Annotated in this window: 54 protein-coding genes (1 of these 54 running past the window's edge); 47 read left to right on the forward strand and 7 right to left on the reverse strand. The window is 37.7% G+C overall.

All coding sequences use genetic code 11. The features are described from left to right. A partial coding sequence (locus tag QZ413_RS06075) for a PTS transporter subunit EIIC (protein ID WP_297077531.1) occupies positions 1-1769 on the forward strand: 1769 nt, incomplete at its 5' end. A 44-nt stretch (positions 1770-1813) separates the two neighbouring features. On the opposite strand, the gene QZ413_RS06080 is transcribed toward QZ413_RS06075, so the two are convergent. Next, positions 1814-2509 (reverse strand): GntR family transcriptional regulator, encoded by a 696-nt coding sequence (locus QZ413_RS06080; RefSeq protein WP_297077533.1) that lies wholly within the window; start codon positions 2507-2509, stop codon positions 1814-1816. Between the two features lie 144 nt (positions 2510-2653). Here QZ413_RS06080 and QZ413_RS06085 point away from each other — a divergent pair, with 144 nt between their 5' ends. The 19 genes from QZ413_RS06085 to QZ413_RS06175 all read left to right on the forward strand — a co-directional run bounded on the left by QZ413_RS06085 (position 2654) and on the right by QZ413_RS06175 (position 27343). Beyond that, complete coding sequence (locus tag QZ413_RS06085; protein ID WP_297077535.1) at positions 2654-4537, forward strand: beta-glucoside-specific PTS transporter subunit IIABC; 1884 nt, start codon at positions 2654-2656, stop codon at positions 4535-4537. A 21-nt stretch (positions 4538-4558) separates the two neighbouring features. Then, complete coding sequence (locus tag QZ413_RS06090; RefSeq protein WP_297077537.1) at positions 4559-5992, forward strand: 6-phospho-beta-glucosidase; 1434 nt, start codon at positions 4559-4561, stop codon at positions 5990-5992. A 150-nt stretch (positions 5993-6142) separates the two neighbouring features. Further along, on the forward strand, positions 6143-6964 hold the full coding sequence (locus QZ413_RS06095) for a hypothetical protein (protein WP_297077539.1): 822 nt from the start codon (positions 6143-6145) through the stop codon (positions 6962-6964). Positions 6965-7120: 156 nt separating this feature from the next. Beyond that, positions 7121-7465, forward strand: coding sequence for a hypothetical protein (locus QZ413_RS06100; protein ID WP_297077540.1), 345 nt, complete (start codon positions 7121-7123; stop codon positions 7463-7465). Positions 7466-7476: 11 nt separating this feature from the next. Continuing rightward, entirely contained in the window at positions 7477-8364 is an 888-nt protein-coding gene (locus tag QZ413_RS06105) for a LysR family transcriptional regulator (protein WP_297077543.1), read from the forward strand. A gap of 64 nt (positions 8365-8428) precedes the next feature. Further along, positions 8429-9019: a histidine phosphatase family protein gene (locus tag QZ413_RS06110; RefSeq protein ID WP_297077545.1), complete on the forward strand. Its 591-nt coding sequence runs from the start codon at positions 8429-8431 to the stop codon at positions 9017-9019. A gap of 291 nt (positions 9020-9310) precedes the next feature. After that, complete coding sequence (locus QZ413_RS06115) at positions 9311-10474, forward strand: cupin domain-containing protein (RefSeq protein WP_297077547.1); 1164 nt, start codon at positions 9311-9313, stop codon at positions 10472-10474. An 81-nt stretch (positions 10475-10555) separates the two neighbouring features. Next, positions 10556-11257: a YoaK family protein gene (locus QZ413_RS06120; protein ID WP_297077549.1), complete on the forward strand. Its 702-nt coding sequence runs from the start codon at positions 10556-10558 to the stop codon at positions 11255-11257. Between the two features lie 11 nt (positions 11258-11268). Beyond that, positions 11269-12603 carry an NAD(P)/FAD-dependent oxidoreductase gene (locus QZ413_RS06125; protein ID WP_297077551.1) on the forward strand — a complete coding sequence of 445 codons (1335 nt, stop codon included), beginning with the start codon at positions 11269-11271 and terminating at the stop codon, positions 12601-12603. A 183-nt stretch (positions 12604-12786) separates the two neighbouring features. Beyond that, positions 12787-13683, forward strand: a complete 897-nt coding sequence (gene murQ, locus QZ413_RS06130; protein ID WP_297077553.1) for an N-acetylmuramic acid 6-phosphate etherase — start codon at positions 12787-12789, stop codon at positions 13681-13683. 124 nt (positions 13684-13807) lie between these two features. Next, positions 13808-14029: a DUF2829 domain-containing protein gene (locus QZ413_RS06135; RefSeq protein WP_297077555.1), complete on the forward strand. Its 222-nt coding sequence runs from the start codon at positions 13808-13810 to the stop codon at positions 14027-14029. Then, positions 14026-14769, forward strand: a complete 744-nt coding sequence (locus QZ413_RS06140; protein ID WP_297077557.1) for a 3-oxoacyl-ACP reductase — start codon at positions 14026-14028, stop codon at positions 14767-14769. Before QZ413_RS06135 ends, QZ413_RS06140 begins: the two co-directional genes overlap by 4 nt. Positions 14770-14938: 169 nt before the next feature. Beyond that, positions 14939-15400: a QueT transporter family protein gene (locus QZ413_RS06145; RefSeq protein ID WP_297077658.1), complete on the forward strand. Its 462-nt coding sequence runs from the start codon at positions 14939-14941 to the stop codon at positions 15398-15400. Positions 15401-15504: 104 nt separating this feature from the next. Beyond that, the gene (locus tag QZ413_RS06150; protein WP_297077559.1) at positions 15505-16701 is read left to right on the forward strand and encodes an exonuclease SbcCD subunit D; all 1197 of its coding nucleotides are present in this window, start codon (positions 15505-15507) and stop codon (positions 16699-16701) included. 1 nt (position 16702) lies between these two features. Next, the gene (locus tag QZ413_RS06155; RefSeq protein ID WP_297077561.1) at positions 16703-19843 is read left to right on the forward strand and encodes an SMC family ATPase; all 3141 of its coding nucleotides are present in this window, start codon (positions 16703-16705) and stop codon (positions 19841-19843) included. 296 nt (positions 19844-20139) lie between these two features. Then, positions 20140-22890, forward strand: coding sequence for a cation-transporting P-type ATPase (locus tag QZ413_RS06160; protein WP_297077562.1), 2751 nt, complete (start codon positions 20140-20142; stop codon positions 22888-22890). Positions 22891-22983: 93 nt separating this feature from the next. Continuing rightward, the gene (locus QZ413_RS06165; RefSeq protein ID WP_297077564.1) at positions 22984-24318 is read left to right on the forward strand and encodes a TrkH family potassium uptake protein; all 1335 of its coding nucleotides are present in this window, start codon (positions 22984-22986) and stop codon (positions 24316-24318) included. 57 nt (positions 24319-24375) lie between these two features. Then, positions 24376-24564: a hypothetical protein gene (locus QZ413_RS06170; protein ID WP_297077566.1), complete on the forward strand. Its 189-nt coding sequence runs from the start codon at positions 24376-24378 to the stop codon at positions 24562-24564. A gap of 211 nt (positions 24565-24775) precedes the next feature. Next, positions 24776-27343: a Cna B-type domain-containing protein gene (locus QZ413_RS06175; protein WP_297077568.1), complete on the forward strand. Its 2568-nt coding sequence runs from the start codon at positions 24776-24778 to the stop codon at positions 27341-27343. A gap of 47 nt (positions 27344-27390) precedes the next feature. Here QZ413_RS06175 and QZ413_RS06180 read toward each other — a convergent pair whose 3' ends face one another. Further along, on the reverse strand, positions 27391-28119 hold the full coding sequence (locus QZ413_RS06180) for a DUF554 domain-containing protein (RefSeq protein ID WP_297077571.1): 729 nt from the start codon (positions 28117-28119) through the stop codon (positions 27391-27393). Between the two features lie 183 nt (positions 28120-28302). On the opposite strand from QZ413_RS06180, the gene licT reads away from it, so the two are divergent. Beyond that, a complete protein-coding gene (gene licT / locus QZ413_RS06185; protein WP_297077572.1) occupies positions 28303-29139 on the forward strand; it encodes a BglG family transcription antiterminator LicT in 837 nt (278 codons plus the stop codon). 94 nt (positions 29140-29233) lie between these two features. After that, positions 29234-31132 (forward strand): beta-glucoside-specific PTS transporter subunit IIABC, encoded by a 1899-nt coding sequence (locus QZ413_RS06190; RefSeq protein WP_297077574.1) that lies wholly within the window; start codon positions 29234-29236, stop codon positions 31130-31132. Between the two features lie 40 nt (positions 31133-31172). Here QZ413_RS06190 and QZ413_RS06195 read toward each other — a convergent pair whose 3' ends face one another. From QZ413_RS06195 to QZ413_RS06205, 3 genes are read right to left on the reverse strand one after another with little or no spacing between them, the layout of a single operon-like run. Continuing rightward, entirely contained in the window at positions 31173-31502 is a 330-nt protein-coding gene (locus QZ413_RS06195; RefSeq protein WP_297077576.1) for a hypothetical protein, read from the reverse strand. 57 nt (positions 31503-31559) lie between these two features. Next, positions 31560-31703, reverse strand: a complete 144-nt coding sequence (locus tag QZ413_RS06200; RefSeq protein ID WP_297077578.1) for a hypothetical protein — start codon at positions 31701-31703, stop codon at positions 31560-31562. Positions 31704-31760: 57 nt separating this feature from the next. Then, positions 31761-32222 (reverse strand): GNAT family N-acetyltransferase, encoded by a 462-nt coding sequence (locus QZ413_RS06205; RefSeq protein ID WP_297077579.1) that lies wholly within the window; start codon positions 32220-32222, stop codon positions 31761-31763. A 140-nt stretch (positions 32223-32362) separates the two neighbouring features. On the opposite strand from QZ413_RS06205, the gene QZ413_RS06210 reads away from it, so the two are divergent. Beyond that, positions 32363-32734, forward strand: a complete 372-nt coding sequence (locus QZ413_RS06210) for a hypothetical protein (protein WP_297077581.1) — start codon at positions 32363-32365, stop codon at positions 32732-32734. Between the two features lie 28 nt (positions 32735-32762). On the opposite strand, the gene QZ413_RS06215 is transcribed toward QZ413_RS06210, so the two are convergent. Continuing rightward, on the reverse strand, positions 32763-34361 hold the full coding sequence (locus QZ413_RS06215) for an MFS transporter (protein ID WP_297077583.1): 1599 nt from the start codon (positions 34359-34361) through the stop codon (positions 32763-32765). Positions 34362-34885: 524 nt separating this feature from the next. On the opposite strand from QZ413_RS06215, the gene QZ413_RS06220 reads away from it, so the two are divergent. From QZ413_RS06220 to QZ413_RS06310, 19 genes are all read left to right on the forward strand, one after another. Continuing rightward, positions 34886-35764 (forward strand): AraC family transcriptional regulator, encoded by an 879-nt coding sequence (locus QZ413_RS06220; RefSeq protein ID WP_297077584.1) that lies wholly within the window; start codon positions 34886-34888, stop codon positions 35762-35764. A gap of 69 nt (positions 35765-35833) precedes the next feature. Further along, positions 35834-36922: a Gfo/Idh/MocA family protein gene (locus QZ413_RS06225; RefSeq protein ID WP_297077586.1), complete on the forward strand. Its 1089-nt coding sequence runs from the start codon at positions 35834-35836 to the stop codon at positions 36920-36922. Then, complete coding sequence (locus QZ413_RS06230; protein ID WP_297077587.1) at positions 36919-37632, forward strand: ThuA domain-containing protein; 714 nt, start codon at positions 36919-36921, stop codon at positions 37630-37632. The genes QZ413_RS06225 and QZ413_RS06230 overlap by 4 nt, the downstream gene beginning before the upstream one ends. A gap of 15 nt (positions 37633-37647) precedes the next feature. Beyond that, positions 37648-38388: a sugar phosphate isomerase/epimerase gene (locus QZ413_RS06235; protein WP_297077589.1), complete on the forward strand. Its 741-nt coding sequence runs from the start codon at positions 37648-37650 to the stop codon at positions 38386-38388. Continuing rightward, complete coding sequence (locus tag QZ413_RS06240; RefSeq protein ID WP_297077591.1) at positions 38389-39357, forward strand: sugar phosphate isomerase/epimerase; 969 nt, start codon at positions 38389-38391, stop codon at positions 39355-39357. It abuts the gene before it with no gap. Between the two features lie 12 nt (positions 39358-39369). Further along, on the forward strand, positions 39370-40425 hold the full coding sequence (locus QZ413_RS06245) for a Gfo/Idh/MocA family protein (RefSeq protein ID WP_297077593.1): 1056 nt from the start codon (positions 39370-39372) through the stop codon (positions 40423-40425). 67 nt (positions 40426-40492) lie between these two features. Then, positions 40493-41386, forward strand: coding sequence for an ABC transporter ATP-binding protein (locus QZ413_RS06250; protein ID WP_297077594.1), 894 nt, complete (start codon positions 40493-40495; stop codon positions 41384-41386). Then, on the forward strand, positions 41383-42204 hold the full coding sequence (locus tag QZ413_RS06255; RefSeq protein ID WP_297077597.1) for an ABC transporter permease subunit: 822 nt from the start codon (positions 41383-41385) through the stop codon (positions 42202-42204). The genes QZ413_RS06250 and QZ413_RS06255 overlap by 4 nt, the downstream gene beginning before the upstream one ends. 205 nt (positions 42205-42409) lie before the next feature. Next, complete coding sequence (locus tag QZ413_RS06260) at positions 42410-42709, forward strand: metalloregulator ArsR/SmtB family transcription factor (RefSeq protein ID WP_297077599.1); 300 nt, start codon at positions 42410-42412, stop codon at positions 42707-42709. Continuing rightward, positions 42706-43638, forward strand: a complete 933-nt coding sequence (locus tag QZ413_RS06265; protein WP_297077601.1) for an ABC transporter ATP-binding protein — start codon at positions 42706-42708, stop codon at positions 43636-43638. The genes QZ413_RS06260 and QZ413_RS06265 overlap by 4 nt, the downstream gene beginning before the upstream one ends. After that, a complete protein-coding gene (locus tag QZ413_RS06270) occupies positions 43631-44401 on the forward strand; it encodes an ABC transporter permease (protein ID WP_297077605.1) in 771 nt (256 codons plus the stop codon). Before QZ413_RS06265 ends, QZ413_RS06270 begins: the two co-directional genes overlap by 8 nt. A gap of 301 nt (positions 44402-44702) precedes the next feature. Then, a complete protein-coding gene (locus QZ413_RS06275; RefSeq protein WP_297077606.1) occupies positions 44703-45449 on the forward strand; it encodes a MerR family transcriptional regulator in 747 nt (248 codons plus the stop codon). A 168-nt stretch (positions 45450-45617) separates the two neighbouring features. Next, on the forward strand, positions 45618-45800 hold the full coding sequence (locus tag QZ413_RS06280; RefSeq protein WP_297077608.1) for a hypothetical protein: 183 nt from the start codon (positions 45618-45620) through the stop codon (positions 45798-45800). Between the two features lie 100 nt (positions 45801-45900). Further along, entirely contained in the window at positions 45901-46641 is a 741-nt protein-coding gene (gene truA / locus QZ413_RS06285) for a tRNA pseudouridine(38-40) synthase TruA (protein WP_297077610.1), read from the forward strand. A gap of 224 nt (positions 46642-46865) precedes the next feature. Next, a complete protein-coding gene (locus QZ413_RS06290) occupies positions 46866-47066 on the forward strand; it encodes a cold-shock protein (protein ID WP_297077612.1) in 201 nt (66 codons plus the stop codon). An 81-nt stretch (positions 47067-47147) separates the two neighbouring features. Next, on the forward strand, positions 47148-47348 hold the full coding sequence (locus tag QZ413_RS06295; RefSeq protein ID WP_297077614.1) for a hypothetical protein: 201 nt from the start codon (positions 47148-47150) through the stop codon (positions 47346-47348). Positions 47349-47448: 100 nt separating this feature from the next. Beyond that, positions 47449-48447 carry a LacI family DNA-binding transcriptional regulator gene (locus QZ413_RS06300; RefSeq protein WP_297077616.1) on the forward strand — a complete coding sequence of 333 codons (999 nt, stop codon included), beginning with the start codon at positions 47449-47451 and terminating at the stop codon, positions 48445-48447. A 50-nt stretch (positions 48448-48497) separates the two neighbouring features. Then, positions 48498-50162 carry an alpha-glucosidase gene (locus tag QZ413_RS06305; protein WP_297077617.1) on the forward strand — a complete coding sequence of 555 codons (1665 nt, stop codon included), beginning with the start codon at positions 48498-48500 and terminating at the stop codon, positions 50160-50162. Between the two features lies 1 nt (position 50163). Next, positions 50164-52026 carry a PTS transporter subunit IIBCA gene (locus QZ413_RS06310; RefSeq protein ID WP_297077618.1) on the forward strand — a complete coding sequence of 621 codons (1863 nt, stop codon included), beginning with the start codon at positions 50164-50166 and terminating at the stop codon, positions 52024-52026. Positions 52027-52142: 116 nt separating this feature from the next. On the opposite strand, the gene QZ413_RS06315 is transcribed toward QZ413_RS06310, so the two are convergent. After that, positions 52143-53294, reverse strand: coding sequence for a cobalamin-independent methionine synthase II family protein (locus QZ413_RS06315; protein ID WP_297077620.1), 1152 nt, complete (start codon positions 53292-53294; stop codon positions 52143-52145). 319 nt (positions 53295-53613) lie between these two features. Between QZ413_RS06315 and QZ413_RS06320 the strand changes: the two genes are divergently transcribed. The 5 genes from QZ413_RS06320 to QZ413_RS06340 form a co-directional block, all read left to right on the forward strand. Beyond that, positions 53614-54504 (forward strand): 3-hydroxyacyl-CoA dehydrogenase, encoded by an 891-nt coding sequence (locus tag QZ413_RS06320; protein ID WP_297077622.1) that lies wholly within the window; start codon positions 53614-53616, stop codon positions 54502-54504. A 210-nt stretch (positions 54505-54714) separates the two neighbouring features. Continuing rightward, entirely contained in the window at positions 54715-55317 is a 603-nt protein-coding gene (locus tag QZ413_RS06325; RefSeq protein ID WP_297077624.1) for a hypothetical protein, read from the forward strand. Beyond that, on the forward strand, positions 55314-55973 hold the full coding sequence (locus tag QZ413_RS06330) for a DUF998 domain-containing protein (RefSeq protein ID WP_297077625.1): 660 nt from the start codon (positions 55314-55316) through the stop codon (positions 55971-55973). Before QZ413_RS06325 ends, QZ413_RS06330 begins: the two co-directional genes overlap by 4 nt. 27 nt (positions 55974-56000) lie before the next feature. Beyond that, positions 56001-56912: an aldo/keto reductase family oxidoreductase gene (locus QZ413_RS06335; protein ID WP_297077627.1), complete on the forward strand. Its 912-nt coding sequence runs from the start codon at positions 56001-56003 to the stop codon at positions 56910-56912. Positions 56913-57111: 199 nt separating this feature from the next. Beyond that, positions 57112-57671, forward strand: the 5' end (the start) of a protein-coding gene (locus QZ413_RS06340) for a 5'-nucleotidase C-terminal domain-containing protein (protein WP_297077629.1). It continues 1615 nt past the right edge of the window; 560 of the gene's 2175 nt are visible here — the first part of the coding sequence; its start codon is at positions 57112-57114; its stop codon lies off the right edge, out of view.

The following is a 57671-nucleotide window of genomic DNA, read 5'->3' on the forward strand; positions in this document are numbered from 1 at the left end:
TCTTACTGCATATGGGAATCGACACAGTCGATCTAAAAGGGGCTCCTTTTAAAGTCAACGTTTCACAAGGAGAAGAGATTCAAGCTGGAGCACCATTAGCAACAGTCGATTTAGAAAAAGTAAAAGCTGCTGGAAAAGATATTACGATCATTGTTGCGATCACAAATACCCAGCAAATGGTCGATATTTTTGGCGTCAAAACGAGTCGTGAAGTCCATGCAGGCGAAACGGTCGCCACATTAACGCTCAAAGCAATAACAGCTACTGTGAAAACAGAGCCAGCAAATGATTCAACAGATAAAAATGGATATGCTAAAACGGCACGTCTCGTATTAGCTGCAGTTGGAGGTAAAAAAAATATCACACAACTCATCCACTGTATCACGCGTTTGCGTTTTTATTTAAAAGATGAAACGATCCCAGATGATGAAGCGATTCGAAAAATTCCAGGTGTGATCGATGTTGCTAGAGCAGGTGGGCAATATCAAGTGGTGATTGGGCAAACAGTCGAAGATGTGTTTAATGAAGCGATTGCCCAATTAGGTGATGGGTTCAGTCAAGCAAACGAAGAACAAACGAAAGTATCATTTAAAGATCAGCATGGACTATGGGCTAAGACCAAATTTGGAGCAGCAAATCTGATTGGTACAATTACCGGATCGATGATGCCAGTCGTCGGATTGTTGGCAGCTAGTGGGATGTTAAAAGGGATCTTGACGATTTTAACGACTTGGGGCGGTGTTTCGACCTCATCGCAAACCTATGTGATTATTAGTGCGATGGGGGATGCAACATTTTATTTCTTACCAGTATTAGTTGGGTTTACCGCAGCACAAAAATTAGGTTCTAATCCTGTAGTCGTTGCGATTATTGGTGCATTTTTGATTTATCCTTCACTGGTCCAAATCTATGCGACAGGTAAATTTTCGTATCATATTTTAGGAATGGGAATCAATTCGAATTTTTTAGGCATCCCGATTCATATTCCACAATATACGTATTCGATTTTTCCGATGATTTTTGCAGCTTGGATGGCTGCTAAACTTGAACCATGGATCAAAAGTTGGATGCCAGTCGTATTGAGAATGATCTTTACGCCATTAGTTGAGATTTTTTTAGTCGGTATGACAGTCTTGATTGTAGTCGGTCCAATCATTACCTTGATTTCAACAGGTATTTCAAATGGTTTACAAGCATTGCTTCATTTAAGTTTGCCGTTATCCGGTTTGATTATTGGAGGGTTGTATCAAGTATTGGTAATTTTTGGGTTACACTGGGCAGTTATTCCAATTATTTCGGCTCAGTTATCCGTTCCCGGTGGTCATTCAGTTTTAAATGGGATTGTTTCGGTTACCATGATCGCTCAAGGTGCCGGAGCGTTAGCGGTATATGTGAAAACACGAAATAATGAAAACTTAAAAGGATTGTCAGCATCAGCTGCAATTTCAGCGTTTTGCGGTATTACGGAACCGGCGATGTATGGGGTCAATTTAAAATATGGGCGTGTCTTTATTACTGCGAGTATGGGAGCTGCTATTGGCGGCCTGGTCAATGGATTATTAAAAGTTGATATGTTTGGCTTTACCGGTTCATTGATTGGATTCCCATCTTTTGCAAGTAAAACCGATCCCAATAATTTCTTGTATTTCTGGATCGTATCGGCAATTACGATCATTGCAGCCTTTACTTTGACTTATCTTTTTGGCTATAAAGAATCAGATGGTCTTCATGAAAAACAAGCACCTAAAAAACGTCATCTCGGTCAATAAAAAAATCCCCGTCTGTTTGCTAATTGAAGCAAACAGATGGGGATTTAGCTTTGAATAAAAAATTGAGAATAGTCTGGATGATAATAGTTTTTCGAAAAATCAAATGGTTTTCCCGCAGCAGTGTAATAGAGTTCCTCGATAAATAAAACAGGGTCTTTTACGTTCAGTTCTAAAAAGTGAGCGATATCTTCTTTGACACGAGCAACTTTCAAATATTTATCGGAAAAACCAATTTGTAAATTCAACCCTTTTTCTAAATAATCAAAAATCGAATCTTCTGCAATCGCGCGATTTAAAAAGGGGACAATATCTTGTTTATAGTAGGATTGTTCAAAGCAAAAAACTTGTCCACGAATCGAGTGCACACGTTCAACAAAGTAAATAGGATCACCGACATCGCATTGCAAATTAGTCGCAATCTCTTTAGTTGCGGCTATGGTTTCTAGTGTAATCACGCGTGATGTTTCATCGGCTGCTTTTAAATCATCCGTAAAGCCACGATTTTGAATCAAGCTGATATACCCACGCCGTTTTTTTCGGCGTACAAAAATCCCACTACCTTGGACTTGATAGATCACACCACGTTCTTCTAAAAGCTGTAAGGTTTTTAAAATCGTGTTTTTGCTAACATCGTACTCTTTGGTTAGTGTTGTGATATTGGCTAAACGTGTTCCTTGTAAGAGGTCTTGTTCTTTGATTGATCGCTCGATTGCTTGAGCGATCTCAATGTATTTTGGCATGTTCTTCCTCCTAAAAAATAGTCGTCTTTAGTGTACCAAAAAAATAACTATAATTATATATATTTAAACTATTGACGATTGTATGGGTATAATTTATTATAATGGTATAAATAAAAAAGTAAAGGTAAAGTTAGGAGAAAATGTATGAGTGGAAAAGTTCGAGATTATTCACAACTAGCAAGTGATATTTTACGCTTAGTTGGGCAAGATAATGTGGTTAATGCTACGCGTTGTGCTACTAGATTACGATTGGTACTAAAAGACACACCAAAAGATTTAAAAGAACAATTAAGTCAATTAACTGGAGTTATTACAGCAGTCGAATCTGGTGGACAAATGCAAATCGTAATCGGAACTCATGTAGGTGAAGTATACGATGCATTTGCAGCTCAAGGTAATTTTGAAAAAATGTCAGAAGAAGATGTACCAAAAGCATCAGTCATTAACCGGATCATCGCAACGATGTCCGCAGTATTCGCACCATTTATCTATATTTTAGCCGCTGCCGGAATCTTACAAGGGATTTTGATTATTGCGAACTTATTTTTTCCAGCATTTGCTGATACGGGTACGTATCAAGTATTTAGTTTTATCTCTTGGGCACCATTTACATTCTTACCGATTTTTATTGCGGTCACAGCATCACGCCATTTTAAATCAAATATGTACATTGCAATTGCTTGTTGTGCGGCTTTGGTATCGCCGACATGGGCTGAAATGGCAAGTTCGATTGCCAATGGACAAAGCATTACATTTTTAAACTTACCATTGACACAAACTGTTTATACATCTTCAGTATTACCACCACTACTATTAGTGTGGCTACTTTCTTATTTGGAACGTTTTTTAGAAAAACGCATTCCAAGTGTCGTTCGTTCTTTATTAGTACCATTAGTTTGTCTAGTGATCATGGTACCTTTAACGATCCTATTGATTGGACCGATTTCTTCTGGAGTAGCCGCAGGGATTGCGAATGGATATAATTTCTTAGTCGCACATGTACCATTTTTAGCCGCTGCTATTATTGGTGGATTCTGGCAAGTAATTGTTATTTTTGGAGTTCATTGGGGAATTACACCAGTGGTATTAGCCAACTTTGACATGTATGGTCGAGATTCATTCCAAGCGTTCCAAACAATCGCTGTTATCGCTCAAGTTGGTGCGGTATTGGGTGTATTTTTAAAATCACGCAATAAAGAAATGAAAAATGTCTCACTATCTGCTTTTATTACAGGAATCTTTGGGATTACTGAGCCCTCGATCTATGGGGTAACACTAAGGTTAAAACGACCATTTATTTATGGCTGTATTTCTGGGGGAATTGGAGCAATCGTAGCAAGTTTCTTCAATCCATTTTATTATGCATATGCAGGTTTACCTGGGCCTTTGACTATCGTGAATGCAATCAACACAGACAATAAAAGCTCATTTATCGGGATGTTGATTGGTGCAGCCATTGGGTTGGTCGGACCTGTGATTTTGACACAAGTATTAGGAACTGGCGAAACAATTTCAGACGATCAAGAATTAACAAAAGAGTTAGGCGATGCTAGTCATATCAATGCAGTTAATGATGCAAAAACACCAGTTTTTTCTCCACTGGAAGGAAACGTAATACAATTAGTTGACGTACCTGATGCAGTCTTTTCATCTGGTGCAATGGGAAATGGAATTGCTGTAGAACCGACGAAAGGTCGCGTTATCGCTCCTTTTGATGGGATGGTTTCAGCAGTTTTTGATACAAAACATGCTGTAGGATTAACCTCTAGTGATGGTGTCGAATTGCTTATCCATGTCGGTTTGGACACGGTCAATATGAAAGGCGATGGATTTGATTGTAAAGTAAAACAAGATCAACAAATTCGTAAAGGCGATGTCTTACTAGAGTTTGATCAAGAAAAGATCCATCAAGCAGGCTATCCAAGCACAACGATCGTAGTTGTTCCAAATAGTGGTGATTACGAGAATATGCTGATTACTGAAAAAACAACAGTTACACCAAACGATACGATTATTGAATTTAAATAAATAATTTAGGAGGACGACAAAATGGTACAAAAGAATTTCTTATGGGGTGGTGCATTAGCAGCACATCAATTTGAAGGTGGTTGGAATGCTGGTGGGAAAGGACCGAGTGTGGTTGATGTCATGACAGCAGGTGCGCATGGAGTAGCTCGTGAAATTACTCAAGAAATCGAAGCCGATAAATTTTATCCCAATCATGAAGCGATTGATTTTTATCATCATTATAAAGAAGATATTGCATTGTTTGCTGAAATGGGATTAAAGTGTCTACGTACATCTATAGCTTGGAGTCGTATTTTTCCTAATGGAGATGAAGAAACACCTAATGAAGAAGGGTTGAAATTCTATGATCAAGTATTTGATGAGTTATTAAAACATGGGATTGAACCTGTGATTACACTGTCGCATTTTGAAATGCCTTTACATTTAGCTCGCGAATATGGTGGGTTTAGAAATCGCAAAGTGATCGATTTCTTTGCTAGATTTGCCGAAGTAGTTTTTGAGCGCTATCAAGATAAAGTCAAATATTGGATGACATTTAATGAGATCAATAACCAAATGGACGTGCATAATCCTATTTTCTTATGGACAAATTCAGGAGTATTAGTCGAAGAAGGTGAAGATGCAAAAGAAGTCATGTATCAAGTAGCACACAACGAATTAGTAGCTAGTGCAAAGGCAGTGATGATTGGACGTTCAATCAATCCAGAATTCCAAATTGGATGTATGGTATCTCATGTACCAATCTATCCGTATTCATGTAATCCAGCAGACATCATGGCTGCTGAAGAAGCAAATCGACAACGTTTCTTCTTTGCTGATGTACATGTTCGTGGTGAATATCCAAATTATGCGCTAAAAGAATTTGAACGTGAGGGGTATCAATTAGATATTCGTTTGGAAGATCTGGCTGTATTAAAAGAAGGTACGGTCGATTATATCGGATTTAGTTATTATATGTCGACTGTTGTCAAAGCTGACGCAGAAAATAAAGTAGATAACAATATCGTAAACGGTGGATTGCCAAACGGAGTTGAAAATCCATTTATCAAGTCAAGTGATTGGGGATGGGCGATCGATCCAGAAGGGTTGCGCTATAGCTTGAATCGCTTATACGATCGCTATCAATTGCCGCTATTTATCGTAGAAAATGGTTTCGGTGCTATCGACGAATTAGAAGATGGTCAAGTCCATGATCAAGCGCGTATCGATTACCTTACTGCACACATCGAAGCGTTAACAAAAGCAGTCGATTATGATGGCGTAGAACTATTAGGCTATACACCGTGGGGAATTATCGACTTAGTATCGTTTACTACTGGTGAAATGAAAAAACGCTATGGCATGATCTACGTTGACCGCGATAACGAAGGAAACGGTTCGATGAAACGCTATAAAAAAGATTCATTTGCATGGTATCAAGAAGTAATTGCTTCTAATGGTGAAAATTTAAACTAGTTTTTAGCGCGTAAAAGCTTCTTTTACGCGCTTTTGTCTTCTTATGTACACATCTCGGTAATATTTGTAATGTAATTGCAATGAAAGTATTTACAAATAAAAAACTTGTGCTAGAATTAAATAGAAAGAATGAAAAAAGGACGTGAAGAAATGAAAAAAACGATTGTAATGGGGACTTTAGCAGCTTTATTGATCGCACCTAGTTTATTTGGTCAAGTAGTCAGTGCAGAGGATAGCCAAGCAGTAGGTGCAACACCTGTTCAAGAAACTGCAATGGCATCACGTAGTTTACGTAGCGCAAGCGATTTTGTCATCGATCCAAATGGAAAAAAAGTAACGATTACTGTAGATCCACACACGATCACTACAATTTATGATGAAAAAGGCAACAAATTAGTTCCAGCTGGCTACGAATCTGGCAATACAAAAATGTATGTTTGGTTTGAATTAAATCGTAAATTACAATCAAATGAACGAATTTACGCACAATCTGTTTCTGTACAAACAGGAAAAGTGACAGATAAATTATGGGCAACATTTGAACCAGCAGCTCAAACAGATAGTATGCCGATTTACCGAGTGTATAACCCAAACAACGGCGGACATTTATATACAGCCAATCAAGCAGAAGCGATGCATGTCGTATCTCTAGGTTGGAATGATGAAAATATTGCTTGGGATGCACCGACGGAAGGTCAACCGATCTATCGTTTGTATAACCCGAATAGTGGCGAACATTTTTATACAGTCGATGTTGCCGAATATGATGCAGTAGGTAAAGCTGGATGGAATCAAGAAGGACAAGTCTTCTTCTCTGATTTAGCTAAACAAGTACCCGTTTACCGTGTCTTTAATCCAAATGCTAAAGGTCCAGGTTCACATCACTATACAACAAGTGCTGGCGAACGTGATAATTTAGTCAGCATTGGTTGGAAAAATGAAGGAACAGCCTTTTACGGAGTAACAAATTAATTAAAACAATGAACAAAGCGAAACTAGATGAAAGGATTCATAGTGGTTATTTAACGACTAAAATCACGGACATTTAGTTCGCTTTTTTATTAACCATTCGTACGTTTCTCTGTTTTGCGCTATAATAAAATCACTTTCAAGAAAGAAGGGATCACGATGAATCGACATGTGTATTGTTTAACGTACAATGATGAAACTGGTGTTTGGATTGAATCTTTGGATATTAAAGAAGTGCAAGAAAAATATGTGATCTTAAATGAAGAAAGCCATGTATTCTCACAAAATAAACTTCCACTACACGATCAATATCGCGTACAACAAACAGCAGAGGGTTATCTTACTTGGTGCATCGATCGCGAGAATATTTTGAAAATGAAAGCCGATTTTTTACATGATTTAGCGAAAGATTTGACGTATCTCAAACGACAAGCACAAGCGCTAGAACTTGCGATTGCTGAAGTTGAGCAATTAACGGTTACAAAATGGGAGGTTAGAGAATAGGTGGTTTTAAAATGGAATTAAGAGTATTACATTATTTTCTATATGTGGCCAATGAAGGCTCGATTACGAAAGCTGCTAAACGGCTTCACCTAACCCAGCCTACTTTGTCACGGCAGTTGAAACAATTAGAAGAAGAGTTGCAATGTCGCTTATTTGAACGCACACCAAAAGGACTGATATTAACTTCACAAGGCCAGCTTTTAAAACAACATGCCTTGGAAATGTTTCGTTTAGAAGAAAAAATCAAAGACGAATTCCAACAAGAAAATGAGTTTTCGGGAACGTTGGTGATTGGAGCTGGTGAGTTTCAAAGTATGGGTGAGTTTGCTGAAATAGTGAAGCTTTTTCAAACTAATCATCCCGCAGTGACGGTTGAATTAGTCAGTGGTAATGCTGATTTTATTCAACAAAAGTTGACTCAAGGATTACTTGATCTAGGGATCATTTTAGAAGTAAACCAAAAAGAAGGATATACTTCGCTTTATTTTGAAACGAAAGAACAATTTGGAGTCTATGTCGACACGCATCATCCGTTAGCGACTAAACGCTTGATAAATCTAGCCGACCTAGATCATTATGCTTTATGGCGAAGTAAAAATCAGTCTGTTCAAGCCTATTTGATAGAACATTTAGGCGCTGACTATCACAATAAAAAGTGGATTGGAGAATATACTTTACTACATAATTGTCTTTACTTTTTAAAGCAAACGGACCAGATCTGTGTATCGTTGAAACTTCCGCTGCAGCATCCTGACTTGATTTTTATACCTTTTGAACCAGATCTAAGTTTGAAAACAATCGCGATCTACCAAACGAATCAGTTACGATCCCCACTAGTTCATGCATTTTTAGAACATCTCAAGTCCATGCTTTTCGTGCATGAGATCAAAAAGAAATAGGTATTAGACATTTTATTTATTTTTTTGCATACTATCTTTAAAAGGAAGATGGAGGAAAATTAAGATGGGAACGTTATATTTAATGCGTCATGGACAGACTTTATTTAATCAATTAGGTAAAATTCAAGGTGCATGTGATTCGCCTTTGACTGAATTAGGGATTGCTCAAGCGCAACAAGCCCAAACATATTTTCAAGAAAACCAAATTGTATTTGAAAGTATCTATGCTTCAACACAAGAACGAGCAGTAGATACTGCAAAAATCGTTGCTAGAACAGAAGAAATCAGAATGCTTAAGGGTCTTAAAGAGTGGAATTTTGGGACGTTTGAAGGCGAAAGTGAGCGCTTGAATCCTAAGCGCAAACCTGGAGAAACTTCTTATGGTGATTTTTTTGTTCCCTATGGCGGTGAGAGTGCGGATCAAGTCCAAAATCGGATGTATGAAACGATCTCCCAACTGATGGACAATTCGACAGGTGGTGCAGTACTTGCAGTTAGTCACGGTGGAGCGATGTATCGATTTATTCAAAAAATCGTACCAGAAGATATTGTGGCTACACTCCGATTTACGAATTGTTGCATACTAGTTTTTGATTACGCAGAACAAACATTTTCTTTTAAAGGTATCGTTCATCCTACAACGCCCAATTCTTAATTTTTTCTAAAGACCAAGCATCTGGTCTAAATCAACTTAACGTTATAATAAAGCCCGATATATAAAGAAAACGATTTATTTTAAAATAAACTTCACAAAGTATAACGCTTACTTTGTGGGTGGAAGACAGCTGCTACTTTAGTGTGGGAGCTGTTTTTTACTATGGTCCAATAAGCTGTTATTTAAGTGAAAGATGACGAAATTGTCAGTTCAACGAACTATCTTGTTCGTGGAATAACAAAGTAAAGTTCGCTAAACTAGTAGTATAAATTTAGAAAGTAGGGTAAAGGTATGACAAATGAACGAGTAGAACCATTTCGAGAATCAGATGGCAAAGGTTGGATCGATCATGGACCACGTAATCTTATGCGTGACCAAGAAAATCCAGATATTTTAGTACCACCTGCAACCGATCATGGAACAATTGAAAATTTACGTTTTAGCTATTCAGATGCGCATCAACGATTGGAAGAAGGCGGATGGACACGCGAAATCACGAATCGTGAATTACCGTCATCACGTGATGTCGCTGGTGTAAATATGAGTTTGGAACCTGGTGCTTATCGCGAGATGCATTGGCACAAAGAAGCAGAATGGGGCTTAATGTTATATGGAAATGCTCGGGTAACGGCAATCGACGAGCATGGTCGCAGTTTTATCGATGATGTAAAAGAAGGAGATATCTGGAATTTTGAGGCTGGGATTCCTCATTCGATTGAAGCTTTAGACCAAGGTTGTGAATTCTTACTTGTTTTTAGCGAACCGGATTTTTCAGAGAATAATACGTTCTTAGTTTCAGACTGGCTAGCACATACACCAAAAGATATCGTAGCAGCGAATTTCAAGAAACATATCAGCGATCTAGAAAGTTTCCCAAAATCAGAAAAATACATTTTTAAAGCAAATGTCCCAGGACCGATTTCAGAAGTCGATCGTCCAAGTAGCCAAGGGACAGTACCTTCACCATTTACTTTCCATATCGATACATTAGATCCGATCATCTCAGAAGCTGGTAAGGTAAAAATCGTAGACCAAAGTGTCTTTCCAGCAGCGACAACGATTTCCGCTGCTTTTGTAGAAGTAGAACCAGGTGGCATGCGTGAACTGCATTGGCATCCACAAGCAGCAGAATGGCAATACTATATTCAAGGAAAAGCGAAAATGACGGTCTTTAACTCTGCAGGTCTAGCACGTACATTTAATTTCCAAGCAGGTGATGTAGGTGTTGTGCCAATCGTTGCTGGTCATTATGTACAAAATATCGGTGATGAACCGTTGCGTTTTGTAGAAGTCTTCAAAAACCCTGATTATTCAGATATTTCATTGAACAAATGGTTAGGCACCTCACCGGCACAAATGGTTGCCGATCACTTGAATGTGACAAAACAATTTGCGGAGTCATTACCTGTACCGGAAACACCACAGCCTGTCATTTGGTATAAACAACCTGAATAAAAGCGAAGATTGTCTAGAAAACAAAGTGTTTCTAGGCAATTTTTATTTGAGTACGCAATACATCAATTAGGAGGAATCGAGATGAACAATCGACGCGTGCCGACATTTCCTGTAATGGAACTGCCAATGATCGCATTTTTACTTGCGATAGCTGCCGGATCGATGGATGGATACACTTATTTTATTGGAAAAGCGTTTAGCACAGTGCAATCAGGAAATATTATTTTAATTGGGCAAACGATTGCGACGAAAAGTTGGGATCACTTGGGAATCGTATTAGTTACTGTCTTATGTTTTGGAATAGGTTCAGTAGCGACTGGAATTTTAGAAGTGATCGGTGTGAAGAAAAAAGAAGTTTGGGCATTTGAGATTTTGATTATCGAGGCAATTGTATTGATTTTATTAGGTATCTCAGGAGTCAACAAGCTGTTTGAACCGTTACATCTTTGTATGATCATCTCATTTTTAGCTGGGATGCAAGGAAATGCGTTTCATAAAATCGATGGGATGCTCTATGGAAACGTTGCGGTGACATTAGTTGTTCAGCTCGCATTTAACTATATCGTTCAAGCTATCGCAGGTCAAAAAGATGCTTTAAAAAATAGTTGGCTATACTTTTTAGTTTTGATCGGTTTTGCTTGTGGTGGACTAATGGGAACATTTTTAACGAGTCAAATGGGTGAAAAGTCATTATGGTTTACGGCAATCTTTTTACTTGGGATTGCGATCTACTCAAAAGTGATTAAAGCAGAAAATCATGCGATCGTGATCGATCCAGATTAGGAGTGAAGAAGATGTATGATGTGATTGTGATAGGAAGTGGTCTAGCTGGTTTAACAGCAGCGTTTGGACTAAAAAAAGCGGGAAAATCTGTACTTGTCATCGAGCAGCGTTATTTTGGAGGTGTTGTCAATAATGCTGGGAGCACACGTAAAAAAGAATTGGTGTCGATTTCAAAGCATTTTTTACAAAATCAACGCTACGCTAAATATGGAATCGCGACAAGCGAAACATTAGATTGGGAAAAAACATTAAATTGGATCAATACGATCGAGGAAAAGGAATCATTAGCACATGAACAAGCGTTAAGCCAAGCTGGTATCGATACACTTTTTGGACAGGCAACCTTTGTTTCACCTCATGAAGTCAATGTTGACGGTATCGTGTATCAAGGTAAACAGTTTATCGTGGCAACAGGAGGAGAGGATCGTACCTTTACGTTTGAAGGCCATGAATTGACTCAGGATAGTGCAGCATTTTTGACACAGGCGACTTTGCCAAAAGAGATTTTATTGATCGGTGCTGGAATTATCTCATTTGCCTTCATGACGATCGCCACAGCATTTGGAGCAACTGTCAATGTATGGCAACACAACGATCAAGCATTAAAAATTTTTGATCAAAGTTTCGTACGTCAATTGATTGAAATCAATAAAAAACGTGGTGTACAATTTGAATTTAATCAAACGATCGAGTCGATTGAACGTTTGGAAAATGGACGATTGAAAGTGACCAGTCAAACAGGAAAACAACAAGAAGTCGATGCTGTCTATCGTGTAGCAGGTCGAGTGGCTCAAGTGGACCATCTTGTTTTAGAAAAAGCAGCTGTCGAGTATGATCAACATGGGATTCATGTAAATGACTATCTTCAGACTACACAGCCACATATTTTTGCGTGCGGAGATTGTAATGATCAAGCTGTTCCTAAATTAGCAACGTATGCGGTATTACAAGCTCAGTATTTAGTGGATCATCTGGTTCATCAAGAATTGGCACCGATTCGCTATCCATTACCTGCAATGTCAACATTTAGCCAGCCCAAACTAGCTCAGACTGGTGTCTTGATAAGTGAGGCTTTGATGCATCCTGAACAGTACGAAGTGGAAGAGTTAGATATGGACGATTGGTTAGACAGCCGAAAAATCGCTGAAGAAGGGGCACGTTTGAAAGTGATCAAACGAAAAAGTGATAACCGTATCGTAGGAGCCACTGCACTTGCTCAGGAAGCTGATTTGTTGATCAATTATGTGACACAAGGGTTACATGCCAATTGGACGAAAGAGGAACGTCGAAATCAAGTATATGCTTATCCATCATTAGTCAATGAACTCGATCGCTTTTGGAGTTGATTCAAAAAGTCATTTGCTATTTAGTAGCAGATGGCTTTTTTTTTTGTCTTTTATGAAACATTATTAAAAATAAAACTAAAAAATGTTGAAATAATATTTCTTAAATTGTATACTATAGTTAGAAATATAATTTCAAAATACATACATAACGTACAGATGATTATAATAGAGAGGAAGAATAATATGACAAAAATCGATTTAGATCAATTGGTTACCGAAAGACGCAATGAGCAAACGTCTAATTTAGATGAAATGAGTATTCAAGAAGCATTGGTTATCATGAATCAAGAAGATTTGAAAGTACCTGAAGCGATTTCGTTTGTTCTACCTGAAATCGAACAAGTGATTATAGCAGTCATTACAGCTTTTAAAGAAGGTGGACGTTTGATTTATATGGGAGCGGGAACGAGTGGTCGTTTAGGTGTTTTGGATGCGGCGGAGTGTGTACCAACTTTTGGTGTTTCTAGTGAAATGGTCGTAGGTCTTATCGCAGGTGGTCAACAGGCAATGACGAAAGCCGTAGAGGGTGCAGAAGATTCGACAGCATTAGGCGAAAAAGATTTGATCGAATTGGATCTTAAACAACAAGATATCGTAATCGGGATCGCAGCGAGTGGACGTACTCCTTATGTTATCGGTGGCTTGGATTATGCTAGAAAAATTGGCGCAAAAACAGCGAGTTTAGCTTGCAATACGAATGCTGAAATTAGTCAACATGCAGATTTTGCGATCGAAGTCGATGCTGGACCAGAATTTTTGACTGGTTCAACACGATTAAAATCAGGTAGTGCGCAAAAAATGATCTTAAATATGATCTCTACGATTAGTATGATCGGGATTGGAAAAGTCTTTCATAATTTAATGGTCGATGTTCAACCTACGAATGCTAAACTAGTGGAGCGCTCAAAACGGATCATCATGCAAGCGACTGATGTTTCTTACGAAGTCGCAACGGATTATTTTGAACAAGCTGATCAAGAAGTAAAACTTGCAATTGTCATGATTTTAACCAACTCTTCAAAGAGCGAAGCACAGAAAAAATTAATTGAAGCAAATGGTTTCATTAAACATACGATTTAAATGGATGCGATGTGATCTAGAATGCCAGAATCCAACGATTCGGGATTTAAGATCATATTACATCCATTTTTTTGTCTAACTCGCTATGGTATACTAGTTCCGTTCAAGAAAGGAAGAAAGAAATATGACATTTGAAGAAATCTTACCTGCATTAAAACAAGGAAAAAAAATTATCCGTCAAGGTTGGAGCGGATTTGAATTATATGTGACGCTCGTTCAAGACGATGTATTTGATGGCTGTCCAGTCACGCCTTACTTTTTGATCAAAACAAGTGATGAAGGATTTTCTAGTTTTGCGCCGACTGTTTGCGATATTTTAGCCAATGATTGGGTACTAGTGGAATGAACCACTATGAATCATTAGCAAAAAAAGTAGTATTGATCACAGGTGTGGCTTCTGGGATCGGTGAAGCGCAAGCAGCGGCTTTTTTGGCACAAGGAGCTTACGTGTATGGGATCGATAAACAACCGATGATTCGTACGATGGGAGAAAATTTTCATTTTAAACAAGTCGATGTGACCGATCCTACCCAGCTTGAAGCGGCAGTAATGACTTGTGAGCATACCGTTGGTTCTGTTGATATTTTGGTGAATACGGCAGGGATCTTGGATGAGTATCGTCCGCTTTTAGAAACGACAGAGACACTTTTTCAAACAATCTATGAAACCAATTTATTGAGTTATTTTCGTTTGACCAAGCGAGTATTACCGACAATGCTTGAAAAAGGATCTGGTGTGATCATCAATATGGCTTCGATAGCCGGGTTAGTAGCCGGTGGGGGAGGTATTGCGTATACGACATTCAAGCATGCAGTGGTCGGATTTACGAAGCAACTTGCTTTAGATTATGCAGATCAAGGGATTTCGGTCAAAGCGATTGCACCTGGTGCGATCAAAACACCGATGAATGCTGCGGATTTTCAAGGTGATGGTATGATCGCAAAATGGGTCGCTAAAGAAACACCGGTCAAACGTTGGGCGAGTGCAGATGAAGTTGCCGAGCTGACTTTATTTTTAGCGAGTGAGCAAGCCAGTTACTTACAAGGGGCAGTTGTTCCGATCGATGGCGGTTGGACGTTGAAATAGTTCTTGTTTTCCTGTAAGATAACAACTAGCGGTAAACGCCCTACAACACTTCAGTTGGAACTTATTCCCGTCCTTTGGTTGTAGGTATCAAGCGAGTCGGATAGACTTGTAAAGGAGAAGTATTTTGGAAAAGAATCAAGAAGTAACACGTACGCTGACGACAAGTGAAATGGCTAAATTAGCAATCGTTACAGGATTATATGTTGCGATTACCCTTTTGCTTGCAGTAATCAGTTTTGGAGCGATTCAAGTTCGCTTATCTGAAATGTTTAATTATCTATCGTTATACAACAAAAAATATATTTGGGCAGTCACACTAGGTGTACTGATCGCCAATCTATTGTCACCACTTGGCATGTTAGATGTCGTTGTGGGGAGTGTGAGTACATTGATCGTATTATGGATCAATTATTCTCTCACACGTAAAATTCGATCAAGAAAAATTCAAATGATCGTTACTGCAATCGTTTTTGCTTTTTCGATGTTCACCATCGCGGGACAGTTGACATTAGTGAGTGGGCTACCGTTTTTCATCAATTGGTTGATTATTGGTTTAGGTGAACTGGCTTCGATGGCAGTCGGTGGTGTGATCATTTACTGGGTCGCTAAACGAATCGACTTTACAAAATAAAATAGATTTAGGGAATAGGAAAAAGAACGACTAATTGTTAGTGGTTCTTTTTTTCTTTGCAAAATTTCCGTTATAATAAGGTAAACGAAATCAGAGGAGAGTTTATGAAATTATTACATACTGCCGATTGGCATATTGGACGAACGTTAAACGGGTTTCGTCTTTATGAAGAACAAGTGCATGCTTATGAACAAATCGTGGCACTAGCTAAAAAAGAACAAGTCGATGGCATCGTGATCGCAGGAGATCTATACGATCGTTCGATTCCACCACTTGAAGCTGTGGAGCTATTAAATCAAATGATCGAACGTTTAGTCTGTGAAGAACAGTTTCCAGTTTATGCCATCAGCGGTAATCATGACAGTGCGAAACGACTTAGTTTTGGTCAGACATTTTATTCGATGGCTGATTTTCATTTAGGTACGTCACTAAAACAAAGTATCTCACCGATCGAAACGCAAGAAGCGCAGGTTTATCTATTGCCTTTTGTCGATCCAAGTGAGATTCGGATTTTTTGTCAACAAGAATTAGCTGAAACACCAGACGTCGTACAAACGTATAAAACCATCACTCAAGGTGTTACACGTTTGATTAGTGAAATGAAGAAAACTATGGATCCATCTAAAAAACAAATCTTGATCACTCACTTTGCAGTTACAAAAACGGTAGAGGATCAAACCTTAACAAATTTGCGTATTTCAGAAACGACATCGACTGTTGGAGGATTAGCGACTTTACCTAGTCATTTGTTTGCTGATTTTGATTATGTCGCTTTAGGCCATATTCACACGCACTTAGCTAGTCCAGAAGAGAACATCGTATACAGTGGAAGCCCAATCCATTTTCATAGTCAAGAAGCGCAGCGAGAAAAGCAAAAAGGTGTTTACCTAGTCACACTCGATGAACAAGGTGTCACGAAAACCTTTCATCCTTTAACAGTCAAAAAGCCGATCGTGACATTAGCGGCTTCTTTTGAAACATTATGCGATCCACTTTTTTATCAAAATCAACCTGTTCAAGCTGCTTGGTTTAGTCTCCATCTTGTCGACTATGATCGCCGTGCTCTAGCAGGTGTCAATATTCGAGCACGCTTAGAAGAAATCTACGGTAAAGGGATCGTGGACTTGACGTTTGAAGAACTTGAACGAAACAATCAAGAAAAAACGGTGAGCACAGTTGAAAAAATGGCTCCTGAAGAGACGATCGCTACCTTTTACGAAACCATTGCCAAACGTCCTCCGTCTGACTATCAAAAACAGCTGATCGAAACACTTTTAATCAACACAGCAAAGGAGAACTAATATGAAACCTGTGCAACTAGAAGCGACGAATTTTGGACCTTATCGTAAATTGAAATTGAATTTTGAGGATCTAGAGCAAGCACCATTATTTTTGATCAGTGGGGATACCGGAGCTGGAAAGAGTACTCTTTTTGATGCAATGACCGTTGCATTGTTTTCGCAAACCACAAGTACGCGTAAAGTAGAAGAAATGCGGTCGACGTTTGCAACGCCAGAAGATCCATTGACAAAAATCATTTTTTATTTTCGTCAACAAGAAACGCTATATAAAATCGAGCGCGAGATCAAACAAGAAAAAAAAGCGGCTCGCGGTTCGAAGATTATCGAACACAAGGCTACCGCCAGATTGGTCAGTATCACAGCCGTCGATGGTATAGAACAAGAAGTATTAGCGAGTAAACCTAGTGACGTAGGACAGATGATTCAAGAATTGCTGCAAATCAATGCAGAACAATTTAAGCAAATCATCTTACTTCCACAAAATGAAGTGCAAAAATTTTTACACTCAAAAACCGAAGAAAAATTACCGATCTTAAAAACGATTTTTGGGACACAGATTTTTACAAAATTTACAAAATCTTTGGAGAATGCTTATCGTGATGCTAAAAAAGATGCTGAAAGCTTACAGCAAACGCTAGCAGATCTTTATCTTAGTCCAAGCTGGCCAGAAGAGATCAAAGAGCGATTCCAACAAACACCAGAAGCTGAGAAAAAAACAGTAATGATGGAAGTTTTGGCCCAACATGAAGCGCTTGTAGAAAAACAGCAGAAAACTGTTTTAAACCAGTTAGAGCGATATAAACAGCATGAAAAAAGTTATGAACACGCGGCCATCTTTCAAACAAAAGTCGATCGTTTAGCCGAATTAACGACACGTTATCAACAAGAAATCGTAGAGCTCACTTCTCAGTACCACGAACAAAAAAACGCCTACGCGCAATTTCAACAAGTTCAGCCATTGCTTGCCGTGTTGGAGTATCAAACGCGTGATGAAAAAAAATTGAGCGAACTTGATCACGAAATCAAGTCAGTCAAACAACAAATCACTACTACACAAGAAACGCAGCAACAATTAACTGAACAATATGCTTGTTATCAAGCAAAAGAAGCAGAGATAGCTACAAAACGAACACTTAGCTTACAATTGGAAGAATATGATCAAGCAGCTAAACGGTTGACAGTAGAAACTAACCGAAAACAGCAAGCATTCATTCAACTAACAAAACAGCAAAAACAAAAAGAGCATCTGGAAGAACAACTCCAGCGTGTAATTGCTAAACAAGTAGTCTTGAAAGAAAATCTGGAGCAACAAGTTGGATATGAAACCGCATTTCATAAGTTTTATCAAATAAAAGAACAATGTTCCAAGTGGCAAGACGAGTTATTAAAGCTTACGACAACCCACGACAAACTTGAACAAAGTGAGCAACAATACGCACAGCATCAAGCGTCACTGGCAACTAAAATGCAACAACGCGTTAAGTTAGAAGCGCAAGTCGTTCATTTAGAAAGCAAACGTCGCAACTTGATGATTGCACAATTACAAGCAGAACTGCGACCAGATGAGCCTTGTATCGTTTGTGGTTCAACTACGCATCAACTCAAAACGGATAGTCTTGCAGATGAAAGTCAACTGCTGAAACAGTTGCAAGAACTTGAACTTGTACGTAAAGAGCATCAAGATTGCCAAGTGGCTTGTGCGCAGCTCGAACAAACACTTCTCACCTTAAAAACACAACAGGAGGAATATCAACAGACGATCGCGCAATTAAAAGTGGAATGTGAAACGCTTTATGGAACGCTTACGACGTTTAGTGAATTTTCATTATCTGCAGATGCCTCCATACAAGTCATCAAAACCTATCTAAACGAACAAGAAGAGGCATTAAATCAACAAAAAGAACAGTACGAAACGCAACTTATACAGATCGAGTCATTTGAACAACAACGTGTGGAATGTGAACAAGCAATCACTGAAAGCAAACGTGAAGAAACACAGCAACAACTCATTTTTGATGCGGCCAAAGCCGAAATCGAACAACTACATCATGGCTATCCGGATCTTGATTCTGATGGTGACTATCTAAAACAAAAGGAAAATTTACAAACGGAGCTTTCGACATATGATGAAGCATGCACTGCATTGAAAAATGAAGAGCGCCAAGTAGCACAGCAAGTTTTGACACTTCAAGTCACACTCGATCATTTAAAAGAACAACAACTTGCGTATCAACAAGCATTGAGCGAAACAGAGAAAAAAATCGACACGTTGTTACCAGAGGGCATGACGAAACAAACGGCGATAGAGCAATTAACACAAGTAGAGATTGCAAAAGAATGGGATGCATTTATTCGTCGGTATGAAGAAAAACAAAGTTATTTAGCTGAGGAGATCGCTGCTTTAAAACAGACGGTCGAATTGCAAGAACCAGTAGATTTAGCTCAGCTAAAAGTTGCAAAAGAACAGGCTGAACAAGTTTATCAAACGAGTATGGCGCACTTGACTCGTCTGGAGACGATTTTAGATCAAATGCGACAAGTTGCACATTCGATTACCGCTATTTTAGAGACACAAGGGATCAAAGGCCAACAATTTAATGAACTGAGCGAGTTGTATCAAATCATCAAAGGGGTGAAGGGATCCAAGTTGAAATTGGAAACCTATGTCGCCCAAGAATATCTAGAAAAAGTCTTGACCCATGCCAATCGTCATTACATCAAACAATTGACTAAAGGAAGATATGAGTTTTTACTAAACACAACTCAAGTGAGTGGCCAACGAGATACCGGGCTAGATATCGATATCTTTGACTTTTCAACTGGAACGATTCGTTCAACCAAAACCCTATCTGGTGGAGAGACCTTTATTGCAGCCTTATCGATTGCTTTATCTCTATCTGAAGTCGTACAAACGACGACAAATGGAGCGTTGATCGATGCTTTGTTTATTGATGAGGGATTTGGTTCACTTGATCGAGATACTCTTGAACAAGCGATGGAAGCTTTGGAACAAATTGGTGAAAATCGTATGGTGGGTGTGATCAGTCATGTGGATGAAATGAAAGAACGGATCGGTCAACAAATCTGGATCAAAAAACTTGGCAATGGCCAGAGTACATTAGCGGTTCAAGAATTAAAATAAATGTTATTTAATTTCAGAGATAGTATATAGGAAGAAAACCTCTTTCTGTTCATATTTTTTTTAAGAGACTAATTTTATAACGAAGGACGCTTGTTTTAAAATTGATTCTTTTGTGAAGACATAAAAAAAGGAGTAAGCATCTACCTTGAAAACAGTTATTTTTTATGATAAGATAAACTTAACTTAATAAAACAAAAGGTTGAGCGCAAGCTTCAAGACGTAGTCCCCAAGGGTGAGGGGACGGTCTTGTCGTGCGCTCTTTTTTTGTGTTCAAAGATGAAAGGATGAGGACATATATGCTGCATTATAAAAAAGAAAAAGAAATGATTTTAGAGGAATTTTCAGTAGATCCAACGACCGGATTATCGCAAAAACAAGTACTTAATCAACGTGAACTTTATGGGGAAAATAAATTACCAGAAGAGGCAGAAGATCCATATTGGAAAGTCTTTTTGAAAAATTTTAAAGAACCGATTGTGATCGTCTTACTTGGTGCGGTCGTATTATCATTTTTAAGCTCTTATTATGCGTTTAATATCCAAAATGATCCAAAACACGGTGTGGAAGCTCTCTATGAAGCGATCGCGATCTTGATTTTGATTTTGATTAATGCTTGTTTAGGTTTTTGGCAAGAAATTAGTGCTCGAAAAAGCTTAAATGCGTTAAAGGAGATGAATAATCGACAAACAACCGTGTTGCGCGATGGAAACTGGGAGAAAATCTTAGCAAATGAATTAGTAGTAGGAGACATTGTACGTGCGCAAGTCGGGGATTTCGTTGAGGCCGACGTTCGATGGATCGAGGCGAATGAATTACAAGTCATCGAATCACACCTAACTGGTGAAGCAGATGCGATTCAAAAGACGACTGAGGTTATTAGTGAAACGGTTGAAGTCGGGGATCGTATCAATATGGGATTTTCAGGGTCGACTGTATCTAACGGCCAAGGTGTCGGAGTCGTTGTGGGAGTCGGAAAAGATACGGAACTAGGAAATATTGCCCAATTGATCCAATCAGTTGGATCAAAAAAATCTCCACTACAAAATACAGTCAGCCAATTGACCAAAACGTTGATGCTGATTTCAGGCGGGATCGTGGTATTAACGTTTATCGTAGGCATCATTCGTGCTGGTGAATTTAGTATCGATTCGATTACTTCTGTTTTGTCGACATCGATTGCTTTAGCAGTCGCATCGATTCCTGATGCATTGCCTGCTGTTTTGTCGATCGTCTTGACGATCGGTGCTGCGAAAATGGCGAAAAATAAAGGCCTGATCAAATCACTAACGAGCGTGGAAACATTAGGTGGTACTTCTTATATTTGTTCAGATAAAACTGGAACATTAACAAAAAATGAAATGACGGTCGTTAAATTTACAGCGAACGGAACTTCTTATGATGTAACGGGTCTAGGCTATGCGCCAAAAGGGTCAATCGAAACTTTAGCAGCACAACCGACAAATGCACAACCGTTCTTATATGGAGCTGTTTTATGTAATGAAGCAACAGTGAAAAACGTCGCTGGTGAATACAAACCTTTTGGAAATCCTACTGAAGTTGCGTTGACTGTTTTGGGACAAAAAGCTGATGTACAAAAAGATGCATTATTGCGCGATCAAACAATCGTGCGTACGTTACCTTTTACAAGTGATCGTAAGATGATGAGTGTCGTGATAGAAAATCAAGATGGCTACATGTTGTATACGAAAGGTGCACCTGATGTTGTCTTAAATAAAAGCCAAGGTGTGCTGATCGAAGATGAAATCGATACGTCAGCACAAGCAAAAACAGATTTTAATACCATCGTAGAAGACTATGCAGAGCAAGCGCTACGTACGTTAGCTGTAGCGTATCGTCCATTAACAAAAGCACAAGCAATGGATGCGAGCGTAGCAGAATTAGAGCAAGAGTTGATTTTAACTGGAGTAGCAGGGATTATCGATCCTGCCCGTGAAGAAGTCAAAGAATCAATCAAGACCTTACACGAAGCCAATGTAGAAGTCGTGATGATCACAGGTGATCATGAGAAAACAGCACGAGCAATTGCTTACGAATTAGGCATCGTAAAGGATAAAGAAGCACCAGTTATTAAAGGTGTCGAATTAGAAGAGATGACAGATGAAGAATTGTTTGAAAAAGTCAAATCAACGAATGTTTATGCGCGTGTGTCACCTGAACATAAACAACGAATCGTCAAACAATTACAAGCGCATGGTCAAGTCGTTGCGATGACAGGTGATGGGGTCAATGATGCTCCAGCATTACGTGTAGCAGATATCGGGATCGCAATGGGGATTGCCGGAACCGAAGTAACAAAAGATTCGGCAGATTTAATTTTGTTAGATGATAAATTTACGACGATCGAAAAATCCGTCCAAAGTGGTCGAACGATTTATGGAAATATCAAAAACTTTATGCGTCACGAATTAACGACAAATGTCGCTGAAGTTTTATCATTATTGATTGGTCTGTTCTTCTTTACGCATACGATTGGAAACGTTCCTGGAACGACGCCTGTACTGACAGCTTTGATGGTCTTGTGGGTCAATATGGTTAGTGATGCCGTTCCATCATTTTCGTTAGGATATGATGTAGCGGAATCGGATATCATGAAAGAGCAACCACGTGATCCAAAAGAATCAGTATTGGCCAATTATACATGGTCTCGGGTATTGATTCGTGGGACAGTCATGGGACTTGTGGTATTTGCAGCCTTTTATCTAGCCGCAAAAGCTGGAATGTCAGCAAATGAAGCACAAACAGTCGCATTCTTGACTCTAGTTTATGGTCAGTTATGGCATGTTTTTGATGCTCGAAGTTCAAAAACGCTATTTAGACGAAATCCATTTGGGAATCCTCGTTTGATTGCTGCCGTTGCTTTTGCTGCGATTTCTTCATTCCTGGTAACGATTATTCCATTCTTTAATACCGTCATGGGAACAGCGCCATTAACTTTCCCAATTTATCTTATGGTTATTTTTATTCCAGCCTTACCAACCTTTATCTTATCTGGAATCAAAGAAATGTTTGGCATCAAAATTTGGTAAAGAGTTTAAGAAGAGACAAGGAAACTTGTTTCTTCTTTTTTTCGATTTTGATTTTTGTTATAGTATAGACATTATAAAAAAAGGAGTAAGAATGTGAAAAACGTTCGTCGTAAAAAAAGAAAAGCATTCCACTTTTCACCAGCAGAAATTATTACCGGAACCTTTTTAGGATTGATCGTATTAGGAGCGATTCTATTGTCTTTACCTATAAGTAATCAACAAGAAATCTTAGCACCGATCGATGCATTATTTATTGCAACATCAGCCATTTGTGTTACAGGGTTATCGCCATTATTGATCGACCAACAATTTACACTATTTGGGCAAAGTATCTTACTGATACTGATTGAAATCGGTGGCTTAGGATTTATGTCGATTCCGATTTTTATTTATTTTGTTGGTAAAAAACGGATCCATTTAAGTACGCGTCTTATTTTACGTGAGTCCATGAATATGGAGAGTCGTTCCGGAGAAGTGAAATTAGCTTTAGCTATTTTAAAAATCGCCGGAAGTATCCAGTTTTTAGGAATTGTATTATTGGCTACCCGTTTTGTTCCAAAATATGGAATCAAGACCGGGTTGTGGTATAGTTTATTTCATGCGATTTCAAGTTTTTGTAATGCGGGATTTGATTTGTTTGGGACGAGTTTGATCGGCTTTAAAGCAGACCCAATCGTGTTATTGACCATCGGCTTTTTGATTATCGCAGGAGGCTTGGGCTTTTTAGTTTGGCTAGATATCTTACAGTGGCCACGTAAAAAACTAAGTTTACATAGTCATTTAGCACTGAGAATGACTGGCTTTTTACTCATTTTAGGATGGGGGTTGTTTTACGTGATCCAACCTGAAAAAAATGGTTGGATCAGAGCATTAGATGCGTTCTTCTTAAGTGTGACACCACGTACAGCAGGATTTTTCACGTTAGATTATGCAACGATGGCGCAATCGGGGTTGATGTTGACGATGATGCTGATGTTCATTGGTGGAACATCGGGTTCAACTGCAGGTGGATTGAAAACTACGACCTTAGCTGTGTTATTTGCTAAAGTGCGTTCGCTGTTTCGCGGACGTACGCGCACGGAGATTTCAGGACGTACGATTAGAGAATTAGCAGTTGCTAAAGCGATGACGCTTTTCTTTTTAGGACTTGCAATCTGTACCTTTAGTATCTTTTTGTTGACGTTTACTGAAACAGCTTCTCAAGAAACGATCGTAGCCCTAGCCTTTGAAGCGATCTCCGCCTTTGGAACAGTGGGATTGACTATGGGGATCACGGCTGATTTGAGTGTAGTGGGTAAATTGATCATTATCAGTTTAATGTTTATTGGTCGAGTTGGAATTTTAACGATTTTGTATTCACTCTCTAGAAAAACCTATCAACAAGAAGTAAAAATCAAGTATCCAGAAGAATCCGTTTTATTAGGCTAGTTTAAATTGGTCAAATAGCTGAAATTTTTTTATACTAACAAGTAAGGGGTGAGAAACATGCTAACAACAGGAGTGATTATCTTTTTTATTGGGTTGTTCTTTTTAGCCGCAGCAGGGATCAATTATCGCTGGCGTGCCTTTACCAATAAAAAAGCATGGAATGGAATCGCCGTTCCGTTTACGATCATTGGCTTGATTATTTTTGTGATCGGTCTAGTAATCATTTATATCAATTATCCACAATAAAAAAAGTCGCTAGTTTAGCGGCTTTTTTATTTGTTCAATGAACTATCACTCTTTACAGGTCGCCTTACAAAATTGTTCGGAAATCATCACTGAAAATTATAGATGACATTTTTGATACAAAGTATTATTGGTTTTAGATAAAAGTTATTTCATGAACAATTTATGTAGCAGGGTTACTACATAGAAGCGTAAATTTAGGGAGGCCAAAAAAATGAGGACTAAAAAAATTTGGATTTTTTTTATTTCAGTATTTAGTGCTATTTTATTTATAAATAGTTCAACAACGTCTGCTCATGCAGCAGCGAAGCCGTTAGGTCAGTTTTATGGTGGAGATAATATCGATTTAGGTGTTTACATAAAAACAAAACAATTTAAATTCTATACGTGGACGATATGTGGGGACCATAGCTTGATGCCACCAGACGACGATAGAAGTTATCCAGTAACGTATGATCAGTATGATCTGTATGAGGGGATCTCGCAATTTAAAAATCGTAAAAATTCTGGCCCAGAATTATTTAAATCTAAAGATAAGATTGTTGCTTCTTGGTTTGCGTTAAGTTTAGATAGCGATGTATTAATGGATTACTATAGAGATAGTTTTTTTGGTGGTAAAACACCGAATGACGTGGAAAAAAGTTCGTTTGAAACATATAAAAAAATACAACCTTATTTTAGTCAGGGGAAAGAAGAAAACTTTATCTATAATTCTGCTCAGAGTATCTCTTGGGCATATACTAATCCAGGTAGGGTTACTTTTGGTCAATATTATAAAAAAACGCCGTACAGTCAAAAGGCCTATGATTTTAGTAAATCATTCCCGATTCCTGAAGAGACTGCTCGCGGATTGAATATAAGAATTGTTGATCAATCAGGTGCAGAAGTCAATAATCAAAATCCTCTAAAGGTAGATTCATCAACTCTTCTTACGGATCCTTTTCAGTTAACAGGTACCACTAAAGAATATCCAGTTCGAGCAGATCTAACGGGGATGCCTTATACAATTATTGATGCTTCAGGAAAAACGTTAAAAAATTATGCTTCTACTGCAGATAAAGCAAGTGGTAAAATCTACAATTATCTTTTACCAGGTCAAGAATACCGAGTAAAAGTCAATGTAGGAACAAATCTACAAAGTATTCCTAATTTAAATCTGAGTTATCTACGATTAAAAGAAGCCTATTATTATTTGCCAGTAGCTTATAGCGATGGGAACTATAATGACTTTCAACATATGTTAGGGTGGAAAATTGAAAAAGTAGATCTATCGATTCTTTTCAAAGTTGAAGTTAAAGAAACACAAGTCGAAGGCGAGAAAAAATGGCAGGATTACAATAATAAATTTAATACTCGACCAGATAAAATTACCATCAATTTATTAAAAGATGGTCAGGTTTATAAACAGCAAGAAGTCAGTAAAGAAACCAATTGGAAGTATCAATTTGAGCACTTGCCACTTGGTCCTACCTATACGATCACAGAAGAACCTGTTACAGGTTATACGCCAACGATCGTCGGAAACGATATTACGAATACCTATGTGAATACAGAAAAAATTAATAAAACTGGACACAAAATTTGGGAGGATTTAGACAATCAGTACAATACACGTCCAGATCATTTGACGTTTGTGTTGTATCAAAATGACAAAGCAATCGATCGTCAAACAGTAAAACCGGATGCATCTGGAAATTGGAGTTATGCCTTTAATGATTTGCCTAAATATGATGAAAATGGCGACGAATATAAATATAGAGTCAGTGAAGTTCAAGTAGGTGGGTATAGTACATCTACAAAAACGGATGCGAATGGTGTTAACTTTGTCAATAAACTTAGATTAACGGATGTAACTGGTGAGAAAAAATGGAATGATTTAAATAATCAGTACCAACTTCGTCCGGAAAAAATTATAGTTCGGTTGTATCAGAATGATAAAGAATTTGCTCATCAAGAAGTCAGTTCGCAAACGAATTGGACGTATCATTTCTCAAATCTTCCATTACAAGATAAAAGCGGGAAAAACTATACGTATACCGTAAACGAAGATCAAGTTTCAGGTTATGAAGCCGTAATCGATGGAACGACAATCACAAATAATCTATTACTGACTGTGATTAAGGGTGAGAAAAAATGGGATGACCAAAATAATGCTGCAAATCTCCGACCGACACAAATTGTAGTTGAATTATTACAAAATGGTACGAAAATTAAAGAACAAATCGTCAAAGCAGATAGTAATGGCAGCTGGTCTTATACCTTCGATAATTTATTAAAACAAGATCAAAATGGGAAAGATTATGTGTATACCGTAAATGAACAAAAAGTTCCTTATTATACAACAACAATTGATGGAACAAAGATTACAAATACATTGAAATTGACGGAAATAAAAGGCGAAAAACACTGGATTGATAGCGATAATCAAGCAGGAATGCGACCAAAAGAAATCACGATTTGGCTAGTTCGTGAGGGAAAACGGCTTGAAAAGCAAGTGATCCGAGCAGGAAATAATGGGAAATGGACTTATGGGTTTATCAATCTTCCAATAAATGACGAAAATGGAAAAACCTACACGTATACTATAGAAGAAGAACCTGTAGATAATTATACAACTGCAATTGATGGGACAACGATTATCAATACATTTAAATCAAATGGTGTGTTACCGGATACTGGCGGACGTTATAAACAATCGATGATCTATGTAGGACTTGCAATCGTTATTGTTGCAGTTATTAGTGGTATTATTTATGTGGTGAAATCTCGTAAAGAATGGTAATGAAAATAGAGGGGATGACAGAAGACTGTCATTCCCTCTTATTTGTATCATAAAAGTGGCAAGATCCAATTAGCCCACATCCAACTAAACGGTAAAATGAGGATCATTGCTGGAATCATATCGGCAGTGGGAAACATTTTGACTTTAATGATTCGAAAACCGGTTGCAATCATTAAAACGCCACCGCATGCTTTAAAGTCTAAGATCATTTCGGGTGTAGTAAGGGGGAAAATAAATTTAGCTAGTGAAAATAGCGCAAAGAAAATGATGAATTGAGGAACTACGATCAATGACACCACAAATCCAAGTTGACTAGCAAAAATCGCCGCTGTAAAAAAATCTAAAATCGATTTAGCGATCAAGACAGAATGATCACCAGACATCCCGGAATCTAAGCTGCCATAAATACCTGTACCACTTGCACAAAATAGCACAATGATGGTCACTAAACTTTGGATAAAATCATCTTGATCTAAAGCAAGCTTATCATTGTTCATAAACTTACTGATCGGTTTTTGCATCAAGATTGCACCTTTGTCGATCTTATCACCTAAATGGATCAAAAGACCAAACGCAGTACCTAATACGACCGCAAAGATCACAGCGGGCATATAGACCATTGGGGCAATCGCATACACGCCCATCGCCATGGAACAGGCGCCAAAAATCATCGTAAGTTCTAATTTAAATTTTTCAGAAACGTGTTGGCCAAATAAAGCACCTAAAATTCCACCTAAAAAAATCGCCGCTGAATTGATTATGATTCCTAAAGGCATTGTGTCACTTCCTTTTTATTAGTCTGTGCTCATTGTAACAAGTCATGTTTCAGAACTCAATGCAAAAAAATATTGTGACCTTATTTACAGATGTTGACGAGTGAGAAAGGGTATGGTACTATTTGCGAGAGATTGTTACCGCTTTATTGTGGGCTATACTCTAACTTGGAGAGGGTGGGTGCGATGCAGATCAAGAAAGTGATCAACAATAACATAGTCGTCTCAGAAAACACCTCCAGTCAAGAGTTGATCGTCATGGGAAAAGGTCTTGGATTTCAAAAGAAAATTGGGGATCTGATTCAAAATGATAAGATCGAGAAAGTCTATGCGATTACGACTGAATGGAATGAATCAAAGTTAGCAGAATTGCTGACAGCGATCCCACTTGAACAAATTCAAGTCGCCAATGAGATCGTAAGTTTTGCCAAAGTCTCTTTAGGAAAAGCGTTGAGTGAAAATCTCTTTTTAACGTTATCTGATCATATTCATTTTGCATTGGAGCGTTTTGAAAAAGGGATGGAAATCAAAAATGCTCTTTTATGGGAGATCAAACGTTTTTATAATCATGAATTTTTGATTGGAAAAGAAGCGTTGCATTTGATTCATGAACGCCTAGGCGTGAAGCTTCCAGAAGATGAAGCAGGCTTTATTGCATTACATATTGTGAATGCTGAACTAACGAATTCAGATATGACGCAAGTTTCTGAAATGACGCAAACGATCCAAGCGATTTTAACGATCGTCAAATACCATTTTTCAATGGATCTTGATGAATATTCATTAAATTATGAACGCTTTGTGACGCATTTAAAATTTTTCGTGCAACGTGTCTTTAGTGGCATTCATTTAGAAGGCGATGAAACAGCACAATTTATGTACGGGTTAAAAGAACAATATCCTAAAGAATATGCTTGTGCATGTAAAATAGGAGATTATATTCTAAAACACTTTAATCGTAAATTAGATCAAGATGAGTTGATCTATCTGACGATTCACATTAAACGAATTACGACAAAATAGGATTGTTACTGTTCGGCAGGCTAGACCTAACTATGGAAAACCATAGTTGGGTCTTTTTTTATACTTTAAGTTATTTAATTAAGGAGGAACTCAAATGGATTATAACAAATTAGCAATGACGATCATCGAACAAGTTGGCGGCGAAAAAAATATCAAAGGGTTGACGCATTGTGCGACGAGATTACGCTTTAATTTGCACGATGATCAAAAAGCCAATGATGAAACGTTAAAAAATACAGCAGGTGTGATGGGAGTTACGATTGCTGGTGGCCAGTACCAAGTCATTATCGGAAGTGATGTGGCGAATGTTTATAAAGCCATTATGAATCAAATCAACATCCAAGACAATGAAGTGCCAGAAGATACAACCAAGAAATCGGTTTTCTCAAAAGTGATCGATACGATCACAGGGATTTTTACACCGATCTTACCAGCAATTACGGCAGCTGGGATGTTAAAAGCGGTCCTATCGATTTTAGTTGTCTTTAAGGTGTTGACGGTCGATGCCCAAAGTTATCAAATTTTAAATTTCATGGCCGATGCTGCTTTTTATTTCTTGCCGATCTTACTGGCAGCTTCTTCTGCACAAAAGTTTAAAACGAATATGTATCTCGCGATGATGTTAGGCGGAATCTTACTCCATCCGACATTTATTACGATGGTCAATGCAGTCAAAGAAGGGGGCGGATCGATTGCATTATTTGGTCTTCCCATCGCCGCAGTGTCCTATTCTTCATCGGTAATCCCAATCATTTTGACTGTTTGGCTATTGTCTTACGTGGAGCCATTTGCGGATCGTATCTCACCAAATGTCATCAAATTCTTTAGTAAACCCTTGATCTCAATTGCGATTGTGGGAACAGTCAGTCTAGTTGTTTTAGGTCCTTTAGGATATTATTTAAGTGAATTATTATCTTCAGGAATTAAATCTCTTGAAACGGTAAGTCCTTGGATCGTACCATTGATCATTGGAACGTTTACGCCGTTATTTATTGCTACTGGAACACATTACGGGTTAGTACCGATTGGTATCAATAACCGTGTCACAACAGGGTATGATACAGTCATTTATCCGGGAATGCTAGCCTCTAATGTCAGCCAAGGGGCCGCATCACTAGCAGTTGGCGTGAAAACCAAAGACAAAGCCATCAAACAATTGGCCTTTTCAGCAGGATTGACCGGGATTTTTGGGATCACTGAACCAGCATTATATGGGGTCAATTTACGCTTTAAAACCCCACTATACGCTTCAATGATCGGTGGAGGTGTCGGTGGCTTATTGATGGGGATTTTACGCGTACGTAATTTTTCCGGTGGTTCACCAGGTTTATTGACACTACCTAGTTATATTGGTGATAATACCTTAAGCTATTTCTACTACGCATGTATTGGTGCTGCAGTAAGTATTGTGGTCACGTTTATCTTAACGTTGATCTTATACCGCGATAAAGTCACCGAAATTCAAACAGCCGATGCCCAACTAGAAGCAGCGACGAAAGAACCTAAAGCAAATGAAAATCCAAATAGTTTAGCCAAAACAACGACCTTGATCACATCACCAATGACAGGAAATGTTATCCCACTAGCTGAAATCCAAGACGGGATGTTTTCAGAAGAGATTTTAGGAAAAGGAATGGCGATCATTCCAACTGAAGATACTGTTTATGCACCATTTAATGGAACGGTAAGTGCGATTTTTGATAGTGGACATGCGATTGGATTGACGAGTGAAACGGGTGTTGAATTGTTGATCCATGTAGGCATTGATACGGTTCAACTTGATGGTGCCGGGTATCATTATCTAGTAACAAAAGGACAAACCGTTACCCAAGGAGAGGCTTTATTGACATTTGATCTAGGTATCATAACTAAAGCTGGATACAATCCAGTAACCCCAGTTGTGATCACGAACTCGGTCGATATGACAGAAATTATGCCGATCCAAACGGGTGAAATCACAGCGAAATCTGATTTGATGCGTGTGATAAAATAGATAAAAAAGACCTGACAGCATTTGCTGTCAGGTCTTTTTGTTAAAATCGTATCCAACGCGTACTCATATTGGCATCATAAGGACGTGTCACGTTGATATGGTCTTTTTCGAGATGGCATTCTTTACAGATCAGTTCTTGCAATTGCGATGTCGATAGAGCTACAGTTCCCTGATAGGTTGATTGATCGTAAGGTGTCCATTCGGTTAAGCTTTGCACTTTTTGATTCGCTAAAAACGCTAGACTATCCGCTTCTGTTTTAAAGGTTACCAAAGCATCATTTGTTGTTGTTTGGTAAACCGGTGATCGATTCATTCTAAAAATCACGATAAACACGATAGCTAACATACCGATTCCAAGTACTTCCCACATGGTGATCACTCCTTAAAAGCTTTTTCTTTAGTATACGCTTTTTTTAAAGTTCAATCACTAATAACTAGTTTCCACTGTATAGGTTTCTAAAAATTCTTCTTCTTTTTTTAGTAAAGGAACGATTTGATAATCTAAAGTGACGATTTTGGGTACATAGCTTTCTAATTGAGCAGCAGGTATAGTAAATTGAGTTGTAATCATAAACAACACTCCTTTAGTTGGTATACACAGAGTATAAAAGCCCAACCTTAACTTTACCTAAACTAGATCAACCGATAATGAATAATCAGTAACGACAAAGCCCACTTTTTCATAGACATGTAAGGCGCGCTGGTTGTGACCAAAAACATGCAAGGATAATTTGGTTGCACCTAGGTCATGACAAAACGTTTTGATAGCGTGCATCGCTTCTTGACCATAGCCTTTTCCACGATGCTGTTCGAATAGTAAAAAGTCATACACAAAGGCTTCTTCGGATTTTAAACCGTCAAAGTAAACCCATGTATACCCAATAACTTCTTGAGCTCGCTCAATCATCAATAAATAATGGCCTGTAGTTGCTAAGCCATCGGGTAATAATGTTGCGAAACTTTCTTTTGAACGTGCAAGTGCTTCTGTTTTACTCCAAGTGTTTGCTTTGACTTTATCTTCTGCGAAATCTTTAATAGCCTGTTCTAGGTAATCTGGATAAATTGCTTGTGTCATAGGGATCAGTTTCATGTTGATCGCTCCTTTTTTAGTGTAGTATAGCATGAATACGGCGTAACAAAATTGATAGCTAAAAAAAAGAACAATCAATGGCTCTTTTCTCTTCATTTTAGTACGTTTACCATGAAGCTTGAAAGAAAGGAAGATTTTTTATGCGTGTCTGTAGAGAAGGACTAAAATATATCCCACTGGTCATGATTCTATCTTTCTTTATTTTAGCCGCTGATCGCACTGGAAAGCTTGGTATTTTTGGCACGTTGATTACTTTAATGATTGACCCACAAAATTTTGCCCTAAAATATGACATTCAATTAAAAAAACAACTACAACGAAAAATCTACTATTTTCGCGATCTTTCTTTAAGTATTTATTGTAGTTGGTATGCGACGTATATCGTGAATCGTTTTGCACACTATGAAATTCCTTGGATCAATTGGATCGTTCCTAGCTGTTTCTTTTTACTGATTTGGTGGCATTTACGTTATCTTATACCGAAAACGATGAACTACCTCAATCAAAAATAGCCTCCTTCATTGTGAAGGAGGCTATTTTTTAAGCTTTACGTTTCTTTTTGTTTAGTCCAAATGTTAAGAAGAAACTCAAAAGCATTACTAAAGATGAAATTCCAATCGTTTTGCCTACACTGGTTGTAAATTTAGCATCGATTTTTTCAAATACTTTTGTTTTCGTATCTTGTGTGATATTTAATTTTTCAGCAGGTACTTCTCGTAAACTTGGAATCGAAGAACCAGCACTATCGACAACGGATTTTTCAACCATCGTTTGGACTGGTTGGGCTAATTCAAATTGGTTTAAGGAAGAAGGGATATCGTGTTGTAAATAGCTGACAAAAATCGTTCCGATAATAGCGATCCCTAAAGCAGATCCGATTTGACGAATCGTAGATTGAACAGAAGAAGCTTGTCCAGATTGAGTCGTAGGGACATCTTGTAAGACGATCGAGGTCAACTGTGCTGAAGCAAGTCCTAATCCAAAACCATACACCACTAACCATAAGATGATGACCCATAAAGCAATGCCAGGATCGACCGTTAGAAAGAAGCCAACAAACCCAATCGTTTCAAGTAATAGCCCCAATGAAACAACAAAACGAGCAGACGTTTTTTGAACGATAAATGAAGCAGATCCTCCGGCAAAAAAGGCACCCACACCCATCACAGCTAAAATTCCACCAGATTTCATCGGAGAAAGATTTAAAATATTTTGTAAAAATAAAGGCAATAAGAACAATAATCCAGATTCACCGATTGCCACAACACCGGCTACGATATTCCCCAATGAAAAACTTTTGAATGAGAAGAGACTTAAGTTTAACAATACAGATTTTTGTTGTTTCCGCAGATGACTTTCCCAAAATAAGAAAATCGCCATCAAAATCAAGCCTGCGGCCAACAAGAAGGGAATAATCGATAATCCTAAAAAGGTTGGATGGCTTTCTTTGACATTCCACCAGCCATAGTTACGTCCTTCGATGATACCAAATACTAAGAGCAATAAACTTGCTGTAGACAAGATAAAGCCTAAAATATCAAAGCCATTTGTCATTTTTTCCCCATATGTTTCAGGCAAGACTTTTAAAGCCACTAAGATAATAAAAATGCCAATTGGTAAGTTGATATAAAAAATCCAATGCCAGTTTAGATACGTAGTAAAATAACCTCCAAGTAATGGTCCTAAAGCAGCCATACCTGAAATCACAGAACCCCAAACAGCAAAAGCTAAAATTCGATCTTTACCAAAAAACAACGAATTTACTGCAGAAAGAGTAGTAGGCAAAACGACTGCCCCACCAATTCCTTGTAATGCACGAGCAATCAGCATTGTTGTAATATTGGATGAAAAACTAGCTAAAATAGAGCCAGCAATAAAAATGATAATTCCAGTAATCAAGACTTTCTTACGACCGACGTGATCGGCAATCCGTCCCATTGTAATCAATAATGCAGAAAAAATTAAAGAGTAAAGTGTGATGATCCATTCTGCATCGGTAAAATCTAATTTTAGATCACGCATGATGACAGGTAAGGAGACATTGACGATTGTTCCATCGATAACTACTAATGAAACAGATAGTGCTAAAACAGTTAGAGCCCACCATTTATGTGGAAATGGTTTAGTCTTATTTTCCATTTTCTTCACCTCAAATTTAATTTTAAATACCTAACGTGGTCTTAGTATACACCTAAAGTGACACTTTGTCACTTTAGGTGTATAGGAAATTCGTGAAATTATATAAAAGAATATTTGTTATTCTATTTTGTTGGTAAAAGTTAGCAAAATCAATGAAAAGAATAAAAAAAGTAGTGAAATATATCGAAGAAACATACCGAGTGGAAAAACCCAATTTGTATCAAATAATATCGGAAATAGTGGTGAAAACACAGTGTGACACCAAGTACTAGAATCTAAAAAAGTTAATAGTATACCCGCTAAAAAGCAATAAATCGCAAGAAGTAAATAGACGGAAAATGAACACTGCACACATTTACGACAAATTTTTTTCATACGTAAAGCTCCTTTTTAAGAAATAGATAATATTAGTATACCTGATGTGCTGTGAATCATATGACTAGATGCTTCAAAATAAAAAATAGAAACCGTTTTCTTCAAAAATGGTATAATAGGCAAAGAATTTAATGAAAAGGAGCAGATCTATGAGCGAATTTTTAGAGATTCCGACTTGGCCTTTGTCATTACCCTTTCGTGCGTTTGAAAATGAAGGTGAAGTCGTTGTCCCTCCACATTGGCATAAAGAAATCGAAATTATTCATGTGGTAGAAGGAAGCGTTACGATCGGTTATCGAAATCGATTATTTCAAGTGCACCAAGGAGAGATATTCATATTTGCTAGCGGAGAAACGCATTACTTTTTAGCTTCTCCAAACAGTAAACGACGTGTCTTTCAGTTTGATTTAAACTTAATCCGCAATGGAACGAACTATGATATTTCGAGCAACGAAGTGATCCACCGTTTTCAATTATCTAGTTTTTATAGTGTTGAATGGACAGAAGAACTTCGTCAAAAGATGATGACGACACTCACTAAGTTATTTGACGAAATGGTGCAACTTAACAGTGGATATAGTTATATGATCACAAGTTTATTATTTGAGATTATTGTCTTGTATTGTCGTGAAATGCCTTTACGTGATGCAACAAAAGAAGAGAGTTTTGTAGAAGCTACAGTTAATCAAGAAGCTTTAGAACGATTGAATCAAGTGTTTATCTATGTAGAACAACAATTCGATACGCCCATCACGTTAGATGAAGTTGCCGAGGTCGTTGGATTTAGTCCGTATTATTTTGCTCGCTTTTTTAAAAAACATACTGGTCAGACATTTATACAATTTCTAACGACGTATCGGATCAATCAAGCCAAATATATTTTAGCCAATGAAAAATGTCCGATGATCGAAGTAGCAGAACGGGCGGGTTTTCATAGTGTGAAAACATTTCATCATGTCTTTAAAGAACAAGTTGGGATTTCACCATTAAAATTTCAAAAGACAATATTCGGGAATAAGTCCACTTAAATCAAGGAAGAAACCGTTCACTATTTTTTGTAGGATAAAGACATACAAAAGATAGCGGAGGGTTTTTTTATGACATTAAAAGTAGGGATTATCGGATGTGGCGGAATCGCCAATGGGAAACATTTACCAGCTTTAAGTCAGGTTTTAGAAGTCGAGCTGGTGGCATTTTGTGATATCGAAGTAGAACGGGCGGTAAAAGCAAAAGAGCAATACGGAACAAAGGATGCAACTGTTTATGCCGATTACAAAGAAATGATAACGGATACAGAAATCGATGTCATTCACGTGTGCACGCCAAATAATTCCCATGCAGAGATTACGATTGCAAGCTTAGAGGCAAACAAACATGTGATGTGCGAAAAGCCAATGGCCAAAACAAGTACAGAAGCAAGAGCGATGATTGAAGCTGCGAAAAAAAGTGGGAAAAAATTGACGATTGGCTATCAAAATCGTTTCCGAACAGATTCTACTTATTTACATGAAGTCTGCCAAGAAGGTGGATTAGGTGAGATCTACATGGGCAAAGCGCATGCGGTCAGAAGAAGAGCAGTCCCTACTTGGGGAGTTTTCTTAGATGAAGAAGCACAAGGTGGTGGTCCACTGATCGATATTGGGACACACGCTCTAGACCTTACACTATGGATGATGAACAACTATCGTCCAAAATACGTTGTGGGCAATACGTACCATCATCTATCACAAATAAAAAATGCAGCCAATGCTTGGGGCTCTTGGGATCCAGAAAAATTTACAGTGGAAGATGCTGCCTTTGGATTTGTGGTCATGGAAAATGGTGCAACGATCTCATTGGAAGCGAGTTGGGCATTGAATAGTTTAGATGTAAAAGAAGCAAAAACGACTTTGATGGGAACAAAAGGTGGAGCAGATATGAATGATGGTCTGACCTTAAATGGGGAAGATCATGGTCTATTATTTGAAAAGAAAATCGAACTTGAAACAGGTGGCGTTGATTTTTATGAAGGAGAAGGGAATGATCCTGCTGTTTTAGAAGCACGCTCATTTGTCCAAGCTATTTTGAATAATACCGATCCAGTTGTAAAACCAGAAGAAGCCTTGGTAGTGACAGAGATTTTAGAAGCAATCTACGAATCTGCCCGAACGGGTGAACCAGTGATGATGAAAGGAGCACACGTATGATCCACGTTACGATTTGGAATGAGTTTCGACATGAGCAAACAGATGAGAACGTTAAAAAAGTCTATCCAGATGGCATCCATGAACAACTAAAATCTTTTTTACAAGAAGAATTCGTTGTCCAAACGGCTACGCTAGATGAAGCTGAACACGGCCTAACAGAAGCGCGTCTAAATGAAACAGATGTGCTGATTTGGTGGGGACATCTTGCTCATGATGAAGTATCAGATGCTATCGTTGAACGCGTATATTCCCGTGTTCTTCAAGGAATGGGACTGATTGTACTCCATTCAGGACATTTTTCTAAAATCTTTAAAAAATTGATGGGGACATCTTGTGATCTGAAATGGCGTGAAGCCAATGAGCGTTGTCGTATTTGGAATATTGCACCAAGCCATCCGATTACACAAGGAATTGGTGAAATGATCGAACTAGAACAAGAAGAGATGTACGGGGAGCACTTTGATATTCCCGCACCAGATGAATTGATTTTCTTGAATTGGTATCAAGGTGGAGAGGTTTTTCGAGGTGGATGTACGTATTATCGTGGGAATGGAAAAATATTCTATTTCCAACCAGGGCATGAAACCTATCCTTCTTACTACCATGAAAAAGTTCGACGCGTAATCAAAAATGCGATTCACTGGGCAAATCCAACTGATAGTGTCTACCCTACTTATGGACATCATGTAGCCCTTGAACAATTAAATTAGGGTGGTGATTGTTAGATGAAAATCAGTTTACAACTATGGAGCATTCAAGATGCCGTAAAAGAAGATCTACTAGCTACATTAAAACAAGTTAAACGATTTGGCTACGATGGAGTTGAATTTGCAGGCTATTTTGATCATTCCGCTGAAGACATCAAAATGTGTCTAGATGAATTAGGATTAGAAGTATCCGGGACCCATTATCCGATTGAACAATTAGAAGAGCATTTTGAAGAAGTTCTTCTTTTTGAAGAGACGATTGGCAATCATAATTTGATCGTACCTTATCTAGATGGACACACGGTTGAAGAGTGGGGAAACTATGCGAAACGTATGGCCAGGATCCAAGAAAAATTAGTCGGTACTCCATTTCGTCTAGGTTACCATAATCACGCGCATGAATTTGATGTTACCCCACACGCATTTGATATCTTGTTAGAAAAAGTTCCTACTTTGGCATTAGAAGTTGATACGTTTTGGGTAGCCTATGCTAAATATCCGGTGATTGCCTTTTTGGATCAATACCAAAAAAATATCAACTGGCTACACATAAAAGATATGCAAGAAGAACCGATTGAAAGTACCGAGATTTCTTCAGGAGTTTTACCAATCAAAACCTATCTAAAGTGGGCAAAACAACATGAAATGGAGTGGTTGATTATCGAACAAGAAGCGTTTCAGCGGTATGTTCCTTTAGAAAGTGCACAAAAAAATTATCGAGCACTCGAAATATTACGTATAGAAAGCGAGGGAAACTAAATGAAATTAGGTGTTTTTACGCCATTATTTAATGAGCTAAGTTTTGACGATATGCTAGAAGAAGTAGCAAAACGAGAGTTGCAAACCATCGAAATCGGTACAGGAGGATTTCCCGGAAATGCACACTGTGACATTGATGCCTTATTGGCTAGTAGTGAAAAAAGAACAGAATATCTTCATCGTTTAGCAGACAAAAATTTAACGATCAGTGCCTTTAGTGCCCATAATAATCCACTATCTCCTGATCCAAAAGAAGCAAAAATTGCCGATGAACTATTACAAAAAACGATTCGTCTGGCAAGTTTAATGCATGTACCAGTAGTCAATGGATTTTCGGGCATTTCAGGTGGGAATGCAACCGATACAAGTGTCAATTGGCCGGTATTGCCATGGCCGACTGAGTATGGCGATAACTATCACTACCAGTGGGAAAAGAAGTTGATCCCGTATTGGCAAATGATCAATGAGCAGTGTGAGCATGCTAGTGTGAATATTGGAATCGAACTTCATGGTGGTTTTTTAGCACACACTCCTTACACGATGCTGAAATTACGCGATGCAGCGGGCAAACATATTGGCTGTAATCTAGATCCTTCTCATCTATGGTGGCAAGGGATCGATCCGGTAGCGGCGATCAAAATTTTAGGTAAAGAACAAGCGATCCATCATTTTCATGCAAAAGATACGTATTTGGATCAAGACAATATCAACATGTACGGATTAACGGATATGCAACCATACGATCAAGTCCAGACTCGTGCTTGGACGTTTCGTTCTGTTGGATGTGGGCATTCGATGACAGAATGGTCGAATATCATCAGTGCCTTACGTCTATATGATTATGACTATGTTTTAAGTATTGAACATGAAGATCCGTTGATGTCGATCGCAGAAGGATTTGATCGTGCAGTAACAAATTTAAAATCGATTATGATCAAAGAACAACCGACGAATCTTTGGTGGACATAAAGGAGATAAACGATGCATAAAACATTACATTTAGGCTTGATTGGTTATGGTGGGATGGGGAGCTATCATCTGCATACATTGATTCCAAAAGAATTGTTTGAGATCGGCGGTATCTATGATATCGATGACTTCAAAAAAACTAAAGCAAAAGAAAATGGACTCCCAGTCTATGAATCCGTAGAAGAGTTGATTGCAGATCCACTGATCGATGTCGTTTTGATTGCAACGCCTAATGATAGTCACTGTAAATTAGCGATTCAAGCATTGCAAGCAAAAAAACATGTGATTTGTGAGAAACCAGTGATGATGACGACAAAAGAACTAGACCAGGTTCTCGCAACAGCAAAAAAAGAAGATCGTCAATTTATCGTACATCAAAATAGACGTTGGGATGAAGACTTTCTTGCGGTAAAAGAGCTGTATCACACGAAGAAAATCGGGGAAATCTTTCAAATTGAATCACGTGTGCAAGGCGCAAATGGTATTCCTGGTGACTGGCGCCATGAAGCAAAGCATGGTGGTGGAATGCTACTTGATTGGGGAGTTCATTTATTAGATCAATTGCTTTATCTAATCGATTCTAAAGTGATTTCTGTGATGGCGGATCTAAGTTTCGTTTTAGGTAATGAAGTTGATGATGGATTTCTTGCGTATCTTTACTTTGAAGATGGGACACGCGCTATCGTTGAAGTCGGGACGACGAATTTTGTGACATTACCACGTTGGTATGTCAAAGGATTTGAAGGCACGATGCGCATCGATGGTTGGGATTTATCTGGTGAAATCGTATCGCAAACAGGAACGATCGATCATCATCATTTGATCCCAATAAAAGCAGGTGCTGGTTTGACGAAGACGATGGCGCCTCCATCTGAAGAAGCAACGACGAGTGATGAAATCAAGACACCAACTAAACCAGAAGCGTCGTTTTATGAAAATGTCTACCGCGTTATTTTACACGGTGAAGAACCTATTGTGAAAAATGACGAAGTAAGACGTGTACTGGCTTTGATCGAACGACTATTTGAGTCACATGAACAACGCCAAATTTTACCATTTGAATTATAAGATAACACCCTCTTTCATTTTTTAGAAAGGGGGTGTTGTTGTATACTAAATAAAAGGGGTGACCGCTATGAATGCAATTAATGTACAGAATATTTCAAAGTTCTATCAGCAAAAACCTGCAATTCAAGACGTTTCGTTTACCGTTAAAGAAGGAGAAGTATTTGGATTTATCGGTCCAAATGGTGCTGGAAAATCGACAACGATCAAAACGATGCTTGATTTTATTCAACCAGATCAAGGTACAGTCGAGATCTTTGCAATGGATCACCATCAAAAGGCTAAAGAGATTCGTCAGTGTACAAGTTACGTGTCGAGCGATGTGCGCTTTTATTCAAATTTGACAAGTCTACAAATCATGCGTGTCGTAGCCAATAGTTATCAGCTGTCTAAAATCGAGCAAGAAAAGCAGTTTGCCTACTACATCAAGTTATTCTCAATGGACGTTACAAAAAAAATGAATCAGCTCTCCTTAGGAAATAAAAAGAAATTAGCTTTAGCCTGTGGGTTACTGACCACTCCTAGATTATTGATCTTAGATGAGCCAACAAATGGATTAGATCCATTAATGCAACATCGTTTCTATGAAGAATTGACTCGTCATCGTCAAAATGGCATGACAATTTTTTTATCCAGTCATGATTTAACTGAGATAAAACGACAAGCAGATCGAGCAGCATTCATTAAAGAGGGAAAAATCGTTACTATTGAAGAGATTAATCAAGAACAAGAAGGTATGATCATTTCTATTACAGGGGATCATTTACCAATCGATGCTTTCAAACGGATTAATGCTAAGGTATTAGAACAAGATCAACATACCGTAAGGCTTTGGTATAATGGGAAACGAGAACCATTGTTTTCTTTATTAGTCCAAAAAGAAATTCGCCAGTTTACTATTACTGAGCCTGAATTAGAAGACCGCTTTTTAACACTGTATGAAGATAAGGAGGAGCGGGGATGATCATCGAATTAGAGTGGCGACAAATGCTAAAAAGTCTGGTGATTTGGACGATTATCTTTACATTAGTCATCTGGGGATTTTCCGCAATCTATCCTCAAATGCATACATCCGCCTTTAGTGAGTTGGTCAATGGGAAAGTCGATAGTTTATCACCTGCGCTATTAAAAACATTTAATATTGAAGGAAGCGGAATTGCAAGTTTTACAACAGCAATCGGTTTTTTTGCTTATTATTTCCAATACTTATTTTTAGCAGCTTGCTGTTTCGTATTGCTCAACAGCACACAGGAATTGATCAAAGAAGAATCCGATGGAACGATTGAATTTTTATATGCGCTACCGATTACTCGAAGCGAGATTTTCGTTAAAAAGGTTGGGTTGGTCTTAGTAAACAGTGCCCTTTTTTGGTTAATCGCTTTTCTTAATGCATTAGGAGCGACAGTGTGGTTTAAAGCAACAAGTGATCATACCAATCAAATCATTCAAAAATTAAGTTTGATCTTTGGACAAGAACTGGTCGTTTTATGGCTATTGATCAGTATCGGTTTTTTCTTATCTAGTTGGCTAAAATCAAATCGCCAGAGTATAGGGATCAGTCTAGGAATCGTATTTGGTATTTACTTGATAGGAATCTTATCTGCCTTGACGGATACCTTTGCTTGGTTAGAAAACTGGTCATTTATTCACCGAACGTTGCCTAGTAAACTAATCACAGATTCTCTTTCTATTTATTATAGTATTGGATTAGTTGGTCTAGGAGCTTTGTTTTTATTAGGCGGTTATGCTCGTTATACAAAAAAAGATTTAGTCAATAAATAAGCAATATGGGGGTGTGATAGAAATCTGTTACACCCCTAAACATCGAATAAACGTTGTTCTAGAATATTCTTTTTTTGACTGAAGTCTTGAGACTATCGACTGCTATCACAAGCTCATCTTTTTCTTGAAAAAATACAAGTTTCTTGCAAAAAAAATTAAAGTTCTTTATAGTGATATAGATTGTTATCGATATGGAGGCGAGGATATGGAACATGAGTTACTTTCAATCAGACTCAAAGCATTAACGGATCCAAATCGACGTAAGATTTTGACGTTATTACAACAAGAAGCCAAATGTGCTTGTGAGATTTTGCCACATTTTGAATTTACTCAACCAACGCTTTCTCATCATATGAAGATTTTAGAACAAGCAGGTTTTGTAAGTGTGGAAAAACGCAAATCTTGGCATTATTATAAACTTCATGAAGAAGCAATGGTGAATGTATTACATGATCTAAGCACATTGAGCAACAATAATGAATCGAATAAAGGAGCACACATATGACCTATGCACTAGAAATAAAAGGACTGAAAAAAGTTTATGCATCTGGAGTAGAAGCGCTAAAAGGAATTGATTTGACAGTTGAAGCAGGTGATTTTTATGCCTTGCTTGGACCAAACGGAGCAGGAAAATCGACAACAATTGGAATCATGACCTCTTTAGTTAACAAAACTGCAGGTAGCGTGACGATTTTTGGATATGACCTAGATAAAGATCTAGTGAAAGCAAAACAACAGATTGGCTTAGTACCGCAAGAATTTAATTTTAATCCGTTTGAAACAGTGCAACAAATCGTAGTGAATCAAGCTGGATATTACGGTGTACCGAGAAAAGAAGCTTTGCGTCGTAGCGAAAAGTATTTGAAACAATCCAATCTATGGGAAAAGCGTAACGAGAGAGCACGAATGCTTTCAGGAGGTATGAAACGACGTTTGATGATTGCGCGTGCATTGATGCACGAACCGAAACTATTGATTTTAGACGAACCAACAGCGGGTGTAGATATTGAGTTACGCCGTGAAATGTGGACGTTCTTACGTGAATTAAATGAACAAGGAACGACAATTATTTTAACAACACATTATTTGGAAGAGGCAGAAATGCTTTGTCGTAATATTGGGATTATTCAATCAGGTCAAGTTATTGAAAATACAAGTATGAAAGAATTGCTTGCTAAATTACAATATGAAACGTTTATCTTTGATTTGGAACCTTTTGATACGAAACCAGTCATTACTGGATATGCACATCAGTTTGAAGATGAGCGAACACTAGAAGTCGAAGTCGAACGTAATCAAGGTGTCAATCATGTCTTTGAACAATTGTCTACGCAAGGTGTTAAGGTCTTATCGATGCGCAATAAATCAAATCGCTTAGAAGAGTTGTTTTTAAAAATCACAGAAGACAAGCAAGTGGAGGCAGATCATGTTTAATCTTTATTTAACAGCATTAAAAAGTTTGGCAGCAAAAGAAACAAATCGTTATATGCGGATTTGGGTACAAACTCTCGTACCGCCGGTGATTACGACATCGTTATATTTCATCATTTTTGGTAATTTAATTGGTGGCCGTATTGGAGAAATGGGTGGTTTTTCTTATATGGAGTTCATCGTACCAGGTTTGATCATGATGTCTGTAATTACAAGCTCTTATTCAAATGTCGCCTCTTCTTTCTTTTCGCAAAAATTTCAAAAAAATATTGAAGAATTACTTGTAGCGCCCGTACCGACTCACGTGATCATTTGGGGATTTATTTTTGGAGGTTTAGGTCGTAGTATTTTAGTAGGAGCATTAGTAACCTTGATTTCGTTATTTTTTGTTCCTTTACATGTTTTTTCTTGGGCTATCGTCATTGTAACTGTTCTTATGACGGCTATCGTATTCTCATTGGCGGGATTACTAAATGGAATCTTTGCGCAATCGTTTGATGATGTCTCGATCGTGCCGACTTTTGTATTGCAACCATTGACTTATTTAGGTGGTGTCTTTTATTCAGTGACAATGTTGCCTCCCTTTTGGCAAGCTGTCTCAAAAATCAATCCGATTGTCTACATGGTATCAGGATTTCGCTATGGTTTTTTAGGGACGATCGATGTTAATATTTGGATTTCATTAGGAATCTTAGTATTGTTCATCCTTGTATTATATACAGCAAGCTTTTATTTAATTGAACGCGGAAGAGGCTTAAGAAGCTAAAAAAAACGTCATGAGGGGGACTCATGACGTTTTTTTGTACCCTTTTTTTAGGGAGTTGGGTACGGGTTATATGGAGGAAGTGATAAATTAGAAAAACTAATCGTAGTTATATAAGTTGGGGGCTTATATAACTTATGCTTCAAGGGGATGAAAGCATCACTTCTATGTCTATATAATACGCTCAGAAACGTAAAATTACTACGAACAAAACTGTAAACTCACCTTACATAAACGTTATATTATTTTTTTATTGACCTTGACGTAACGTTAGGGTGTATGCTCAAACTAAAGGAGGAAGACGATGGAAAAATATAACATTAAAGAACTCGCGACTTTGTCTGGAGTAAGTAGCAGGACGTTACGTTATTATGATCAAATTAAGCTATTATCTCCTTTGACCCGTACTAGTGCTGGATATCGACTATATGGTACGAAAGAGGTCGACCGTTTACAACAAATTTTAGTTTACAAAAAACTTGGATTTTCTTTACAGCAGATCCAACAATTACTTGATCAACCCACAACTACCCAACTTATATTATTTGAACAGCAATATCAAGCGCTGAAACAAATGAAACAGCAAATCGAATTGCAGTTAAACACATTGGAAAAAACGATTGCTTATCAAAAAGGAGATGTTCAGATGAACGACCAGGAAAAATTTATTGGATTGAAAGAAGAAAAACTTATCCAACAGCAAGAGTATCAAGCAGAAAGTAGTACGAAATACGGAGAAGCTATCGTTAATAAGACAATTGAACACTTAGAAAAAAAAGCAGAACATGATTTTCAAACAGCTGAAGCAATCGAGCAACAGTTGATGGTATTGCTCAAAAATCAAGTACTATCTCTTGATGAGCAAACACAAATCGTAGCATTGCATAAACAATGGTTGCAGCACTACACGCCATATTATAATAAAGATTATCATCGACAACTTGCTGATTTATATTTAGAAGATGAACGATTTCAAAAGTATTACGATCAAAAAGCTGGTGAGGGTGCAGCTAAGCGCTTAAGTGAAAGTATCCACTCGCTTTTACTCTAGCGATAAAAAGGTGTTAGCGTAAATAAGACAGTCAGAATAATTTGTCATAAAATCATCTTTTTTTGCAAAAAATAGAGTAAAATGGCTCGCTTTTTATGTAACTAGTCATAATATGACTATATGGTATGTTACACTCCTTTTTGTGAAGAACGAGAGGAGGAAATCATGATGCATGAAATTCAAAAAAATGAGATTTATTTTTCGAAAGTGATTGGACAAGAAGAATCATATCATGTGCGAGTACGTACGATTTTAGAGCGTACAGCAGTGGTTGAGATCCAAGAGTTAAATGAGTTACCGGCGCTAGTCTTATTAGAAGATCTGCAAGTAGCGAATCTTCAAGAAGCTTAATTGCTTAAGTGAACAAATATTGCTATACTAAACCGAATATATTGAAAAACAGTAGCCAAGTCTACTGTTTTTTTAAATCTAAATAGATTGAGGGAAAGAAATGCGCAATATTAAAATGACGATTGAATATGATGGTACTCGGTATCAAGGGTGGCAACGCTTAGGGAACACTGATAAAACGATCCAAGGGAAAATCGAAAACATTATCAAGCAGTTGACAGGAGAAACAATCGAGATCGTAGGTTCCGGTCGGACCGATGCAGGGACACATGCGTTAAATCAAGTTGCAAATTTTAAAACGAATTACACAGGTGACCTAACAGAGATGCTTGAATTTTTCCATAAATATCTACCACAAGACATTGTTGTCAAAAAAGTTGAAGAAGTACCGGAACGATTCCATGCTCGCTACAATGCAAAAGGAAAGACATATAGCTATTATCTATGGAATGATCCGATTCCCTCAGCGTTTGAGCGCCATTATAGCTACCATTATCCAGAAACATTAAACCTCGATGCCATGCAAAAAGCTGCCGCATTGTTATGTGGTACTCACGATTTTGCTGGTTTCTCGGCTTTGAAAAAGACGAAAAAATCAACTGTACGTACAATAGAGGACATTCGCATCGAGCGTGAAGGACGTAAACTCCATTTCACCTTTACAGGAAATGGATTCTTGCATAAAATGGTCCGAATACTTGTAGGAACACTAGTCGAAATTGGAACAGGACAGATGAAGATCGACCAGATCAATACGATTTTTGAACATAAAGTACGTAGCGAAGCAGGGGAAACGATGCCCGCACAAGGTCTATTTTTGGATTTTGTAAAATACGATTAAAACTAAACGATTCAAAATGAGTACGAAAAGATTAAGTTTCTCTTATAGAATAAAATAAACAGCAGTATACCCTATACTTTTAAGTGCAAACGTTGTATGATAGAGAAGTAGTATATTTGAACATTAATCAATTGGTAATTTTTAGCAACACCAAAATTCCTCTTTTTTAATCAAGAAATTATTGCAAAAAAATGATTGTGCATAGCACAAGGAGGAATTTTATTATGAACAACGGTACAGTAAAATGGTTTAACGCAGACAAAGGTTTTGGATTTATCACTAAAGAAGACGGACAAGATGTTTTTGCTCACTTCTCAGCAATCCAAGGTGAAGGTTTCAAAACTTTAGAAGAAGGTCAAGCAGTGACTTTCGATGTTGAAGAAGGTCAACGTGGTCTTCAAGCAACAAACATCCAAAAAAACTAAAACTTACTTATTCAACACGATTCAAGGTTCTTGAATCGTGTTTTTTTAATAAGATAAAACATTTAAGGAGAGGTCTAAATTATGGTATTTAATACTTGGAAAAAGGTTGTTCCTTCTGAAAAAGGCGAGGCGTTTCATGTAGGACAAAAAGTATCTGTAGTCGCTAACTCTCAAGCAGCGGTTGGAACAATCGATGCGTTACTAGTCAATACGGCAGTCGTTTTAATGGAAGCAGAACAAGAAAAGCAAGTTGTTAAATACGAAAATTTAGTCATTTTATAAATCTCAAAACCACTAATAAAATAGTGGTTTTTTCTATTGACAAAAAAGCGAGTCGGGAGTAACATACACTTATGAAATCGATATCATAAAGGAGGAGAATATGGCAACGATCAAACAAGTCGCAGAGCGCGCTGGATTGTCTGTTGCGACAGTATCGAGATATTTAAACAACCATCCCTATATCTCTGAAGAGAAACGCGAAAAAATCAAGCAAGCTATGTTAGAACTCGATTATACACCTAGTAGTATAGCCACTCAGTTACGCTCTAAAAAAAATACTATGATCGGCGTGGTGGTTTCAAGACTGACGAATCCGTTTTTTTCTTACTTGATTGATACGATTGAACAACAAGCAAAAAAACAAGGGTATCAAGTTTTGATCATGCAAACCTATGACGATGAGCATGCCCAGTTAAAAATGTTGGAGCTATTGAAGCAACATGTGATAAGCGGTGTGATTTTGTGTTCTGTTGAAGGAAAAATTGAAACAATCGAACAATATTTGACTTATGGTCCAATCGTGTTGTGCAATGAGGAGATTCGGGATAGTCGATTGCCGCAAGTGTTTACTAGACAAGAAGAAGCCACATTTAATGCTACAGAGTATCTGATTAAAAAAGGATATCATAAAATTTCCTACTGTACAGGTGGTACTTTGGTTAATGGTGGGCATGGAAATGCTAGAACAACAGGATTTGAACGCGCATTGCATGCACATCAGCTGTCGATTCAAAAAGATTGGATTTTTAAACAAGTCCATACGAAACAAGATGGAGAGAACGTCGCTCGAAAACTATTGACTATGCCTACAGCTAAACAGCCTGATGCTATTTTTACAAGTAGTGACGAAGTAGCTAGTGGCGTGCTGAAAGTATATCTAGAGGCGGGTAAATCAATTCCAGCTGATTTAGCAATCTTGGGTTTTGACAATCAACCGTATTCAGATTTATTAGCTGTTCCTTTAACGACGATCGAGCAACCGGTTAAAGGGTTAGGAGAAGAAGCTACGAATCTTTTGTTAGCAAAAATCGAAGAAAAAAAATACCATATCAAAGAAGAGCATTTAGTCTTGAAATTGATTAAACGAAAGTCAGTTTAAGACTTTTGTTTTTCAACTTTATGAAATCGATACCACAAGGAGGAAACAAAATGGACAAACAAGCAAATTGGTGGAAAGAAGCCGTAGTGTATCAAATTTATCCTAAAAGTTTTTACGATAGCAATCAAGATGGAATTGGAGATATTAGAGGAATTATTGAAAAACTACCTTATCTAGCTGATTTAGGTATTACAATGTTATGGATTTGTCCGATTTTCTCGTCTCCAATGGTCGATAATGGATACGATATTAGTGATTTTAAAGGAATCCAAGAAGAATTTGGGACGATGGATGATGTGAATCAGTTGATTGAAGTTGCAGATAGCTACCACATTAAAATTATTTTAGATTTAGTAGTTAATCACACTTCTGATCAACATCCATGGTTTCAAGCAGCTTTGAGTAATCCTGATAGTCCATATCGAAAGTATTATATTTTTAAAGAAGGAAAAAAAGGACAAGTTCCTAATAATTGGCGCTCGATATTTGGTGGTAGTGTATGGGAAAAAGTAGCAAACGAAGACAATATGTACTATTTTCATACATTTGATAAACGTCAACCAGATCTAAACTGGGAAAATTCAATTTTACGTCAAGAAATTTATGATATGGTCAATTGGTGGTTGGCCAAAGGTATCGCAGGATTTCGAATTGATTCGATTACGTTTATAAAAAAGGATCAAGACTATGAAAATGCACCTGTAGATGGGGCAGATGGTTTAGCCAGCGTGAAGCATAAGGGCAGAAACCGTCCAGGAATCGAAGTATTTTTACAAGAATTAAATGAGAAAACGTTCCAACACTTTGATTGTGTAACTGTGGGTGAAGCTCCAGGCGTGACGTATGCTGAATACGACCAGTTCATAGGTGAAACAGGCTATTTTGATATGATATTCGATTTTCATTATGCCGACATAGATGTAGAAAATGGTAGCGAATGGTTTCGACAACGTGATTGGAAAGTATCAGAACTCACTGAACTTCTGAAAATAAGTCAAGAAGAGTTACAAAAAAATGGTTGGGGAGCAAATTTTTTAGAAAATCATGACCAACCTCGTTCATTGTCTAAGTATATCCGTGATCCAAAATTTCAAAATAATATTGGGGCCACCGCATTGGGCACATTATTCTTCTTTTTAAGAGGGACTCCTTTTATCTACCAAGGTCAAGAAATTGGGATGGTAAACGCTAAAAGAGAAACGATTGATGCATTTGATGATGTTTCAAGCATCGATAATTATAAACGAGCGTTGTTAGAGGGATATTCAAAAAAAGAGGCCCTACATTTTGTCAATCTACGTTCTAGAGATAACAGTCGTACACCTTTCCAATGGGATGATCGTCCATTTGCAGGATTCTCAACGGTTGAACCATGGCTTGATCTAGCACAAGTTTCTTCAACGATTACATTAAAAAATCAGCTTACAGATAGTACTTCAGTATATCATTACTATAAACATATGATTGCATTAAGAAATCATTCTTCGTATAGCCAGACATTGATTTATGGAAAAATCAACTTTAAAATGGTTCATCCGGAAGTGGTTTGTTACCAAAGAAAAGCAGATAAAACAGTCACGATCTATGTGAACTTATCCAGTAAAACGATCGATATTGACTTACCATCTGAAGCATTGTATTTGTTATCCAACTATTCTACTAGTAAAAATGGAAGATTAGCACCATATCAAGCATTAGTATTGGAGGAAAGATAAAATGGGGACGATAGATTATAAAGAAATCGGAGAACGTATCATTGAGGCTGTTGGCGTAGAGAATATTGAGTCGATGACGCATTGTGCGACAAGATTACGTCTAGAAGTTCGTGATCGTGATGCGATCGATGATAGTCAAGTGGAATTGATCGATCAAGTAAAAGGCGTGTTTTTCAATGCGGGACAGTATCAAATTATTTTAGGAACAGGTATCGTTAATAAGGTATACGAGCAAATTACGGCTCAGTACCAATTTACAGAACGCAATAAAGATGATATTTCTAGACAATCTGCATCAGGATTACAAGTAGCGATTCGAAATATTGCAGATATTTTTGTACCGATTATTCCTATTTTAGGTGCCACAGGTTTATTTCTTGGACTAAAAGGTGTTGTTTTAAATGAACAAGTTTTGGGGTTGTTTAATGCTACTGCTGCGGACATCCCTCAGTGGTTTACGGCGATTTTAACTGTACTCACGGACACAGCTTTTGGTTTTTTAACTGCTTTTATTTGCTGGTCAGCTTTTAAAAAAATTGGTGGTCTACCGATTATCGGATTTTTGATTGGACTAATGCTTGTTTCACCAGCACTTCCTAATGCATATGCAGTGGCCAATGGTACTGCCGAACCTATTTTAGCATTCGGGATTATTCCCTTGGTTGGATATCAAGGATCTATTTTGACAGCATTGATCACTGGGATTCTAGGCGCAATGCTAGAGAAAAAATTACGTAAAGTAATGCCGAATTCTATGGATTTGATTTTTACGCCATTTGTAGTTATTTTACTGTCGGTTTTTTTAGCATTATTTATTTTAGGGCCGATCGTCCATGGATTTGAGTCACAAGCCATTAAAGCTATCGAATGGTTCTTGCATCTTCCATTTGGTATTGGAGGATTAATTATTGGGTTCTTATATCCGATTGCTGTCATGACGGGGATGCACCATATGTTTATTGCGATTGAGACATCTTTGATTGCTTCAACAGGATTTAATCCACTGATTACCGTTTGTGCGATGTACGGATTTTCCAATGCGGCTGTTTGTTTAGCTATTGCGCTAAGAAGTAAAAGTCAGGCATTCAAAACAGCAGGGATCTCGGCTACTGCAACACAAATTTTAGGAGTGAGTGAACCAGCCTTATTCGGGGTGGTGATGCGTACAGGAATGAGAGCGATTGGTGTGATGGTCGTAAGTTCCGCATTAGGTGGAATGGTACTCTCGTTACTCGGGATTCAAGCGAACAGCTATGGTTTGGCTGTATTACTATCCCCTCTAATGTATATTTATAGTCCTTATCAACTAAGTGTTTACATCATTGTTGGTTTAGGAACATTTATCTTGGCCTTTATTTTGACACAATTATTTGTATTAAAAAAAGCAACGACATCGACTAAGACAATTTCTCAAGCAGACAAGAAAACGGTCAGCACATATCAAGTGTTACCTCCAGTCGAAGGAGAAATTGTACCGCTTGAAGAAGTCAATGATCCAGTATTTTCAAATAAATTGATTGGTGAAGGATTCGGAATCTATCCTGAATCTAACTTGATTAAGGCACCGATCAGTGGTGAAATTGTAATGGTCGCGCCAACAAAACATGCATTTGGTATTCGTGATGAATCAGGATTTGAACTTTTAGTTCATATGGGAATCGAAACTGTCGAGTTGAATGGATCGCCTTTTGAGTTAAAGATAAACGTAGGAGATAAAGTCGAGCAAGGTGTAGAGATTGGAACGATGGATCGTAAAGACATTATAAATCAACATAAAGATCCGACGGTCATAGTGATTGCAACAAGTGCACAACAGCCAATCACAACAATTGAATATTCGATACCATTATTGACTTTTTCATAAACAAGAAAGAGACGCAATCAGCTATAAGAAACCAGTCGAAGGAACTACTTCTGGGATATTATTTATGCAATTTTAAGGGGATGTGACAATAGTTTGTCACATCCCCTTTTTTGCTTTTATTCGCCCCAATAGGTAGCAGCGATTTTTTGTCCTTGTTTGATTTTCGCCCATTGTTGTTCATGGGATAATTCGTTTCCGCAATCACAAGAAGCGAAACCGCATTGATGCGAAAGGTATAGCCGTTCTTTAGGTAAAATACTACTTGCTTGGTCTAATAAACGAAAGACTCGTTCTTCGTCATCTAAATGATTGGTCTTACTAGAAAGTAGACCAAGGACAACTTCTGTTTCTGGACGATCTTGCAACACTTTCAAAGCTTCAAGATCCCCTGCACGTTCATCATCCCATTCTAAAAAGAAGCGATCATAATGTTGATCACGTAAAAATTTTTCTGCAATCGCTTGATACGTGCCATTAGAAGCATGACGGCTTTGATAATTTCCGCGACAATTATGTGTCCAAACTTCTAAATTTAATTGATGCGCATAATCGATAATCTCATTATTTACTGCTACAAACTCATCTGCTAAATCTTCCAAGCCTTTTGTGCCAGCTTTAAAAAAGCTTTTCTCATTGTCTTCTGCAAATAACTCCCATAAACAGTCATCGAATTGAACGATTTTTCCGCCCACTTTAGCAAACTCATCTAAAAATTCTTTGTAAGCATTTAAGACAGCGAGTTTTAAGTCAGCTTTAGTCTTGTAGACTTGATCGGGTCCAAATAATTGATTGAAAACGACCAATTCAGTAAATGCATGAGCCGCACCCCAGACAGTGATTTTTGTTGGTGTATCTTTGGCTTGTGCTTGAACGGCTTTAAAAATTTCGATAAAGTGATGATTTTTTCCTGAGAGTGGTGCGGTAATGCGGATTCCAATATCTTTTCTCGTTTCAAAATCACCACCGTCTAAGTCTTCAAAAGAATACCCATTGTCTGCGATAAAACGCTCGATCCCATCAAATCCCCATAAAAAATCTAGATGCCACATAGATTTTGATAGTTCTCCATCTGTGACGATACTGATTCCTTCAGCCTTTTGTTTTTCCACGATCGCTTCAATCGCTTGCGATTCAACTTCTTGATAACCCTCAAAGTCCTCATAAAAAGGGTATTGAATATCCTCGCGATGTTCGATTTGTTGTTTATATTGTAATAAATCCTCTGGTCTAAGTAGTGAACCCACTAATTGAAAACGATCTGTTGTCATAATATTTTTCCCCCTGTTTATGTGTTAGAAGAAGTGTAACAAAAATTTTAAAATAAAAATAATAGCTATTTACTTAATCTAGTTATAGCTTTTTTTTATAGTAAGCGTAATTCTTACATTATTGTAGGGTCGATTGTAAGAATCGTTAAACTTTCTTAAGATATTCGAATGTTTTTTTTTCTGAAATAAAAATAAGATTTAATAGGGTGAAACTATATATTGTAAGTTATTTTATCGTAAAAATTTGGTTTTCTTTTGTCGCAAGAAATAAAGCGCGCTATACTCCAAGTGAATTAATGATCAAAGAGGAGGAATTTATATGACAATCAATAAAATTGTAGTAGCAGGCGCAGGTGTATTGGGTGCGCAAATCGCTTTTCAAACTGCTTACCATGAGAAGGAAGTATGGGTATACGATATCAAACAAGAATTCTTAGAGCGTGCCAAAGAAAATATGTCACGTTATCAAACGATTTATGCTAACTATTTCCAAACACCTCAACAAGCAAAAGACGCATTGACTAGATTACATTTTACGACAGATTTAAATGAAGCCGTAACCGATGCTGACTTAGTGATCGAAGCTGTTCCTGAGGTACTTAGCATTAAACAAGCGCTATTTCAACAACTAGGTAAACTTGCCCCTGAAAAAACGATTTTGGCAACTAATACATCAACGATGCTACCAAGTCAGTTGGCTGATATTAGTGGGCGTCCAGAAAAAGTATTGGCTTTACATTTTGCCAATGAGATTTGGGTATATAATACGGCAGAGATTATGGGACAAAAACATACAGATCCAAAGATTTTACAGATGGTGGTTAACTTTGCTAAAGAAATCGGGTTAATTCCGATTCAATTGCATAAGGAGCAACCAGGATATGTACTAAATACGATGATTATGCCATTACTAGATAGTGCAATGTTTCTTTGGGTAAATGGTGTAAGTGATCCTCAAACCATTGACAAAGATTGGATGATTTCGACTAAAATGGCGATGGGACCATTTGGTATGATCGATATGATTGGAATGAAAACGCAATACGATGTACTATTGCATCGCATTGAAATGGGAGAGACACAGCTTCAACCATTAGCAGATCGTGTGAAAAAAGAATTCATCGACCAAAATAAATTAGGAATCAGTACAAATGAAGGATTCTACCACTATCCATCACCAGCATTCATGAATCCAAACTTTTTACGTTAGATAAAAAATGACTGTGAAATAAGCCGAATAATTCCGATAACAGCTTCACATTTTTCGGTAATTATTTGGCTTATTTTAAAGAGAAGTTACTTTGGAAACAATGTGTATCCGATTTTTTAGAGTCTGTGACAGACTCCCGTCAGATTTCTTTTTTTCTTTGCATTCTCAACTGAAAATCGGTATCGTTAAAGAAAAAAAGGAAGTGAAACAATGGCGATTCTAATTTTTCTATTATTGCTTTATTTTATTCGAGAACAGTTTGAGTTTAGTGTAGTAAAAAAGTTTACGTATTTCTTTTTGCCGGGATTTTCATTGATCCAAGTGTTTTTAGTATTTGAGCCGTCGCAAAAAAGTTGGTTGATTTTAGGGATTGCGATTATTGCTGGAGCATTAGTTGGCTATTATCAAGCAAGATATTCGAATATCTTGCAAGAACTAACGCCTGTTTATTATTTCTATGAAGATGGAAAAGAACGAAAAATTTATAAAAAGGTAGTGCTAGTCAAAGGAGGGCATCATTATTTATACGGCTGGTTTGCGATCTTTTTTGTTCAAGTATTTATTCAAATTGTGATTTTGACACAGCAAGAAGATCTGACTCATCACTTATATGAAGAATTATTAAATGATTTATTTAGCATTTATCGTTTTCAAGGGTTAGAAGAAAAATCAGATAGTTGGTATGCTTGGGCATTGTACGGTGCATCGAGTTTGTTTTATCTTTTCTTTTTAATGAAAAAATTTCCGAAAGTCAAAGAGATTTTATTTCACACAGACAAGGAAGAACTGGTAGAAGAGGAGAAAATAGCATGAAACAATTTAGTCGTATTTGTTTGTTGATTGGTGTGATCAGTGATTTTTTAACTCCTTATGTTCTAGGATTATTTGATCCGACAGTAAATCAATTTAAGGACGTCATGAGTTTGATTGGAGATGTGGGAAGTCCTGTACGAACAGCTTTTTTGATTTGGTCAGTGGTTGCGGGAAGTTTTTATTGTTTGGGATTGCCTTACCTTTATCAAGTTGCACGACCAGTATCAAAAGTAGCTGCATGGTTATTGGTACTTTCCATCGCTTTGTATGGAGTGGGAGATTGTATTTTTACAGGCTTATTTAGTGTCGATACACATGAAGCAACTTGGAATTTTTCAACTTGGGTACATAATGTGGGATCTGGTGTTGGGTATACAGGATTCTTCGTGTTTCCTTTGTGTGCTGCTTTATTTACTAAACGAAAACCAAATATACAGCAAACCCGTGTATATCTTGGCTTTTTTGGCTTAAGTGTTCTCTTTGCACTAGTGTATGCATTCGCTCGAATCCCAGCATTACAACAAACCGTGATATTCGGCCAATTAGGCTTATGGCAACGTGTTAGTTTTTTGTTTAATTATTTTCCGATTTTATATTTTATTTGGCAAGAAAACAGCCGTCAAAAGAAACCCTTTTCAAAAAGTATGGTAAAATAAAATCATCTTGGTGTTGGAGGGAATAATATGAAGCAAGTACCTTTTGGAAGTAGTGGACAAGAAGTTTCAGCAGTGATTTTAGGTTGCATGCGGTTAGTTAATGCAGAAAATCCAACTGCTGTTATCGAAGAAGCAGTGGCGCAAGGAATCAATTTTGTAGACCATGCGGATATTTATGGGCAAGGTGAATGCGAAAGTATTTTTGGTCGTTCGTTAAAAGAAGCTTCATTTTCTCGTGAAGATATTTTTATTCAAAGTAAATGTGGGATTCGTAAAGGCTTTTTTGATTTTTCAAAAGAACACATTATTGAATCAGTCGATGCGAGTTTAAGTCGTTTAGGCGTGGAATATTTGGATGCTTTATTATTGCACCGTCCCGATACTTTAGTTGAGCCAGAGGAAGTAGCAGAAGCATTTGATCAGTTAGAAGCACAGGGGAAAGTTCGTTATTTTGGTGTGAGCAATCAAAAACCGATGCAAATTGAGTTGCTAAAAAAACATTTAGCCCAACCAATCATGGCAAACCAACTACAATTTGGAATTAAACATACCGGTATGATTGATCAGGGGATTCATGTCAATATGCAAGATGAAGCGAGTATCGATCATGATGGAAGTATTCTAGATTACTCTCGTTTACATGATCAAACGATTCAAGCTTGGTCACCTTATCAGTATGGCTTTTTTGAAGGTGTCTTTATTGGAAATGAAAAATTCCCAGAGTTGAATCACGTTCTTGACAAAATTGCTCAAGCACATGATATTACAGCGACTGGGCTTGCAACAGCTTGGATTTTACGTCATCCAGCAAACATGCAAGTCATTGCTGGTACTATGAATCCGCAACGTATCAAGGAAATTGCCAAAGCATCTGAGATCGTACTCTCACGCGAAGAGTGGTACGAGATCTATCGTGCAGCAGGCAATATCTTACCATAATTATCGAAGGCATCGTTCACTTTTTATTATTTGGACGGTGTTTTTTTTGCCTTTTAAAAAAAGTAAGCGGATAATAAACGAATGATTTTTTGTTAAATGTGAATAAAATATGAAAAAAGTATTGAGATTTTGTTGCGGAACAGGTAATCTATAGGTGAATCGAAGACAAACTTCTAATTAAAAGAAAGTAGGGTTATGTGTGAGAAAGACGAGTAAAGGATTGTTCATGTTTTCTGCTGTATTAGGACTAGGAGTATTTGCAGCACAAGCACCATCAGTAGATGCAGCTGAAGTTCCAGTTCAAATTTTGGGGATTAATGATTTTCATGGAGCATTAAGTACTACAGGTAGCTATTATGATGGTTCTGGAAATAAAACAAGTGGTGCGGGAACTGCAGCATTATTAGCAGGGTATTTTAACCAAGCGACTAAAGATTTTGAAACGCAGCATCAAGGTGGTGTGTCTTTACGTGTGCAAGCTGGAGATATGGTCGGAGCAAGCCCAGCGAACTCTGGTTTATTGCAAGATGAGCCTACGATGCGTGTGCTACAAGCAATGGACTTTTCGGTTGGGACACTTGGAAACCATGAGTTTGATGAAGGGTTAGCTGAATACAATCGTATTTTAATTGGCGCTGCTCCAAGTGCAAGTGACAACTTTTACGATATCGTCAATCAATATAACAAAGACTTTACACAAGATCAATTAGCTGGGAAATATGATGTTGTGATTGCAAACGTCAAAAATAAAACAGATGG

Origin of the sequence: uncultured Enterococcus sp. (assembly GCF_913775425.1) — a bacterium.
Classification (GTDB): Bacteria; Bacillota; Bacilli; order Lactobacillales; family Enterococcaceae; genus Enterococcus_G.

What these genes read in the sequence shown, in the direction of transcription:
- QZ413_RS06080 (WP_297077533.1), bottom strand. Translation starts at nt 2,509, where the DNA reads ATGCCAAAATACATTGAGATCGCTCAAGCAATCGAGCGATCAATCAAA.
- QZ413_RS06085 (WP_297077535.1), top strand. Translation starts at nt 2,654, where the DNA reads ATGAGTGGAAAAGTTCGAGATTATTCACAACTAGCAAGTGATATTTTA.
- QZ413_RS06090 (WP_297077537.1), top strand. Translation starts at nt 4,559, where the DNA reads ATGGTACAAAAGAATTTCTTATGGGGTGGTGCATTAGCAGCACATCAA.
- QZ413_RS06095 (WP_297077539.1), top strand. Translation starts at nt 6,143, where the DNA reads ATGAAAAAAACGATTGTAATGGGGACTTTAGCAGCTTTATTGATCGCA.
- QZ413_RS06100 (WP_297077540.1), top strand. Translation starts at nt 7,121, where the DNA reads ATGAATCGACATGTGTATTGTTTAACGTACAATGATGAAACTGGTGTT.
- QZ413_RS06105 (WP_297077543.1), top strand. Translation starts at nt 7,477, where the DNA reads ATGGAATTAAGAGTATTACATTATTTTCTATATGTGGCCAATGAAGGC.
- QZ413_RS06110 (WP_297077545.1), top strand. Translation starts at nt 8,429, where the DNA reads ATGGGAACGTTATATTTAATGCGTCATGGACAGACTTTATTTAATCAA.
- QZ413_RS06115 (WP_297077547.1), top strand. Translation starts at nt 9,311, where the DNA reads ATGACAAATGAACGAGTAGAACCATTTCGAGAATCAGATGGCAAAGGT.
- QZ413_RS06120 (WP_297077549.1), top strand. Translation starts at nt 10,556, where the DNA reads ATGAACAATCGACGCGTGCCGACATTTCCTGTAATGGAACTGCCAATG.
- QZ413_RS06125 (WP_297077551.1), top strand. Translation starts at nt 11,269, where the DNA reads ATGTATGATGTGATTGTGATAGGAAGTGGTCTAGCTGGTTTAACAGCA.
- murQ (WP_297077553.1), top strand. Translation starts at nt 12,787, where the DNA reads ATGACAAAAATCGATTTAGATCAATTGGTTACCGAAAGACGCAATGAG.
- QZ413_RS06135 (WP_297077555.1), top strand. Translation starts at nt 13,808, where the DNA reads ATGACATTTGAAGAAATCTTACCTGCATTAAAACAAGGAAAAAAAATT.
- QZ413_RS06140 (WP_297077557.1), top strand. Translation starts at nt 14,026, where the DNA reads ATGAACCACTATGAATCATTAGCAAAAAAAGTAGTATTGATCACAGGT.
- QZ413_RS06145 (WP_297077658.1), top strand. Translation starts at nt 14,939, where the DNA reads ATGGCTAAATTAGCAATCGTTACAGGATTATATGTTGCGATTACCCTT.
- QZ413_RS06150 (WP_297077559.1), top strand. Translation starts at nt 15,505, where the DNA reads ATGAAATTATTACATACTGCCGATTGGCATATTGGACGAACGTTAAAC.
- QZ413_RS06155 (WP_297077561.1), top strand. Translation starts at nt 16,703, where the DNA reads ATGAAACCTGTGCAACTAGAAGCGACGAATTTTGGACCTTATCGTAAA.
- QZ413_RS06160 (WP_297077562.1), top strand. Translation starts at nt 20,140, where the DNA reads ATGCTGCATTATAAAAAAGAAAAAGAAATGATTTTAGAGGAATTTTCA.
- QZ413_RS06170 (WP_297077566.1), top strand. Translation starts at nt 24,376, where the DNA reads ATGCTAACAACAGGAGTGATTATCTTTTTTATTGGGTTGTTCTTTTTA.
- QZ413_RS06175 (WP_297077568.1), top strand. Translation starts at nt 24,776, where the DNA reads ATGAGGACTAAAAAAATTTGGATTTTTTTTATTTCAGTATTTAGTGCT.
- QZ413_RS06180 (WP_297077571.1), bottom strand. Translation starts at nt 28,119, where the DNA reads ATGCCTTTAGGAATCATAATCAATTCAGCGGCGATTTTTTTAGGTGGA.
- licT (WP_297077572.1), top strand. Translation starts at nt 28,303, where the DNA reads ATGCAGATCAAGAAAGTGATCAACAATAACATAGTCGTCTCAGAAAAC.
- QZ413_RS06190 (WP_297077574.1), top strand. Translation starts at nt 29,234, where the DNA reads ATGGATTATAACAAATTAGCAATGACGATCATCGAACAAGTTGGCGGC.
- QZ413_RS06195 (WP_297077576.1), bottom strand. Translation starts at nt 31,502, where the DNA reads ATGTGGGAAGTACTTGGAATCGGTATGTTAGCTATCGTGTTTATCGTG.
- QZ413_RS06200 (WP_297077578.1), bottom strand. Translation starts at nt 31,703, where the DNA reads ATGATTACAACTCAATTTACTATACCTGCTGCTCAATTAGAAAGCTAT.
- QZ413_RS06205 (WP_297077579.1), bottom strand. Translation starts at nt 32,222, where the DNA reads ATGAAACTGATCCCTATGACACAAGCAATTTATCCAGATTACCTAGAA.
- QZ413_RS06210 (WP_297077581.1), top strand. Translation starts at nt 32,363, where the DNA reads ATGCGTGTCTGTAGAGAAGGACTAAAATATATCCCACTGGTCATGATT.
- QZ413_RS06215 (WP_297077583.1), bottom strand. Translation starts at nt 34,361, where the DNA reads ATGGAAAATAAGACTAAACCATTTCCACATAAATGGTGGGCTCTAACT.
- QZ413_RS06220 (WP_297077584.1), top strand. Translation starts at nt 34,886, where the DNA reads ATGAGCGAATTTTTAGAGATTCCGACTTGGCCTTTGTCATTACCCTTT.
- QZ413_RS06225 (WP_297077586.1), top strand. Translation starts at nt 35,834, where the DNA reads ATGACATTAAAAGTAGGGATTATCGGATGTGGCGGAATCGCCAATGGG.
- QZ413_RS06230 (WP_297077587.1), top strand. Translation starts at nt 36,919, where the DNA reads ATGATCCACGTTACGATTTGGAATGAGTTTCGACATGAGCAAACAGAT.
- QZ413_RS06235 (WP_297077589.1), top strand. Translation starts at nt 37,648, where the DNA reads ATGAAAATCAGTTTACAACTATGGAGCATTCAAGATGCCGTAAAAGAA.
- QZ413_RS06240 (WP_297077591.1), top strand. Translation starts at nt 38,389, where the DNA reads ATGAAATTAGGTGTTTTTACGCCATTATTTAATGAGCTAAGTTTTGAC.
- QZ413_RS06245 (WP_297077593.1), top strand. Translation starts at nt 39,370, where the DNA reads ATGCATAAAACATTACATTTAGGCTTGATTGGTTATGGTGGGATGGGG.
- QZ413_RS06250 (WP_297077594.1), top strand. Translation starts at nt 40,493, where the DNA reads ATGAATGCAATTAATGTACAGAATATTTCAAAGTTCTATCAGCAAAAA.
- QZ413_RS06255 (WP_297077597.1), top strand. Translation starts at nt 41,383, where the DNA reads ATGATCATCGAATTAGAGTGGCGACAAATGCTAAAAAGTCTGGTGATT.
- QZ413_RS06260 (WP_297077599.1), top strand. Translation starts at nt 42,410, where the DNA reads ATGGAACATGAGTTACTTTCAATCAGACTCAAAGCATTAACGGATCCA.
- QZ413_RS06265 (WP_297077601.1), top strand. Translation starts at nt 42,706, where the DNA reads ATGACCTATGCACTAGAAATAAAAGGACTGAAAAAAGTTTATGCATCT.
- QZ413_RS06270 (WP_297077605.1), top strand. Translation starts at nt 43,631, where the DNA reads ATGTTTAATCTTTATTTAACAGCATTAAAAAGTTTGGCAGCAAAAGAA.
- QZ413_RS06275 (WP_297077606.1), top strand. Translation starts at nt 44,703, where the DNA reads ATGGAAAAATATAACATTAAAGAACTCGCGACTTTGTCTGGAGTAAGT.
- QZ413_RS06280 (WP_297077608.1), top strand. Translation starts at nt 45,618, where the DNA reads ATGCATGAAATTCAAAAAAATGAGATTTATTTTTCGAAAGTGATTGGA.
- truA (WP_297077610.1), top strand. Translation starts at nt 45,901, where the DNA reads ATGCGCAATATTAAAATGACGATTGAATATGATGGTACTCGGTATCAA.
- QZ413_RS06290 (WP_297077612.1), top strand. Translation starts at nt 46,866, where the DNA reads ATGAACAACGGTACAGTAAAATGGTTTAACGCAGACAAAGGTTTTGGA.
- QZ413_RS06295 (WP_297077614.1), top strand. Translation starts at nt 47,148, where the DNA reads ATGGTATTTAATACTTGGAAAAAGGTTGTTCCTTCTGAAAAAGGCGAG.
- QZ413_RS06300 (WP_297077616.1), top strand. Translation starts at nt 47,449, where the DNA reads ATGGCAACGATCAAACAAGTCGCAGAGCGCGCTGGATTGTCTGTTGCG.
- QZ413_RS06305 (WP_297077617.1), top strand. Translation starts at nt 48,498, where the DNA reads ATGGACAAACAAGCAAATTGGTGGAAAGAAGCCGTAGTGTATCAAATT.
- QZ413_RS06310 (WP_297077618.1), top strand. Translation starts at nt 50,164, where the DNA reads ATGGGGACGATAGATTATAAAGAAATCGGAGAACGTATCATTGAGGCT.
- QZ413_RS06315 (WP_297077620.1), bottom strand. Translation starts at nt 53,294, where the DNA reads ATGACAACAGATCGTTTTCAATTAGTGGGTTCACTACTTAGACCAGAG.
- QZ413_RS06320 (WP_297077622.1), top strand. Translation starts at nt 53,614, where the DNA reads ATGACAATCAATAAAATTGTAGTAGCAGGCGCAGGTGTATTGGGTGCG.
- QZ413_RS06325 (WP_297077624.1), top strand. Translation starts at nt 54,715, where the DNA reads ATGGCGATTCTAATTTTTCTATTATTGCTTTATTTTATTCGAGAACAG.
- QZ413_RS06330 (WP_297077625.1), top strand. Translation starts at nt 55,314, where the DNA reads ATGAAACAATTTAGTCGTATTTGTTTGTTGATTGGTGTGATCAGTGAT.
- QZ413_RS06335 (WP_297077627.1), top strand. Translation starts at nt 56,001, where the DNA reads ATGAAGCAAGTACCTTTTGGAAGTAGTGGACAAGAAGTTTCAGCAGTG.